The organism is Bacillus sp. RE35 (genome assembly GCF_052146655.1).
GTDB classification, from domain to species: Bacteria; Bacillota; Bacilli; order Bacillales; family Bacillaceae_G; genus Bacillus_A; species Bacillus_A cereus.
The window spans coordinates 1,954,318-2,011,988 of record NZ_CP197377.1 but is presented as its reverse complement, the minus strand read 5'-3'; the positions used below and the strand labels follow the sequence as shown (position 1 = coordinate 2,011,988).

The following is a 57,671-nucleotide window of genomic DNA, read 5'->3' as shown; positions in this document are numbered from 1 at the left end:
AAATTAGCTTTTCTAGAACTAACGACACCTACTATTTCGGATGCAGTTACAGAAACGATAATAGAGGGCGCAACTGAAATAATGATTGTACCTGTTTTATTATTTGCAGCAGCTCACTATAAACGTGATATTCCTTTGGAGATAGCGAAAATGAAAAATCAATATCCACATATCTCATTTTCAGTTGTACAACCTTTTAGTACGCATCCGCATATGGTTGAACTTGTAGTGAAAAGAATACGTGAAACTATGCCAATGCAAGGTAGTAGTGTTTTACTCGTAGGGAGAGGTAGTAGTGATTTCCAGCCGATACATGAGTTACAACAAATCGGAGCAGCTGTCGAACAAAAACTCAGTCTACCAGTATCATGCTCCTTTTTAACGAAAGGAACGCCCTCTTTTACTGCTGAGCTAAAGACTATAACATCAACTGCATCCCATGTATATGTCATGCCCTACCTTCTCTTTACCGGATTATTGCTTCAAAAAATTAAGTTGTATACAAAAAAATACGATCACGTGACGACTTGTAATTGCCTACAGTTTGATACATATATGAAATTAACATTGTTAGAACGAATGGAGGAATACATATATGTATAACATGTACCCTCTTATGTTTAATCTGCAAAATAAAGTGGTCGTTATCATTGGTGGAGGTAAAATTGCATATCGAAAAGCGTCTGGATTAAAAGATACAGGCGCTTTCGTCACCGTTATTAGCCCCGAGATTTGCGAGGAAATGAAAGAACTTCCTTATATTACTTGGAAGCAAAAAACTTTTAGTAATGATGATATTAAAGATGCTCATCTAATTTATGCAGCTACAAATCAACATGCTGTAAATATGATGGTCAAACAGGCCGCTCATGATTTCCAGTGGGTTAACGTTGTAAGTGATGGTACAGCATCATCGTTTCACACACCTGGTGTCATTCGAAATGATGAATATGTTGTCACTATTTCGACTTCAGGTAAGGACCCATCGTTTACGAAGCGTATGAAACAGGAATTAACTTCTGTCCTTCCTAAACTTATAAAAAGACTTTCTCGTACTCATAAAATGTAATCTATCACTTAGCTAAAATAGGAATTAACTGTGAACAAACGTTTTTTAGAGGCGTTTGTTCTTTTTGCTTTAGTTTCGTTTTTTAGGATCAGACAAACAATTGGACAAGAATCTGTGAAGAAAAATAACGGCAACAATTACGGACAAAAAAGCAGTTGCTTGAGAGCAACTGCTTCAATACAGGTTTTATATTGGATATTCATTCAACCAAATTAGCGCTTGTTCATAATCATCAAAAAATCTCACAGGTTCTTTCGTATTAGATTGTTGTAAATAATCCATTATCTCCCCCTCTTCAAGGAGAAATGCAATTGCCTTACTGTTATTCAAAATGATTTCATTGAAGAACTTCTCTTTCCATACTTTTTGAACAGAAAAATGATTTGGCGTGTATCCTTTTCTATCCACCAACAATTTGTATTTCCGCCCTTCAGAAATGAATTGCTGACAAACCCGCTCAAAACCATTAAACCATTCATACACATCATCTGTTTTTATATTGCCAACTAGATGGGTAACAATTATATCTCCTGAAACTGTTGTGCTGATATTCTGTTTACTCAACTTGGAATCCCCCTTAGTTACAATTTTGCGGAAAAACCGCATAAAATCAATAAAGAAAATTTTCTTACTTGACACTCCACCCCACCGCTATCAAACTAAGCTCATGTAACGTCAATTATAAGCGAAATTGTGTCTTTTTTCGCAAGTCTATATGTAGATGCTTTAAAGATTTTCATACGAAATCACCCGCAACGAGTTTCCTTTTTTTGAATTAAGCTACTTGATTATCAGACATGGTACAATTGTAAACGATACCCAATATATCATAGACTGTTTTCTTCTCATATCTATGGGATTTCCGCCATCATTTACCGCCTCAAATCTATTCGTTTTAACACGTATATTCAAAACAAAATATATGACAAATAAATAACGACAGTTACTGTAATAATGCTGAAAAGTGTTGAAAATAAAACGATTTGTGCATGTAATTCAGGCTCTATTTGATATTCCATAGCAATGGTTGATGTATTCCTTGAAGTAGGAAAAGAACTTGCAATAAATAATGATTGTGCAACAATACCATCGATGTTTAGTATGTATATTACGGCAAGTGCTAATAATGGTCCCATCAGTAACCTTCCAATTAAAGCCCATGTTATGACTCGATGGAAAAAATTAAGTTTAATGTTAGATAATTGTGCCCCTAGCAATATGAGTGCTATTGCAACAAAACCATTCGCAAGCTGATTAAGAGGTAGCAAGATAGAATTAGGTATTTGAATTTTAAAAGATTGAAAGAGAACCCCTAATACGAGCGCATGAAATACAGGCAGTCTTAGAAATGATTGAATAATACCTCCGATTGTTTTTGTTGCTGATAGTAAGTTATATATCCCATATGAATAAGTTAAAAGATTCTGGAAAATAACAATAAAAATTTGAATGGAAACCCCCACTGGATTGTGACTGAAAATCAATTGACTTACTGGTAACCCATAATTACCGGAATTCATTAACGAAATGCTATTTTTTAGAGCTGCACTTTCTCCTTTTTCTAACTTTAATATTTTTGAAATGAAATGACTTACTATGATCAGACTCAGACTATAAAGCATTAAATAGTATATTATCTGGAGCAAAAAACCTGTTTCTATACGAATATCATATATATTCACAAATACAGCCGCTGGCATTAAGCAATAAGTAATAAGTGTAGATAGCTGCTTTAAGTTAAATTGGAACTTTCTTTGTAAGATTGCACCAATTAGCATCAATATTAATATCGGTAATATTACGTCTAATATAATAAATACAAACATTTAAAACCTCATTCTAAATATATTTTAGTTGGATTAAACGCTTTACTAAATGTGGACACATTTCATTCATCGGAAAACACCCTTAGTTCTCAATAATCAGAAAACTGAAATCGATAATATGAAAATACTCATCAAAAATTCTTATTTCATTTCCCTCCCCTCTCTTTTCTTTAACATATCAAATATAACTCATAAAGAAAATTATGGATTATTTATACAAATTCATAATTTTATCTTATCGAACTAAACTGTATTCTTTAGTGTAGTACTTTTTTCACAATATCCGTTAGCCTTACCAAAAATTTGGCCCTAAAAAAATCTGATACTGCAGTTACTATGCGAAGAATACTTACATCAATCCCATACTTGTCGCTTAAACCACCTAACACACCTGATGCTTGTTTATCTTGAGTGGACTTATATTTTTTTCATCTAAACATCCCGATTCAATTAAATATTTGCATTCTAAAAATAAGTTCGATCTTTAGAATAGATTTAAGATTTCCTTCACTAATCTACCCTTTAATTGAATAACTTTTGACTTCTATATTTTAAAATAAAATTCCATAAGCCTTCTGTTCTTCATTTTAAAAACACATTCTTATAGAAAACAAGCGTTTATTGAGATATCAATAAAAACATGTTGAAGCCTATTACTAAAAGAACCATCCCAATATACTTTGGGATGGTTCTTTTTCCTTATTAATGATTCTTTAACATCACTAACAATTTCTCTTGGCTATACATCCATACTGTAATGATTAAACAAGCAAGTGCGACTTCTGATAGCGCCATAAATCCAATTGCATAATGACCTGTTAATTGGAATAGTAATGTTAAAATTAGCGGTGGGAAGAATCCTCCTAGTCCACCTAAAGCTGATACGAGACCATTTACAATACCAGCTTGTTCTGAGAAATACATTGGAACGAGTTTGAAGATTGTACCATTACCAATCCCTGCACAAAATGCTACTAGTAAGCAACCAAATGTATACACGTTCATACTTGGCATAAACGATAAAATAATACCTGAAAGTGTTAAACCGATAAATACGAAGATTAATATTTTAAATGGATTAAACTTATCACCGAGCCAACCACCAATCGGGCGCATAATTGTTGCGAGTACGATGAATCCGGCTGTCCGCATACCTGCATCTACTTTCTCTAATCCGAAGTGAGATACTAGAAAGTTTGGTAAGTATACTGTAAATGCGACAAATGATCCGAATGTTAAAAAGTAAAAGATACATAAAAACCAAAGTTTCTCATTTTTATATACACCTTTTATTTGTTCCATTAGTGGTGTATTCACTTTTTTCTCTTTACGATCACCTAATAAAAAGTTCATAAGTGCAAACGCTGCAAGTAAAACTAAATAACATTGTACTGTCGTTCTCCAGCCAACTGAAGTTGCAATGACAGGTGCTAAAAACGAAGTAATTGCTGTTCCGGCGTTACCGACACCGTAAATACCATTTACAAAACCGTGACTCTCTTTCGGAAAGTATTTTGGTAAAGAAGTTACTCCTACAGAGAATACAGCACCACCGATTCCTACAAATAATCCACCAATAATTAAATCCATCATAGAATTGGCAACACTAATATAAAAAACAGGAAATAATAATAGAATAAAACTAATAAAGAATAATTTTCTTGCTCCGAAACGATTCGTCCAATAACCAATTGGAATACGAAGAATAGAGCCTAAAATAACAGGTACTGCTGTGACCATAGAAATTTGTCCCGCAGTTAATGGAATATCCGCTTTAATATAAGGCATTAATGATGATAAAATGACCCATACCATAAAACCGATAATTAGATTAGAAGTTTGTAAACTTAATTGAAAATTAGGACTTTTCATCCTGTTCCCTCCTATGTATGCATAGTTAAATTCATTCTCTCCAGCCCAATCACGTCCTAACATCATTAGGCTGAAAAGAATCAACCACCACTTACTGGCGGAATCATTGCTACGACATCACCAATTTGGATGATGTCATCCTCATTTGCGTATTCTTCATTTATCGCGACCATAATCTCGTTTGAAATTGCTATGTTGTATTTCTTAGTGAGGACTTCCTTTAATTCCGCAACCGTAATATTTTCATAGTCTATATGCAAAGCCGGCTTACTTGCTCCTTCTTGCAAATGTGCAAATAATAGTACTTCAATCATATTCTCATCTCCTTTCCAGGCTGGCCATTACCATATGCTGTTTTCTCTAACTGACCACCAATCCATGATTCACCATCTTCCCAAAACTCTTTTTCCAAATAGGAACAATTTGTTTTATACGCTCCATAATATATTCGTTCGCCTCATATGCAGCTTTCCGATGTGGTGTAGACACAGCGACAACGACAGCAAGATCAGAAATTTGTAATGTACCAATGCGATGTGTAATAGCGACATATGTCCCCGGCCACTTCTCTCCTACTTCAATGCTAATTCTCTCAAGCTGTTTCTCCGCCATTGTCTTATAAGCTACATACTCTAAACAAAGTGTACGTCGACCTTTCGTAAATTCTCTAACAGTACCAATAAAAGTAGTAACCGCACCACACTCACGACGAATTACTTTGTTTGTAACTTCTTCAATTGAAATAGGTGTATCAATTACTTCATAATACGTATGTGTCATTTTGCACCTCTTATCTTTATATAAGTTAGCAATCCCTTTTTCTATTACTTGTATGATCGAAGCGGCTCTTCCCACGGCCACTCACTTCCGTTGTTTGATTCTAATAACAGTACCGAAACAGTAATTCCAGCTTTAAATCCTCTCGTTCCCCCTGGCAAAACGATAAATGCATTCGCTTCTGCAAGTGAAGAAATTGCGCTAGATTTATCTAAACCAACTGGTGTAACTTGTAATTGCCCATCTACAATTTCCACTCTCCCTCTTACAAAACGAGTAAATGGGTTTGCTTTCGGAAAGTCTTTTTGTAAAATTGCCTCTGCACGATATATGTGCGAATCTTCCCTATGCAAGTATTTTCCAATCACTGGTCTAACATATAATTCACAACCGACATAACAAGCAGAAGGATTACCAGATAGACCAAATAGTAATTTTCCTTCTACCTCAGCTACAGTTGTCACACTTCCTGGTCGCATCGCTATTTTGTCAAAAAGTACATTAGCTCGTAATCTCTCATAGATGGCAGGTAAATAGTCATAGTCTCCTACTGAAACACCACCAGTTGTAATTAATATATCAACTTCTTTTATCGCCTTTTTTACAGTGTTATAACACGTCTCAAAATCGTCAGCGAATTGCCCATAATACTGTACAATCCCCCCTGCTCGTTCAATTTGAGCAGCTATCATATAGGAGTTACTATTTCGAATCTTCCCTGGCTTTAATTTTTCATGTACTTCAAGCAGTTCGCTACCCGTCGTTACAATTCCAATCACTGGTTGTTTTATAACATATACCGTACTATAACCAAACGTAGCAAGAAGCGCTGCAACTCCCGGGTTAATAACAGTCCCTTCTTTCACAAGGATAGTATTTTGTTTTACATCTTCACCTTTAAAAGAAATGTTATCACCGGCTGCGAAACAGCGTTTTAATGTCATATAAGTCTTTTCGTTTTTTTCAAATCCTTCCGTTAGTTCTAACATAACAACCGCATTACACCCTCTCGGAATTGCGGCTCCTGTCATAATACGGACAGCTTGAAATGCTTTCACTTCTTCTGTAAAAACAACCCCTGCTCCAATTTCACCAATTACTTCAAACTGAATAGGGTTACTACTACTTGCTTCTTTCGTATCTTCTGCTCGAATCGCAAACCCGTCGTACGGAGAGCGATCAAAATGCGGGACATCATGATCTGCAATAACATCTTCTCCAAGCGTTCTTCCGTAACTTTCTATAAGAGAAACCTCTTCTGTTTCACCTTGATGAGCATATTTCATTACTCGTGCAACTGCTTCTGCCACTGGAATCGGTATACGTTTTGCTAACATTCTTTTTCACCTCGTTTTAATAAGGGGGGAAACTCTCTCTGTTCATCCTATATATTTTGCGTACAATCGTTTTGCTATTTTCACATCATTTGTCCCATGAATAAATGCCCTACCGTCTGTAAATAAAACGAAACGATATTCATCAATTAGAAATGATAGTAAGTACGGCGTTTTTTGGACATGTACAATTTTTTGTAATCTTTTTTGGATTTCGTTTAAATTTAGAACTCTCTTTATTCCTGAACGGATTTGAACTGTATTCCGTCCGCATAGCACCTCCGTTTTCACCTGTGATTCAAATGTTAAACTTGGGTACGTACGTGTATTTCCGCAAGATGGACATGTACTTTTTTTCTGTTTATTTACTTTTAATGAGAGAAATTGATTGTTCCAAATATCAAATGATAACATTGTTCCTCGTAGCGTCTCGAAATCATCCACCAATATTTTCATTGCTTCTGTCACTTGGTGAGCAACAACCATCTGTACAGCTGGCTGAATAATTCCCGCTGTATCACATGTTGCACCGCCCATCGGATGATCCATTAAGCAGCGAAAACATGGTGTTTTTCCTGGAAGACTTGTATACGTTACACCGTAACTTCCAACGCATCCACCGTATATCCAAGGTATATTTTCTTTTTGTGAAATATCATTTATAAGTAGGCGCGTATCGAAGTTGTCAGTGGCATCTATAATGAGATCCACTTCTTTTGTTAACTCTTCTATTTCTTGCATTGTGACATCCATTACAACTGGTACAATTTCCACTTCAGAATTAATCTTTCTTACATGTTCTGCCGCTGCAATTGCTTTTGGTTTGCATTGTTTTGCATCTTCTTCTGTATATAACTGTTGCCGTTGTAAATTACTCCATTCGACATAGTCACGATCGGCAATTGTCAATTTCCCAATTCCCATCCTAGCGAGTGCTTCTGCATTCGCAGCCCCTAGTGCACCCGCACCGATTAGGAGCACATGCTTTTCTCTTATTTTTCTTTGTCCCATTTCACCAATTCCAGAAAACAACACTTGTCTTGAATAACGCTCTTGCATAAGAAATCCTCCTTTCACTATCCACCAATGTAAGACATTTCAACTTTTGGACGTTTACTTGCACTCTCAACCGTTCTTTCATCTGAATATCGATCTGTTCTATATCGCCATGTATGTTGTAAAATTTTTAATAGTGAGGCATCAGAAATATTTTCTCGAAGAAGCGTTCGCAAATCCGTTCCTTTTTCTCCAAATAGGCACGTAAAAAACTTACCATCTGCCGAAATACGTGCTCTCGTACAAGAAGAACAAAATGACTCAGAAACAGAAGTAATAAATCCCACTTCTGCATTACTCCCTACATATCGATACAATTTCGCAACCTCTCCAAAGTAACGAGGCTGAGCGGGCTCAATTGGATATACACGATTAATTTTCTCTATTAATTGTTCCTTCGTAATAACTTGTTCAAAGTTCCAGCCGTTTGTACTGCCCACATCCATAAACTCTATAAAACGGAGCTGAATTTCTTGTTCTTTAAAATAACGAGCCATATGAAGAATTTGACTATCATTCATTCCTTTTTTTACGACCATATTTACCTTTACTTCTAACCCTACCTTCTTTGCTTCTTCAATTCCTTTTAATACAGGTTTTGTACTTACATTTCGTCCATTAATTTTTTTGAAGACATAATCCTCTATCGCATCTAAACTAATATTTACACGCTTTAATCCCACTTCTTTTAACGCCTTTGCTTGTTTTGCTAAATGAATACCGTTTGTTGTGAGTCCAATATCTTGTAAGCCCTCTAGATTTGCAAGTCTTGCAATTAACGTCGGTAAGTGTTTACGCAATAAAGGTTCACCGCCAGTAAGCCTAATTTTATTTACTCCCATACTTATAAATAATCTCGCTAATCTTTCTATTTCATCGAACGTTAATAAAAGCTCTTCCTGTAAAAAAGCATAATCAGGTCCGAACACTTCAGCAGGCATACAGTATGTACACCTAAAATTACAACGATCAATAACTGAAATACGTAAATCTTGAAGTGGCCGCTTTAAAGAATCTTTCATGTTCTCGTGCATCTCTATCCCTTCTTTTCTGCTACAATCCTTAGTAAGCTTTCATTTTTTTATTTGCCTTCATTATAAAAAAGAAGCTACATATTCAATGTGACTTTTCTCACATTACTTTCCCCATTCAAAAATTTTTCACAAATCCGTTCGAATTTTGTTCACATCTTTAATCTCATCTACTTTGTCTATTGAATTTTTCAAACTAAAAACTGAAAATCTCTTCCCCCTTACGGTCATTGAAATTTCAATTTATTTTTAAAATAGCTCTTGCATTTTCATCATATTTACACTCAAAATAGGAAATGTATTGCTTATAAGAAGAAAGGTGATCACTGTGGCAAACAGTATGACATTATCTCAAGATTTAAAAGAATTACTTGCATCTGTTGAATATAAAATGCAAATTAAAAAAGGTAGTTTTATTTTTCAGGAAGGTATGGAGGCAACCGAACTCTATATCATCCACTCAGGAAAAGTACAAATTAGTAAACTTAGTGCTGACGGACAAGAACTAACACTTCGAATTTGTTCGGCATACGACATTATTGGAGAATTAACATTGTTCACGGATAATGCGAAGTATTTATTAAATTCAAAATGCCTTGAAGATGTTGAAGTAGGCGTTATAAAGCGTGAAGCGTTAGAAAAAGAATTACTCCAAAAACCAGCTCTTGTATTTGAATTTATGAAATGGATTAGTGAACATTTAAGAAGAATGCAAACGAAGTTCCGAGATTTAGTATTACATGGCAAAAAAGGTGCCCTATACTCTACTCTCATACGAATGACAAATAGTTATGGTGTTTTAAAGGAAAATGGTATTCTCATCGATTTACCATTAACGAATCAAGAACTTGCTAATTTCTGTGCAACTTCACGTGAAAGTGTAAATCGAATGTTAAATGAATTAAAAAAGCAAGGTACAATTTCTATTCATAAAGGAAAGATTACAATACACGATTTACAATTTTTAAAATGTGAAATTGCTTGTGAAGATTGTTCTGCTTCTGTTTGTAGTATTGATTAGCGTCTTATTTAGATGCTAATCTTTTTTCAATTTAAGCCATTTATTAACGGTTATTCCCTCTGTAAACAAAAACGAGGCCTTCCATATTAGACCTCGTTTCGTTTTAACCATTAGCTCCTATCCGTTTACAGCAGTATTATTTTTTCAATTCATTAGGAATACGTCTTCTGTAAATTACATAACTACGGCTTACATATTTAATTGGGGCACTAAATACATGTACTAGTCTTGTAAATGGCCATACTGCGAATAAACCCATCCCTGCAAGAATATGAATTTTAAACCATACTGGTACTTCCATCATATATTCAACTTTCGGTTGGAAAATAAAGAGGCTTCGGAACCAAGGGCCAATTGTTGTACGATAATCAAATCCTTTTGAATCGATATTTAAAAATGTTGAAGAAAGTCCTGCTAGCATTACGATAAGTAATAAAATAAGCGCAATATAATCTCCCTTTGTACTCGTTGCAATGATACGTTTTACAGTTACGCGGCGGTACGTTAATATAATTAAACCGATGATAGAAGCAACACCTGCCGGAAGCCCAAAACTAATTGCTACTACATGATACATATGCTCAGAAATACCTATTGAACGGTATACAGCTTCTGGAATTAAAATCCCCATAACATGACCGCCAATTACGAACATAATCCCAAAGTGGAATAATAGACTTCCGATTCGGAGCATTTTCTTTTCTAATAGTTCACTAGATTTTGATGTCCATCCAAATTGATCATAGTTGTATCTAAAAATATGTCCACCGATAAAGATTGCAAAAATGATATAGGGAAACAATACCCATAGAAATTGATCCATCATTTTAACAACTCTCCTTTCTAATTTGTCTGTACACCCCATGTATCGATAGCGAGTAGAACAGCCGCAAGAATTGGTTCATACATACTACCTGCTTCTTTTAACTGAACGTGTAATGCTTGTATGTTCTCCTTGTATTTACTCATAATTGGTTCACTGTCTTGCTCATTTGCATTTGCAAAAAACTCAAGCAATAGCGGTAAATAATCAGGTAATTCTTTATCTGTTACTTCAAAACCTGATTTTTTATAATGCTGTTTTAACTCCAGTAATTCAATACCTCTTTCTCTTTGTTCACCAGTGTTCATATAAGTAAGATACATATTTGTTTTCTTACCAAAATCGAATGTATATACGTAACTATCAATCAATTGATCATTCGTTTTATTTAGCGCTTGTTTTATAAATGTTGCAAGTGAAGCTTTAACATCGTCCTGTTCAATCGCTTCAATCTCTTCTAGTAATTCAGTTAAAGCTTCCCTCCACCCTAGTTCAGGATAGGAGAGAAGGAATGAAGAACAAGAAAAAGCAGTTTGTAAACTTTGTTTCATATTTTTCTGCCCCCTTTATTTAAGAAATTGTCATACAAGAGCCTGGACCACCTGCGAATGCTAAACCACAGCTTCCTTGTTCGCTATATAAATCTGCCACTTGTTCACGATGAGTGCCCGGAATGACGAAGCGATCTTTATATTTCGCAATAGCAAGAAGACGATACATATCTTCTACATCCTGTTTTGTTAAACCAAGTTCTTTTAATACAGCTTCATTTGGCTCTTTATTAATTTGCAGCGCTCTCATATGCGTTCGCATAACAGCCATTTTCTTCAATGTAAGACGAATGTGTGATTCATCTCCTGCAGTGAGTAAATTCGCTAAATATTGAATTGGAATACGCATATTATCGATAGCAGGGAAAATCTCTTCTGCTTTCCAGTTACTTCCTTTCCCTTCCACCATATTCATAATTGGGCTAAGCGGCGGGATATACCAAACCATTGGCATTGTACGATACTCTGGGTGAAGAGGTAGAGCAATTTTCCAATCGATAATCATTTTATAGATTGGTGACTCTTGTGCCGCTTTAATCCATTCTTCAGGAATGCCTTGTTTTTTCGCTTCAGCCGCCACTTCTGGATCATTTGGATCTAGGAAAACAGTAAACTGAGATTCATATAAATCTTTTTCGTCTTCAACAGACGCTGCTTCTTTTACTTTATCAGCATCATATAGCATTACCCCAATATATCTGATACGTCCTACACATGTTTCTGAACAAATTGTTGGCATACCAGCCTCAATACGTGGGAAACACATTGTACATTTTTCAGCTTTATTCGTTTGCCAGTTAAAATACACTTTTTTATATGGACAAGATGATACGCAGAATCTCCAAGCACGACATGCATTTTGATCCACAAGTACAATCCCGTCTTCTTCACGTTTATACATTGCACCAGATGGACAAGATGATACGCACGATGGATTCATACAATGTTCGCATATGCGTGGTAAATACATCATAAAGACGTTTTCAAAATCAGTTTTAATTTCTTCTTCCATTTTCTTTACGTTCGGATCTTGTAATCCTGTTATATGTCCGCCTGCTAAATCGTCCTCCCAGTTTGGACCCCATTCAATTTTGTCGATAAATTCGCCTGTAATTGCTGATTTCGGACGAGCAACTGGTTGATGCTTACGCTGTGGGCTATTTGTTAATGTTTCATAATCATAATTCCAAGGTTCAAAGTAATCATCAATTGTTGGTTGATCTGGATTGTGGAAAATGTTCATAAGACGTTTCATTTTCGAACCAGATTTCAGCTGAATTTCACCATTTTTCAATTCCCAGCCGCCTTTATATTTCTCCTGATCTTCCCATTGCTTCGGATAACCAATGCCAGGTTTCGTTTCTACGTTATTGAAATACATATATTCAGCACCTGGACGATTTGTCCAGGTGTTTTTGCACGTTACGCTACAAGTATGGCAACCGATGCATTTATCTAGGTTCATAACCATTCCGACTTGTGCTTTAATCTTCAAGCCAATCTACCTCCTTCAGTTTGCGAATTACAACGTTTAAATCGCGCTGGTTCCCAGTCGGACCATAATAGTTAAATCCATAACTTAATTGACCGTATCCACCAATCATATGTGTTGGTTTAACGTGAATTCGAGTTGGACTATTATGCGTTCCCCCCCGGTTACTTGTTAATTTCGTACCAGGTACGTTAATATGACGATCTTGCGCATGGTGCATAAACGCCATTCCTCTCGGTATACGATGCGTTACAACAGCACGCGCTACAACAACACCGTTACGATTAAAGCACTCAATCCAATCATTATCTGCAACACCCGCTTCAGCAGCGTCCTCTTTATTCATCCAAACAGTTGGACCACCTCTAAATAGCGTTAACATCGGTAATGAATCGAAGTACATACTATGAATCGACCACTTATTATGCGGTGTTAAATAGTTTAGTGTAATCTCTTTCCCTTCTACTTCGGGCCGTGATTTACGGAACGGTTTATGTTGCAGAATTGGTTTAAATGTTGCCATCGTTTCACCAAATTCTTTCATCATGTCATGGTCTAAGTAGAAAGATTGTCGACCAGTTATCGTTCTCCAAGGGATAAGACGTTCCACATTTGTTGTAAACGGTGAGTAACGGCGTCCACCTTTTTCTGAACCTGTAAATGCTGGAGAAGTAATTACTGTTTTCGGCTGTGCTGTAATTTGTTCGAATGTGAAGCATTCCTCTTCACGTTCTTCTGCTAAATCACGTAATTTTAGATCTGTTTGTTTTTCAAGTGCTTCCCATGCTTTTACTGCCATATGACCGTTTGTTGTAGAAGATAGTGTTAATACCGCTTCAGCAGCATTGATTGCTTCTTTGATGTCTGGGCAACCTTTCGCGATAGAATCCGTTCGAACAACTCCTAATTTGCTCTTTAATTGCTCATATTCTTTTTCCGCAGACCAAGAGATCCCTTTCGTACCAATCGGTTGTTTTCCGACATTCGGTCCAAGCGCAGTCATTTTGTCATAAATCGTTTTATAATCTCTTTCGACAACATGAATTTGTGGCATCGTTTTACCCGGGATTGGTTCACATTCACCTTTACTCCAATCTTTAATCTTGCCAAGTGGTTGCGCTAATTCTTGCGGTGTATCATGAAGAAGTGGTGTTGCAACAACTTCTTTCATTGGTTCAAGATCAATTTTCTTCGCTAAATCTGACACAGCTTTAGAAAGTGAAGTGAAAATGTCCCAATCAGAGCGTGCTTCCCACGGTGAACCGATTGCTGGATTAAAAGGATGCACAAATGGATGCATATCTGTACTACTTAAATCATGTTTTTCGTACCAAGTTGAAGCTGGTAATACGATATCAGAATACAGTGCTGTTCCAGCCATACGGAAATCTAAATTAATAAGTAAATCAAGCTTCCCTTCTGGTGCTTCTTCATGCCACTTAATTTCTTCTGGTCGTAATGAATCACTATCGTCATTCATTAATCCGTTTGTTGTACCTAGTAAATGTTTTAAAAAATATTCGTGCCCTTTACCGGAACTTGAAATTAAGTTCGCACGCCATACGAATAAGTTGCGCGGGAAGTTATTTTTGTTATCTGGATCTTCAATCGCAAATTTCAGTTCTTTTTCTTTTAGTTTTTGTGCAACGTATTTTCCGATTTCTTCTTGTGTTGTTGCACCAGCAGCAACAGCTTCTTTATATAGTTCAATTCCATTTTTCTCAAATGTAGGATAAGAAGGTAACCAACCAAGTCGCGCCGCTAAAACGTTATAATCACCGTGATGTTGATAACGAGAGTTTCCTTCCACTGGTGATGCTAAATGTCCAACTGGTGTATCTTCATAGCGCCATTGATCTGTTACGAAATAGAAGAAAGATGTACCATTTTGTAATTTTGGTGGCCCTTGCCAATCTTTTGCCATCGCGATTGTTTGCCATCCTTCTGCTGGTCGTAATTTTTCTTGCCCAACGTAATGCGCCCAGCCACCGCCGTTTACACCTTGTGCCCCAACGAGAAGTACAAGATTTAAAACGGCGCGATAAATCGTATCAGAGTTAAACCAATGGTTAATACCAGCTCCGACAATAATCATTGAGCGACCGTTCGTATCAACAGCATTTTGTGCGAACTCACGAGCGATTTGAATAATAAGCTCACGTTTTACTCCTGTCATTTTCTCTTGCCATGCAGGTGTAAACGGAACGTCATCATTGAAGTCTTTCGGCTCTTGTCCGCCAAGCCCTCGGTTCACACCGTAATTTGCTAACGTTAAGTCGTATACAGTTGTAACGAACACTTCGCCTTCTTCTGTCATAACCTTTTTCACTGGAATTGTACGTTCTAATACTTTGTTTCCATCATCAGAGAAGTACGGAATTTGTACCGTTCCAATCGATTCTTCCATTCCAAGTAAAGAAAGACGTGGATCAATCTTTTCACCTGTTTCTTCATCTTCTAAACGCAAGTTCCATTTCTTTTCGTTATCCCAACGTGAGCCCATTGTGCCATGAGGTGTTGCAAAATCATTCGTGTTCTCGTTCCAAAGAACAGGTTTCCATTCTTCTAACTTCGTTTCGCGTCCAATATCAGCAGCGTTTAAGAAACGATCAGCAACGAATTGATCTCCTTTTTGTTTCAATGTGACAAAGAAAGGAAAATCAGTATATTGCTTCGCATACTTTGTGAAATATTCCACTTGATTATCTACGTAAAATTCTTGTAAGATCACATGCCCCATTGCCATCGCAAGTGCACCATCTGTACCTTGTTTCACACTAATCCAATCATCTGCAAACTTTGTAGATTCAGCGAAGTCAGGACTGACAGAAACGACTTTCGTTCCTTTATATCGAACCTCTGCTAAAAAGTGAGCATCTGGTGTTCTCGTCATCGGTACATTTGAACCCCATGTCATAATGTAACCAGAGTTATACCAGTCACTACTTTCTGGTACATCTGTTTGATCGCCCCAAATTTGCGGAGAAGCTGGTGGTAAATCTGCGTACCAATCATAGAAACTAAGCATTGGTCCACCCATAAGTTGCATAAAGCGGCTGCCTGCAGCATGACTTAACATCGACATAGCTGGAATTGGTGAAAAACCAACATTTCGGTCTGGACCGTATTTCATTACTGTATATAATAATGAAGCTGAAACGAGTTGTAACACTTCATCCCAATTCGCACGAATGAATCCCCCTTTACCACGTGCCTGCTTATACTTTCGTGCTTTTTCAGGGTTTTCCACAATGCTTTTCCAAGCATCTAATGGTGACTCATTATTTTGTAATTCCTCTTGCCACACACTCCAAAGAACACCACGTACATACGGATATTTCACACGAAGTGGACTATAAATGTACCAAGAAAAACTTGCTCCACGTGGGCAGCCTCGCGGTTCAAAATCTGGCATATCAGGACCTGTCGTTGGATAGTTAAGCTCTTGCCCTTCCCACGTCACAATTCCATCTTTCACATATATATTCCAGCTACATGAACCAGTACAGTTCACGCCGTGTGTAGAACGAATTACTTTATCATGCTGCCAACGCTTTCTGTACACATTTTCCCATTCGCGATCTTCATATGTTTCTTGTGTATGATTATCGTTATAACGATCTATTGGTGAAAAATATTTTAAACGTCTCATTAGTGCTGAAGGTTTTTTCTTCATACTGTTCACTCCTTTAATACGTCTCTCTTACATACCCTTACTATAAGAGAGGTTGTAAAATACAGATGTGACATTTCGCACAGTTCAAGAGATTGTCAAAAATTCAGTAGAAAATAAGTTTGTGAGAAAATCTTGTGTTCCGTTGTGAAGATTATGGTTAATCTTAATTATTAGGAGAATGGTATTTTGAGGTATCGACTATTTTGCAAAAGAAAAAGAGTTTTGATATTATTTCAAAACTGCCATAAGGAAAAGAGTATAAATTGTATGTAAAAATATTTTTCCCAATGTTATTATTTTATATCGAGTCTTATTTTACATAAAACTACAAATCATTATTTACTGTATTGCCCTTAGTTACGGAAACAATTATACTAGATGTAATTGAAATAAATAATCTGAATATTCTCAGAATTTAAGTTAGACCTTTACTATCTACATATAGAATTAGAAATATGTCCACTAAATTGATTAGAAAACGATAATAACATTAGGAGGATTACGATGCCCCAGCTTGATTCATTACATCCCACTGTAGAAAAAATAATCAATAATACTGAAAAAATAATGGTCGGAAAACGAAAAGAAACAATCTTAGCTTTGACAGCTCTCTTAGCTGAAGGTCATGTGCTATTAGAAGATGTTCCTGGTGTCGGGAAAACAATGCTAGTACGTGCTCTTTCTAAATCCATTGATGCTGATTATAAGCGAATTCAATTTACACCTGATTTATTGCCGTCAGATGTAACAGGAGTTTCTATTTATAATCCGAAAGAGCTCCAATTTGAGTTCAAGCCTGGACCAATTATGGGGAATTTTGTACTTGCTGATGAAATTAATCGTACATCTCCAAAGACACAATCTGCTTTACTTGAATGTATGGAAGAAGGCAATATTACAATAGATGGTATTACAAGACCTTTACCAAAGCCGTTCTTTGTCATGGCTACACAAAATCCGGTCGAATATGAAGGAACATATTCTCTACCAGAAGCTCAGCTCGATCGTTTCTTATTGAAACTAAAAATGGGATATCCTACACCAGAAGAAGAATTTGAAATTTTAAATCGGATGGAAAAAACAAATCCACTCTCTCAATTACAAACCATTACTACAATACAAGAATTACTTTATTTACAACAAAGCGTACGGGTAGTAAGTATGGACAAAGCAATTAAGCATTACATTGTAAAGCTTGTTAATCAGACTCGTACGTACAGTTCTATACAGTTAGGTGCAAGTCCACGTGGCTCGATTGCTTTAATGAAAGCTTCACAAGCTTATGCATTTATCCATGGCAGGAATTATGTTATTCCAGACGATGTTAAATTTTTAGCTCCTTACGTTTTAGCACATAGACTCATTCTAAAAATGGAAGCAAAATTTGAAGGAATAACAGGAGAACAAGTTATCGGAAAAATCGTTGCACGAACTACCGTGCCTACTCAAAGGACGATGAACCCTTGATAAAACGAATGCTGCGAGCGCTATATCACGTTATGAAGTTATTGCTACTCCCTTTATGCCTAGTCTTAACATTTATATACGCTATGTTTCAAGGCGGGTTTGTCAGTTGGTTTTTGTTTTACAGCATAATTCCCATTGCTCTTTATTCGCTACTACTCCCCTTCTACGCTTTACGGGACGCTGAAGTAAAGCGAATAACAAACCAGAATGGATATGTAGTAGGAGAACAATTTGTAAGCACGATTACAATAAAAAGAAAATTTCCTTTTCCCTTACTTTATTTAGTTATAGAAGATGAACTGCCACCACAATTTATAAGTTGTAAACAAACAAAGATGAATAAGGTAGTACTCTTCCCAGGATTGAAACGAAATATTTCGTTTCAATATGTTATTGACACAATCCCTAGAGGCGAGCACACTTTTTCAAGCGTTCGTGTCAAAACCGGCGATTTATTCGGCATGATAGAGAAAGAAGTAACTTTTTCAGTTCCAGATACATTTTTAGTCTATCCCCAGTATGTAGATATAGCATATCGACAATTGGAAAATCATTTCGAACAAGGAGCGCTTTTAGCAAATATAAATTCAGCAAAAGACTCTACAATCTCTGTCGGTGTCAGAGACTATAAACCTGGTGATCGCTTTTCATGGATTGATTGGAAAGCAACTGCACGAACAAACAATATTATGACAAAAGAGTTTGAACAGCAGCGCAGCCATAATGTCATGATATTCATAGACAGAACCGAGTCTCCTCTATTCGAATCAGTCGTCACATTTACTGCCTCTATCGTAAGGGCTGTCTTGAAACAAAATTCACCAGCATCATTCGTGTCTATCGGAAAAGAACAAACTATCTTCCCTTTAGACAATGGAGATACGCAGTTACAACAAATCCTTTGTCATTTAGCAAAAGTGCAAGCAGACAGTGTATTCCCGCTCTCCCAGAGTGTAGACATGGAACTAAGAAAAATTTATGAGCCCGTCACGGTTATACTCGTGACCAGTAATCTTTCTCCCGATATTCAAAAGGCGGCTGATTGTGCTGCTATAAAAAATAGAAAATGTATGGTTTTTGTCGTGAAAGAAAAAGCGAATCAACTTTCACACCGAGAAATCAGTATAATAGAAACTCTAAAAAAACGACAAATATTTGTAAACACGGTTTATGAAAACCGGTATACAAACGTGTTTTTTGAGGTGAGCAAATGATAACATTACAAACAAAATACAAGTGGGATACGAACAGATTCTTTATGCATGCATGTGTATTTCTTCTTTTACTAGAATGGCTAAGACCTCTTATAGGCATTACAAATGTAGGTAGATTAGATATTTTCGTAACATTTATAGGAATTTGCTTCGCTCTCTCTTTTTTTCAGACGAGGTGGCAGATTCCAATAAAAATTGTCACAGTCCTATTTATCATTCATTCCCTATATTATAAAAATGCTTTTATAAATCTATCTTGGCTAACAACATTCTTTTCTGATATGTCTCGAAATTCCTCCCTATTTTTCCAAGGGAATTTACTAGATATTTCTCCAGTTTTTCCGACCGTTTTATTTTTTCTCTCATTTTGGTTTTTGAGTTCTTTCACTTCATTTTGGATTATTCATAAAAAACGTGGGTTTCTATTTCTTGTATTGACTATTATTTATATCGCAACTTTTCATAACTTACATTTATACAATGCAAACTACGCTATTATTCGAACTGTTGTCATCGGATTTTTTATGCTTAGTCTTCTTCAAGTAGAACGAATAAAAGAGCGTGAACACTTACAAAATTATGCTAGGGAAATCTCAAAATTACTTAGACCACTTACAATATTTATTGTATTATTAGCAACCATCGCATACTTTGCTCCAAAATTTGGCCCTCAATGGCCAAACCCAATGGATTTTTTAAAATTCAACACATCTGAAGCAAGTAAAGAACAAAAAGTTTCTACAATTGGGTATGGTTTAGATGACTCGCGATTAGGTGGTCCTTTTAAGGCGGATCCTACAATTGTTTTCACAGCACGAACGCAAAACAAACACTATTGGAGAGTAGAAACAAAAGATTTCTATACAGGAAAAGGCTGGGAAATTTCTGAAAATCCGAAAAAGATTTCTTTTAAAAATAAAAACGACGTCGTAAGCTGGTACGAACAAAATACAAAAACGGAAACGACTGAGGCAACAATTACCATGCAAAAAAGTTACCCTCACCTTACCTATCCAGCAGGATTAGTATCAGTTGAGGCTTCTTCTGATGTATCATACAGTGTTGACCCGTTTTCAGAAAAAATTTATACAATGAATGAAGACTCTTCTACTACTTTACATTCGTATAAAGTAACATATGAGATCCCTGAGTTTTCCATAGAAAACTTGAAAGCTGTAAAAACAAATGAAGGTCAAGAAACAAACCCTTATTTTATGACAAAGTACACACAACTTCCCGAGTCATTACCACAGCGCGTAAAAGACTTGGCTGTCAATCTTACAAATGATAAAGACAACCGATATGATAAAGTATTAGCTATTGAAAATTACTTCACAGACAACTCTTTTACATACGAATCAACGAATGTCTTATTCCCTGCCAAAAGCCAAGATTATGTAGATCAATTCCTTTTCGATACAAAAAGCGGCTACTGTAATAATTTTTCGACGTCTATGATTGTACTACTTCGTTCTGCCGGGATTCCTGCTCGCTGGGTAAAAGGCTATACAGAAGGAACTCTTGACAATACACTTGCCTCTGCAGAAGGTGCGGATGTTTATACAATCACGAACGATAACGCACACTCTTGGGTCGAAGTATATTTCCCAGGATACGGATGGATTCCATTCGAACCAACAAAAGGATTTACCAATCCCTATAATTTTATAAATAATACGCCTGCTCCTATTTCACAAAATAGCGAAGCAAATAATTCTAATAACGAGCAAATACAACAACGAAATAATGAAGCAAAACTTAAAAGTTTAATAGAAAATACAGAAGAAGCTTCTACTAAAAAGGTCACAAATTCTAAAACTAGTTTTTCTTGGTGGTACGTATTCCTCTCTACGATACTAATTAGTATTATAGGATACATTCTCTTCACCACTAGAATGAAATGGATGACATTTCTTATTATTCATTTCTATAAATACCGAAAAAATGATGCTGTTTATCAAAAAGCTTACGGTGCACTTTTAAAACAATTTGCGAGAATTGGCATACCACGGAGTGAAAGTCAAACATTCCGAGAATACGCTCTCCATATCGATACACTTTACAACTCGGCCGATATGCAACAACTTACTGCCAGTTATGAGAACGCTATGTATAAACAGGAGCAGGCTGCAGAAGAATGGAAGAAATCTGTACACTTATGGGAAGTGCTTATGAAAAAAGCAGCTTCTCTGCCTAAATCAGATGGCTTTGATACAGTTATTTAATCTTGAAAATGTGAGTTTAAAGAAAACGTCTCAAAGAACTACATTGTTCTTTGAGACGTTTTTTAATAAAGTGAAACTCCTAATTATTCTCCAAGCACCTTCTCAATCTCAACCTCTAAATCTACCGGCTTCGTCTGCGGAGCAAAACGTCCTACTACTTTCCCGTCTTTTCCGATTAAAAACTTCGTAAAATTCCATTTCACTGCTTTCATACCGAGTAAACCTGGTGCTTGTTTTGTCATGTATGTATATAAAGGATGAGCCTTATCACCTTTCACATCCACCTTTGCAAACATCGGGAAGTTTACACCGTAGTTTAATTCACAAAAACTAGTAATGTCCGCTTCTGTACCTGGTTCTTGTCCCCCGAATTGGTTACAAGGAAATCCGAGTATTTCGAGTCCTTGGTCTTTATATTTATCATATACCTCTTGTAATCCTTTATATTGTGGTGTGAAACCACATTTGCTAGCTACATTGACAATAAGAAGTGCTTTTCCTTTGTAATCTTTTAACGATTTTTCTTCACCTGTAATTGTTTTAGCTGAAAAATCATAAACTGTCATTGTCTTTGCCCCTCTCTTCACTATCATTCTATGTTTATACTATACTACATTCGTGAATATACAGCTCTTATTACGTACTTATAAGTTGTAATGATAGCGCTTTATTTCTGTTCGAAAATTCGACACAAACTACTAGACTTTTATGATGGAAAGTTTTACAATTGAAATGTGAACAAAATGTGACAGTTTATATTCCATTATAAAAGAAAAGGATGGTGTTCATTATGAAAACTGCACAACATGAAACGATTTCAAATCGCGAGTTTTATTTCGTACTATATATGATGTTATTGTATGTTACTGGCTGGGTAATCGATGTTAATGGTTTATTCTTAAGCTCCTACTTTAATTTAGCAGGAGAGATTATGCTTCCATTAGTAGGCGGGATTGTTGGACTGTTCATTATGTCTATTAATAAACAACAAACGAAATAATAATATTACAAAAAGGCAGAAGACGAGCTTCGTTTTCTGCCTTTTTTCTATTTTAGCGTATAATAAAAACATGCAGTATATAAGGAGTGGTAACTATGAAAAAAGTAGAGCAATTATCTTCTCACCTATATCTTATTGATGATTTCGATTTACAGCATAATGAACGAACAGGTACGTACGTTTTATTAGATGACGATATTACTTTAATTGAAACTTGTGCAGCCCCTTCTCTTCCGTATATTTTAGACGGCTTACAACAATTACATATTGATTTAAACGATGTTAAAAACATTATCGTTACACATGTGCATTTAGATCACGCTGGCGCAGCTGGTTTAATGATGGAACAGTGTCCAAATGCTACGTTATATGTGCATTCTCGTGGTGCTCGTCATATGATTGATCCAACAAAACTTATTTTAGGTGCAAAAGCTGTCTACAAAGAAGATTTCGATAAACTCTTTGACCCAATTCTTCCAATTGAAGAAGAACGTGTTCATATTGTACAACATGGTGATACGTTAAAAATTGCAAAAGACCGCACCCTTACATTTTATGATACACCAGGACATGCGAAGCACCATATTAGCATTCACGATTCATTAACAAACGGGATTTTTACTGGCGATACAATTGGAATTTATTATAGAGAACTCGCAGACGTTGATGTAGAGTTATATCTACCATCAACGTCCCCTTCACAATTCCAACCAGATGCGATGATTGCTTCTAAAAATCACATTCAAAGCATGAATGTAGATACTATTTATTTCGGTCATTACGGCGCATCCTCTCATGTTACAGAAGTATACAATCAATTGGAACATTGGCTACCTATTTTCGTTCAGACTGGTAAGGAAGTCTTTGACAAGTATAATGATTTCGATGAAGCGACTAAAGCTTTACAAACTTTGTTAATGGATAAAATCTCTTCTCATCTTACAAAGTTAAACGTTCCATCAGATCATTCCGTTTATAATATTTTACATTTAGATATAGAAATTAGCGCAATGGGCATTATTGATTATTTCACGAAGCAAGAAAAAGCAAACTCCACTATTAACTAACAGTAAAAGAAGAGATATACAACAGTAGTTATTGTATATCTCTTCTTTTTTTGAATATATTTTGAGTAAAGGATGGTGGAATATAATGCAAAAATTGATGCTATACCTCTGCTTCACATTATTTATCGTCTTATTATTATTTGTAGGAGTAAAAATTCAATTTTATTTAGATACAGATGCACAAGTGAACTTTAACGTTTATCCAAGATTATTCTACTTTACACTCTTCCCTCTTATAGTTGGCATTTTATTACGATTCCTTCAATCTATTAATCGCGAAACGAGTAAACAAAACTGGAGCTTTCAACCGGATAAATTTATTGCTATTACAGTGCCTACACTATTCATTTCCTTTTCCCCAGCACTACTCTTTTCACCACTTGCCGAATACCTACCTTATTTAGTTAATATTATTCTAATAAATACAACTTTTGTTACGATTATTAGTTTAATAGCTGGTTATTCCCTTTTAGATTGTTTTATACAAAAGGACAATGCAACGATGAAAAAATATAATTGAATGCTCTATTTTCTTTTAATAAAGAAAGCTCAAAGCTAAAGCTTTGAGTTTTTTTACTTATCTCACCTTTTCATCTACATACTCCATAAACTGCTCCGCTTTAATAAATCTTTCTTTGTACGCCTCAGGTACTTCTTCTATTTTTATTGCACCAGTTGATTTTATCTTCACTCGTACTATTTCATGTGTCATTAAAGCTTCCATATAGCGATCAAACTCTTCTTGCGTTAATACTTCTTTACTAGATTTATGACCATTTAATTTATCAAAGTATGGTTGAAGGCCCATACTTACCTTTTTCATTTCTTCTCTTTTTGCTGGTGATAATCCATCATAATCTATATTACCATTCGAATCTCCGTACGCAAGCTTTGCATTAGTTAATTTTTTCAGTTCTTTTGTAAACTCTTCATATTCCTTCGCACCCATTTCATCTTTCGCTTCTGATAATTTTGCATTAAAACGCATATACGTTTCTAATGTCATTGCTCCGGCATGTTTTTTTAAATTCTCAAAAGATCCATATATACCATCCGCCATAATAGATTGGTACGCAAAACCTGTCGTCGGGATTAAAAGAGCTGCTGCAAGTACTCCTGCGATAAGGCGTTTCTTCCTCTTACTCCCGCCGTGCTTCATTTTTATTTGCACGATTACTTTTTCTTTTAAATCCGGCGGGGCAACAATACCCTTTGCTTCTTCTTGTATAGATTCCCTAACTCTACAATCTAAACTCATTTCACATTCCCTACCTCTCCTAAAAAAATTTCTTCTACTTGCTCTTTTTGACGTAGTTTCTTTAATGCCGCATGAATTCTAGATTTCACTGTACCGATTGGAATATGTAATATTTGTGCTACTTCTTCTTGTGAATAATCGTGTAAGTATCTTAAGATAATAACTTGTTTCAATTTATACGGTAATTTATGAATGAGTTCGATTAGTTTTTGGTTTGATATTTTACTTACAACATCGTTAGAAAAATCAATTTGCACTGGCTTTCTTTGCTCTTCTGCTTTTTTTATAATTCGTAGTCGCATCCACCTCTTTCTTCTATAAGAATGAATTTGTTTAATCGCAAGCCCAATTAGCCAAGGGCGAAATGGCTTCTCGCTATCATATTTACGAAGCGATTCATATAGCTGTATGTATACTTCTTGAACGACATCATCTACATCCGTTTTATCTTCAATTAAAAAATGTGCTGTTTTATATACTTCTTGAATCGTTACATCATACAATTCGCTATACGCTTCTTTATTGCCTGATAAAGTTAATTGGATTAAATTTGTATACACTGTTCCATCCTTCACATACCATCCCTCCTTTGTCCTACACTATATATTGGCAAGTAATTCATATTTCGTTCGATTTTTTTAAAGTTTTTTTATATAAATTAATATTATGATTCATTGAGTTCATAAGCTTCACTTATAACCACACATAACTATTATATAATTTTCCAATTTCTGATAAAGATTTAAAATAATTTATATAGTCAAATTTAGGAGGACATATAATGAAAGCTATCGTTGTAACGTCTTTCGGTGGTCCTGAAGTGATGAAATATACAGATTTTGATATACCGGCTATTTCAGAAGATCAAGTTTTAATTCGCGTAGTTGCTACTAGTGTAAATTTCGCTGATATTAAATCACGTTATGGCAAAAAAGGAAATAAAGCACTACCTTTTATTCCAGGTATAGATGCCACTGGTATTGTAGAACGTGTCGGTTCTCATGTGAAAAATATTCACCCTGGACAACGTGTCATTGCTTTTCCTCAAAATGGATCTTACGCAGAATACGTTGTTGCAAATGAAAATCTTACTTTCGTATTACCCCATGAAGTTGACTTTCAAGCTGCAGCCGCTTGTCCAATCGTATCCTTTACAAGCTATAATTTACTCGCAAATGTTGCAAGAATTCAAAAAGGTGAATCTGTACTCATTCATGCAGCTGCTGGCGGGATTGGTACTACCGCAATTCAACTTGCAAAACTATTAGGGGCTAGAACAGTTATCGGTACTATCGGAAGTGAAACGAAAAGAAAAATCGCTTTAGATGCTGGAGCTGATTATGTAATTTGTCATCAAACTGAAGATTTTGTAGAGAAAGTCAATGAGCTGACAAACGGAGAAGGAGTGAATATTATTTTGGACTCTATTTCTGGAACTGTTTCTGAAAGAAGTTTAAACTGCCTTGCTTTTTACGGTCGCCTCGTTCATTTCGGTAATGCTAGCGGTGAAATTGGTAACTTTCAAACGAAAGATTTACATGCAAGTTGCCGCTCTATACTCGGTTTTAGCTTTGGAACCACACGAAAAAAGCGTCCTGAACTGCTCCAAGAAACTGCAAATGAAGTTTTCCGTTATTTGCGTGACGGACGTTTACAAATTAAGGCTACGAAATCTTTTCCACTTCAAGATGCAGGGAAAGCACATGAATGGGTCGAAAGTAGAAAAAGTACAGGGAAAGTAATACTAACTGTTCAGTCCTCTTCCTGAAATGAATACTGGAAACAGAGGTGGCATTCATGGGATCACGAATTATGCATGTTATTATCGCTAACGGTATTGCTGAGAAACTATCTATTCACGATAAGACTTCTTTCTTACTTGGAGCTGTAGCCCCTGATGCTGTTCATTCAAAAAAAGAAAAAGGAACCTCACATTTTTATGCCGGTACAACGAAGAACTATACGAGAAGAATAGATTATGATTCATTTTTTCATAAATATGAATCACATATAGATTCCCCATTTATTTTAGGCTATTATACCCATCTCATTGCCGATGATAATTGGCTAAGTGGATTTTTTCTACCTTGGCTAAAAAATAGAATAGAGAATGACGAAACTATCGCACCCCTGTACTATAACGATTTTAAATTGTTAAATGCAAAGTTGCTTCATCATTACGATCAAGAACAACAGCTTTTCTCTCTTCTCAATCAAGAGGCTCACATTGTGGATATTGAAGAGGTTTCTAAAGAAAACGTTTTAGCTTTTCGAAAGTATCTTTTTGAAGATATGTTGTATCCAAAGCAACATTTGCATGAAGACTTACAGGTATTTACGTTTGACCAAATCGTTGGCTATATTGAGACAGCGATTGAAAAAGGAGTATTTTTTATTAAACAACTCTCTAATGAAAAATCCACTTCAAAAATTTAATCCCCCTCAAATATATTTGAGGGGGATTTTCACATAGCAATATTATTATTGGTTCTTCTCCATAACGGCAAAATAATTCCCTTCGCTATCAGCAAAGTTAAACACTTTACCAGAAGGCATAGTTACCATTTCTCCAACAGTAACATTTTTGTTTGTTAAATCTGTATATAATTGATCAAGATTTTCTGAGAAGAACATTAAGGACGGTGTACCAAGATTCAATTCTGGGCTCATTTTAGAAATAACTTCTTTATTATGTAATATAATGCTCGTTTCTGCACCGTTAGTCGGAGCAATTTCAATCCATCTCATTCCTTGCTTGTTATCTTCCTCTGCTACTACATGAAACCCTACCTTTTCCGTCCAAAAATTTACTGCCTCATCTTGATTATTTACATATAACATAATTTGTCCTACTTTATGGATCATTACATTTCCCCCTAATGGTTTTTATATTCTATGTAGCTTTCTACAAATACTATCGTTATTCCTTTTGAGTTGGTATGTACTTCTTTGCAAAATTTATCGACTGACTCATCCCATCCAGTTCATCAAAATAATCATTTCTTTCAATCATGTTATATCCGTCGAATCCAATTTTATCTAATACTTTGAAGAATATATCGAAATCTACTTCACCATTCCCTGCTGCGACTTCTATATACTTAGTTGAACGATCACTTTTCACTTCTTTACAATCTTTAATATGAGTTTGTACTATATAATCTTTTAATAGTAATAAACCTTCTCCCGGATTTTCATTTACATCACTTATTAAATTTGCTGGGTCAAAGTTAACAGCTAGTCCTTTCGAGTTTGCAGTTTCTAAAAATCGTTTTAATACTATTGCTTTTTCAGATCCCGTCTCAATGGCGAAGAATCCTCCAAATCTGAACGCTAAGTCCCCTATTTCATTACAAACACGTAGCATTTTATCATAGTACTCACTATTTTCATCATCAGGGATTTTCCCAATATGGGCTGTTACTACGTTAGCTCCTAACCCTAACCCTTTATCAGTAATATATTTAAAACTCTCTATTACACATTCAGCTTCAGTTCCTATTATTCCATTTTCTCCGAAGCTAATTGCTAATGACGGGACTTGAATCTCATTAAAAGATAAGTTTTCTTTTAAAGTGTTCCATTGTACCTTTGAAATGTTAGCTAAGTTGAAAGTCGGATTCATAGCATATAATTGAATATATTCTAAATCCCATTCCCTTGCTTTTTGTATTCCTTCGTTTACTTCAATATATTTTGTATTCAAAAACATTCCTAATTTCCTATCCATATGTGTACCTTCTTTTTATTATTTCGTGTCAGTTTAATATTCGACTTTTTTATATTATTTCCTCGTATAAACCAAATAAATAAACTACCCTTTTTTCGATACTCCCAGTAGAAGCATATATATGATAGGCACATTAAAAACACTAATACAATTCCCATTATCACTTGTTTACAAACAAAAAAGACGTAACTACAAATAGTTACGCCTTCTCCATCATTTATCTAGGCTTTTTCTTCCCAGTAAATGCTGGTTTCTTTTTCTTTGGTGCTTTCGGTTTCGTTTCTACAAATGATCCTTTGAACATTTCTTGCTTCGTAAATACGATGCCTAGTTTTTTCGCAAATTGCAGTAATTTGCGCTCTTCTTGTGGTGTTACAAGAGATACGACAGTTCCTTCTTTGCCCATACGTCCAGTACGGCCTGAGCGGTGAATATATTGGTCTACTGTGTCTGGTAACTCTAGATGAATTACATGTGTTAAATCGTCAATATCGATACCGCGCGCTGCAATATCAGTAGCAAGTAGAATTTCTAATTTCCCTCCGCGGAAAGCACGCATTGTTGCTTCACGCTCTTGTTTACTTGCTTCTGCATGAAGAGCCGCCGCTTTCATTTTACGGAATTTCAATTTCTCAGTAATTTCATCTAAACGGAATGGATCGTTTAAGAAAGCAACTGCTTTTACATCGCCCATATGCATAATTCTTCTTACGTAATCATTTTTTTCGCGTCGCTCACAAATGATATACGTATGCTCAACTAAGCTTTTTGATTCTGCACGTGTTACACGTACTAATTGTGGTTCCACTGCTAAATCACGTGCCGCATCTTCTGCCGCTTTTGTCATTGTCGCCGAGAAGAATACTAATTGACGATCGCGCATCGTTGATTTAATTACATCTTGCACTGCGCCCATCATTTTTTGCTTTACAATTTGATCAAACTCATCAAATACAATTGTTTTTACTTCATGCATTTTTAGCTTTTTCATACGAATTAATTCTAAAATACGGCCTGGTGAACCGACAATTACTCTTGGGTGTTTCTTTAATTTTTCAACTTGGCGCTTAATATCTGCACCACCAATTAAAGATGCACCTGAAATTTCAGTTCCTGCTGTAAACTTTTGAACCTCTTCATGAATTTGCATTACAAGTTCACGTGTTGGCGCTAAAACAACAACTTGTGGCTGTTTTACTTCAGGATTAATTTTATGTAAAAGTGGTAATAAGTACGCTAATGTTTTTCCTGTTCCAGTTGGAGATTCAGCTATAACGTCTTGTCCTTCTAAAATAGTTGGAATCGCTTGTTTTTGAATTTCAGTTAACTCTTTAAAACCAGCCTTCTCCCAAGCTTGTTGTAAAAATGGTTGCATATCTTTTATCATTTGTTTTTCTCCTTTATCTCTATTTTTGAAGAAAATGCTGTATTGTTCGCACCGTTTCTATCATGTGTGAAATAACAGCTATTAAATCATCAACATGGTCTTCTGTAATCGCTTTTTGAAATAGAACCTCTACCTTATTATGATATGAAATCGCTTGCTTATTATATTCGTATGAAACTTTCTGCATAATCATTCTTTCTTTTCCCCATATAGAACGCATTAATGTTTCAATTTCTTCACATTTTACTTCTGGTTGTTCTAACGGGAATGAAAATGCTAGCTTCATCTCACAACCTGGTGTAAACTGAGGCACTTCTAGTATTTCACCAGACAAGTTCTTTGCATCCACAGATAATGAAAATGTTGCTTCTACTAATGGTTCAAACGGTTCTGTTAATTGAAATGAGATATGATATATACGACTTAATGAAGCAAGATCCATCATATCTTTTCGATCTGTTACAAGAATATCTCCATGTAGATCAAAATCATACACAGCACCTTCTACGATTACTTTTAAATTGTCAAAAGCAGTTGGATCAAACATAATTTCCTCCAAAAAACAGGCGCCTTTCGATGGAAAGGCGCCACTTGATGTATATATAGTTTACAGATAAACGAGATGAATTACAACCTTTTAGAATAAACCTACTGCTTTTCCATCTTCATTTACATCCATTTGAAGTGCTGCTGGTTGTTTTGGAAGACCTGGCATTGTTAACATTGTACCTGTTAACGCAACGATAAAGCCTGCACCGATAGATGGTTTTAGCTCACGAATTGTAACGATAAAGTCAGATGGACGACCTAATTTTGTTGCATCGTCAGAAAGAGAGTATTGTGTTTTCGCCATACAAACTGGTAGGTTACTCCAACCTTCTCCTTCATATTGAGCTAATTGCTTACGTGCTTTCGGAGCAAATTCAATATCTTTTGCGCCATATACTTTTTGAGCAATTGTACGAATTTTTTCTTCTAATGGTAATTCTAATTCATAAAGTGGTGCGTAGTTGTTTTCACCTTTTTCGATTTCTTTTAGTACTTTTTCAGCAAGGTCAACTCCACCTTGGCCACCCTTCTCCCAAACTTCTGTTAAGGATACTGCATAGCCACGCTCATTACACCACTCTTGTAAGTATGTAACTTCTGCATCTGTATCTGTAATGAATTTATTAATTGCAATTACGAAAGGCACACCGAAGCTTTGAATTGTTTCAACATGCTTCTGTAAGTTTTCCATACCTTTTGCTAATGCATCTACATTTTCTTCTTTTAATTGATCTTTTGCAACGCCACCATGCATTTTAAGCGCACGAATCGTCGCAACAATAACAACTGCTTCTGGTTTAATGCCAGCTGCACGAGCTTTAATATCTAAAAACTTCTCAGCGCCTAAATCAGCACCGAATCCAGCTTCTGTAATAACATAATCACCTAATTTTGCTGCCATTGTTGTAGCGATAACACTGTTACAACCGTGAGCGATATTCGCAAATGGTCCGCCATGAATGATAGCTGGTGTATTTTCTAACGTTTGTACTAAGTTCGGCTTTAATGCGTCTTTTAATAATAGTGTTAACGCACCTTCTACACCTAAATCTTTAACCGTTACAGGTTGATTTACAAAGTTATAGGCAACTACGATGCGAGATAAACGTGCTTTTAAGTCTTGAATATCTGTTGCAAGACAGAACACGGCCATAATTTCAGATGCTACTGTAATGTCAAAACCGTCTTCACGTGGTACACCTTGTACAGGTCCACCAAGACCAATTACTACGTTACGAAGGGCACGATCATTTAAGTCAACGCAGCGTTTCCAAACGATTTTACGCGTATCAATTCCAAGTGTGTTTCCTTGTTGGATATGATTATCAATAAACGCTGCTAATGCGTTATTGGCAGTTGTGATCGCATGGATATCTCCAGTAAAGTGAAGGTTAATGTCTTCCATTGGTACGACTTGTGAAAAACCGCCACCTGCTGCTCCACCTTTTAATCCCATCGTCGGTCCAAGAGATGGTTCACGAAGTGCAATTACTGTTTTCTTACCAATTTTGTTAAAAGCTTGACCTAAACCAACTGTTACTGTTGATTTACCTTCTCCAGCTGGAGTTGGGTTAATCGCTGTTACTAAAACAACTTTACCGTCTTCCTCATCTTGTAAGCGCTTAAAAATATCAAGAGATAACTTACCTTTATAATGCCCGTATGGCTCTAATTCATCTTCTAAAATATTTAAATCAGCTGCAATTTCTTGAATCTTCTTCATACTCGCTTCTTGTGCGATTTCAATATCGGATTTCACTGTTGTAGTAGTTGTCATATACCCTAGTCCCCCTTTAATTGGTTCTGATGATATTGTATCAGTTTTTTGTATTTTCTGCACTTATTTACCTCCTAAAAATTCTTTCATTTCTTTATACGTTTTTTAACATAAATACCCATAAGAATGTTAACGATTGTTGCAACTCTGTAGGTAGTTGACCTAACATCTTCTCATTTACTCCGCGCTTATATACGCCGATGCCATCTACAACTTCAAAACCTTGTTCTTTCGCTAACTGTTCAAATTCCCAAGGCATCATTGTATTACAAACAACGTCTTTTCCGTACAAGCGAGGATAACTGTTCTCTCGTGGCTTTGCTGTCGGTCCTAAAATTGCAATACATGCATATCCATCTTTCTTTAACACACGCTTTATTTCATTTAACGCTCGTAATGGCTCTTCCGTCCATTCTAAAGAATTAATTGCCATAATTGATTCAAATTGCTCATTTTCAAATGGTAATGCAGAAAGATCTCCTTTTATAAAAGATAAATTTGGTCCTTCTCCGCGCTCCTTACCTTTTTGAATCATCACTTCCGATAAATCTACTCCCACTGCTTTATAGCCTGCGCGACTTAATTTATATGTACCGTACCCATCACCGCATCCAACATCGAGCACTTGTGCGTCTTTCTTCACATACTGTTCAAAAAACGGAATAATTGTACTCCTACTCCCGCTGTCCCACATCTCTTGACTATTTTGATTCCAAAACTCCGCACTACTATCCCATTTCTTTTCTGCTGATTCATGCCAATTAAATTTCGTCATACATTCCCCTACCTTCACGCTTTATCACTCATTTCATTCTACATCATTTTCCAAAATTCCTGTTTTATCCCGCTTGCAGTAAGACACCTACCTCAAAATTCAATGGATGCGGATCAGTTAATGGGAGAGAACTGCTCATAAAAATCCAATTGTTGCTGGCTGATAATCAGTCCTAGTGGAAAAAATCCCACACTTTATCTTCAATAGGAGATGGATATGTTAACGATGGAATGCGTATTCTCCAATTTTTGCTTTACTTGGGTTTAACTCATACTCATGCTCTTCTCATTTTGAAAGATACTATAGATACACCCAATTGAAAGAGAGGGATGTACATGCGAAGAAAGAGAAATCATCATTTTAAAAGTGGTGAAAAAAACGAAGAGTATGCAGCTGAAATATCACCAGCTGGCATTCCAATTAGACATAAGCGTAAAGAAATTGCAAATGAGATAGAAGGTACAAATACCGGTGCAATGGTAGGCTATGTCGCTTTATTTCTTTCGTTATTCTCCATTGCTTTTTATCCAGTTACGCTCGGCTCCCTAGCAATTTTAGTTGGCCTATTAGCTGTCAATTTCGGAGCAAGAACACTTGGATATACAGCCATTGGTTTTGGTAGTTTTTCTGTTTTATTTACTTTACTTTATCCGCTTGCTTTGTCAGCGTTTTAAAAAAACACACCAAGTCATACTTGGTGTGTTCATTCATGATACAACATAATATGACCGCATCCACAACAATGTTTCGCTGTAATTTCTTGAAACACTGGATAATTTTCTTCATCTCGATGCTCAATAAATACTTTTTCAAATCGATACATGTTTGGTGCATATGCCCAATCTTGTTTCGTACGTGCATATAACGTTGAGGAAAAAAACTCCTCACCGCCACAAACAATACATGTGTTCTTCATCAATACCCCTCCTATGCTTGTCTTACTTCATCTATATGAACATAAGCATAAAAAAAAGACCTTCTATTACTAGAAAGTCTTCTCTGAAACAAAAAGAAATGTACCAAACATTCCTACTCCGCTATATTCTTTTGAAACACCAGCTTCTGTTTTAAATGTTTGCTTTACAGTCATAAAGAATACACCATTTCGTGCATCTGTACTTTCAAATTGTAGTTTTTCTTTTTTACCATCTACATTTTGCGTGCATTCAAAACTACTCTCATTACAATTCAACGCATACTTATCCTGTACATACACTTTAAAATCTGATTCTTTCGGACAAGTTATAAGTAATATTGCCACGAGAATAATACTTATAATACCCACAATTGTATAATATTTCTTCATTTGTACTCCTTTCAAATGACAAGAAAACTTGACTTCATACGCCAAGTTTTCTTAGTCAACAACCCATTGCCACTCTTGTTCTTTCTTATCAAAAATGAGCCAACCTGTTTCTGTTGCTTCCTCTTTCAATTCATCGATATTATCTAACACCTCATCCGTACTTTCATACGAACCAACTACATATACCGGAATTTCAAGACCTCTTCTTGACTCAATCTTCCCTGCTAAATCTATGTAAAGACCATCTTCCATTAGTGGAATCAGTCCCATAATCAATTCTTTTGAAATCGCTGGGAAAATTTTTGATTTTTGGAAGAAAGAAAAACGTTTCTTACCGAAAGCACCGAGTTTATACGGAATGACTTTACTTAACATTCCTACAAAATCAGCAATTCTACGATAATACACTTTGTTGTACCATCCGTCATCATGTGAAAAATAAACAAATCGATTTTTCAGTAACGGAAAGAATGTTCTTGCAAGTGGTTCTTTTTTGTGAGCCAAATATAATAATTCTGCAATTTCTTTCGGCTCTAATTCATCTAAATCGCTTGCATCATCAAAATCTACCCAACAAAATTCATCAAATTCATCAATCTCTGCTTGAATTAACTTATGTATATTTTCTTCCTCAACATATTCAAATAAAGTATGATAATGAAAATCCGTCCATTCAAAGTTGTGCTTTAAAAGCAACACTTGATGAAGCGGTGAAGGGATGTTACTCGCAAACTCTTTAAACGTAATTCCTGATGTAATAAAACAATGACCTCGACGATTACCATTAATATATATCATATTCTTTACTTGGTCAGATCCTCCAGACAAAGCACCTAGCCACCTTCGTTTTATATGTTTCAATTCTATAGCATATTTTAACATGAAAAATTTTAGAAACATAGAAAAAACTTCAAAAACTATTTACAATTTCATGTGTTTTATTACATAGTGATTACAAGAAAAAACGCCTGCTCATAAGCAGGCGTTTTTAAAGGATTTCATCAGGGTTTTGAGGATGATGATTTCCCTCTTTCTTTTCTTCTTTTTGGAACATCGATTGAATTTTATCAATTGTTTGTGGAGCTAATTCAATCATTTTTTCTGCTAAATGTGTCGCATTTTGTAGATGCAGAATATTTACTCCATCTTTATTCACCACAAGAAATGCTACTGGTGTAATCGAAACACCACCCGCGCTACCGCCACCAAATGCAGGGTTACCGTTCGCTCTTTGTCCATCATTCGTTTGGAAATCAGAACCTCCTGCTCCAAAACCGAACGCTACTTTAGAAACCGTTAACACCACACCACCGTCAGCCGTTTGAACAGGCTCTCCAACAATCGTATTTACATCAACCATTTCTTTTAAATTTTCCATTGCTGCTTTCATTAACCCTTGAATTGGATGATCCACCGTTCATAACCTCCTTTGTCATATCTTTCCTAGTTTTTCCGAAAGTTTGTGAACTAAACATAAAATTTTATATTGATTTCAAAAAACTCAAGTTGTAATATTTAGAAAAATAAAAAAAGAGGTCGATTCGTTATGATGCGAAAATTAACAAAGAAAGATCATGAACAAGTATTCGCTTATCTAAAAGAAGAAGCAGCCCTTAACTTGTTTATTATTGGAGATATTGAAGCTTTCGGTTATGACACAGATTTTCAAGAATTATGGGGAGTATTTAAAGAGAATGGAACATTAAAATCAATTCTACTCCGATTCCACGATTCATTTATACCCTATAGTAAAGAAGAATTTATTACCACTGATTATGAGGCACTTCTTTCCGCATATAAGCCACTTAAACTCTCTGGTAAGTCAACTATCGTAGAACAATTTGAAACTGCTTCAAATATACAACTAGGTACTAAAAATGAAATGTATTTTTGCGAATGTCTAAATGACAACAACTTACCTAGCACACCAATTCATGAAACAATTAAACTTGCCTCACTAGATGATATAGAACGAATTATGAAATTACGAAGTGACATCGCTGAATTTCCGACTACCAATGAATCAGAGAAAATATTAAGGCAGGCTATCGAAACAAATACAGGACGCACATACTATATTGAAAAAGATGGCGTGATCATCGCATCCGCCTCTACTTCCGCTGAAAATTCATTATCCGCTATGGTAGTTGGTGTATGTACACACCCGAATTATCGCGGAAATGGTTACGCTTCACTCATATTACAAAAAATGATCCAAGACTTTACGAAAGAAGACCGAACACTTTGTTTATTTTATAACAATCCAGCTGCTGGACGAATTTATAAACGACTAGGATTTAAAGACATTGGAATGTGGACGATGTATCGATAATAAGAGATACTCTATAAACGAAAATAGTTGTAACTTAGCAATAAAAGCTGATTACACAAAAACCCCACACCGTTATTATGAAGAAACTCCTTGTAAAGCCATGCCCCTAACTAAAACATTTCATGTATTCAAGCTAATTTTAGATAGATAAACGCCCCAATTGTTGCATCTACTCCAGCAATTGGGGCGTTTATCCTCAAATTCTTTCCACTATATTTATGAAACATTTATCACACCTATGTCGCTATTATCTTTACGTGCAAATGCCCTTCTTAATATTACTGCTTCTTATTATACTGTGCTTTAAAATCAATATATTCCTGTTTCGCATCTTGGTTATTGCCTTGGTGACTATCAAAAGATGTATGTATTTGTGATATGTATTTTACTAACTTGCCTTCATCATTTCTTTTCTTATAATTTATTACAATACTTACTTCCAATATCTGCTTTGAACCATTTTTAGAATCAATATGCAATGCGATTGATCCACCACCATATTCATCATATTGTATTTTCAACTTATCATTAATAATATTTTGAAACTCTGATTCAGTTAGTGTATATCCAACAGTACTAGGCTGACCAAACTTTTTTATATCACCTCCTGGCTTCATCTTTAGTTTCCCTATCCCTTTTAAACGATCTACAATTAAGTTCACGTATGAAACATCCAGACTTGAATCTGTACTTTGTACCTGTCCATTCTCATAACTAATATTTGTACTATAATTAACTTCTTCTTTATAATTTTTATTATCTACTTCCGAGGTAATTTCTTGTATTGTATTTCCATATAAACTTTTATCTTTCGTATTATATATGCCTTTCGAAGTTTGATAGATTGTTTTACTGTGCTCTCCATCTTCCTTTTGCTCATATGTACTATATATACCTCTTTGTTTCACATACGCATATCCATCATCACTAGCGGACATTACCTTTTTCATGTCACCTTCATCCAAAGCTTTGACAAATGGCTCATACTCTATCTTCGTCTCCCCAAAACCACATCCACTTAATAAACTTGATACTATTGACAGAACTATCATCATCTTAGATTTCTTCTTTAACTTCATACTGACACCCCGTTGATTTCCCTAGGCATTTTTAAGTTCATTATGTTCCTTTTTGGAAATTAATACATTTCACCTTTACTTACTGCTATTTATTTACTCATGCAGATTATATTGAAGATGCTTTAATTTTTAATAGCATTAATTTATATACAATCCTTAATTGTTTATATATTCTATTCGAATTTTCAGAAACCAAAACTTATTTTATTTCTTTAGTTTTCTTTTTTCCTTCTCTTCATAAAGCTTTAGTCTTTTCTGACGTTCCCTTTCATGTTCCTCCCACGAAATATAAAATGATGGAAATTTAAATCTACAATAGGCTAATAATTGGAACTCTGCTGCACCTATGGCTACCGCGTACATTACAAGGGTTCCTGCCATATACCCCACTAAAACCCCTGTTTCATAATTATTATGAACATAAATTAAGATAAGAAGGGTTAGTACATATATCGTAACACCAATCATTGCATTGCCTTTTGTTTTACTAAAAAATGAAGTTGCTCTTTCATCCATACTAAATGCCCCACTCTCTGCTTGTTTAAAGGTATCAATCGTTGTCACCAGATGAACAAAAACTGCTCCTAGAAACAATAAACCCACATACAATAATGTAATTTGATCAATTGAATAATTCGAAATTGCTGGAAGTATAAACAATGTGAATCCTATAGTTCCTAGCTGAAATGCAAATAATAATATCACAAGTGCTTGCAACTTTTGATATTTGAAACGAGCTTTTGGAATTAGATATAGAATGAAAAAGATTACTTGCAAACCATATAACACTAATTCAATACTAACAATTATTTTGTCAAAGAGAGTCGGATAGTATCCCCAGCCAATCTTAATTAATGCTACCAAAATAAAAAGCATGAATAATGAACTATAAACTATTCCTCCAAACATAAATCCCACAGAGTCTTCTGGGCTTAAGCGATTTCTACATGTTATTTTAAATTCATCTAAATCTTTTTCTTTTATATTCCACATATAATTACACCATCTTTTCTAAAATCATGTAATAACTCTATTTTTGTAGACAAACTGAGAGTAAATAAATGTTTTTGGTATTTCATATTAAACTAGCCTTTTTTACTTTTTCTAATAAACATAACATATAACAATAGCATCGATATTAACCCTATCCCACCGCCCAACACCCCTCCATATTCTTCTAGATATATGCAAAGAAATATACTACCAATAAAAAATATTATTCCGAAGATAACAATCCACTTCCCCAGAAACTCTGCTACTTTATATAGAATTAAAGAGATAAACATAATCCCAACAATAATAGGTGCTATTACACTTTCAAATAAACCTTTTTCTTTTTTTGCAGCTTTAGAATCTTTATTCAAGATATTACATTCCTCCCTTTACTAGTTAATTTATGAATAATGTATTCATTCTATCTTCAATGTAAGTTTACGAGTATCATTTATAACTTTCATTTCAGTTTTTGTTTCGCTTTTGTTCTTTCTCTCTTATTCTTTTTCTATTTGCTATAAATTCTTGGTGTTCCTTTTCATGTTGTTTCCACGTAATATTAAATGATGGAAATTTAAAGCGACAATACACCAATAGGACGAATTCTGCTGATACTACAGCGAATATATATAATATTATTGTTTGTACAACATAAATTGCCATTTGACTAAATGTATAATTAAGATTTAGAAAAATTAATATAAGTAGAACCATTACACCAATTGTCATTCCAATCGATAAATATAATTTTGCGTTAGTAAAAAATGAGACAGCTGGTCCTTCCGATTTATATCCTCCATGTTTTGCCTTTTTAAAAACATCAATTGTAGTTACAATGTGAGTACAAAGCGCCCCTAACATTATTAAACAAATATAAACTAACGTTTTATTATTACTTGGAAAATCAAACATTCCTTCAACCATCATAACGATAAATGGTAATGTTGCTAATTGAAAAGAATAAAATAAAGTCACGATGGCTTGGAGTTTCTGTAATTTAAAAGCAACCTTTGAAGACATGAAAATTATTAAAAAAATCAACTCCAAAATGTATAACTTTACCTCAGATCGTACCAAAAATATTTCAAATGGTGTTAAAGAAATCTTATCACCGTTCAGCAAAACACCTAAAAACATGATGAACATTGGTATAGAAGTATATGCAAAAACTCCTACATAAAAGATTCTTATATAATCCGGACTTAATCGGTTTTTATTTGCAATTTTGAATAAACCTAAATCTTCTTCCTTTATTTTAAGCATCCATCATTCCTCATTTCGACGCAAAACTTATTTCTTTATTTTGTTTGCTTCTTTTCCTTCTCTTCATACATCTTTAGTCTTTTCTGACGTTCTCTTTCATGTTCCTCCCACGAAATATAAAATGACGGAAACTTAAATCTACAATAGACTAATAATTGGAACTCTGCTGCGCCTATGGCTATCGCGTACATGATGAATGTAAATATAAAGTAACCAAACATTATGCTCAATGAGTAATTATTTTGTATATAAATTAAAACGAGAAGAATTAGTACATAAATTACCACACCAAACATTACATTTTTCTTTTCCTTATTAAAAAATGAAGTAGATCTTTCTCCCATACTAAACGCACCTTTACTTGCTTGTTTAAAAGTATCAAATGTTGTTACACCATGAACAAGTATTGCTCCTAATACTAGTAAACCTACATAAATAAGCGTAATAAAATTAATAGAATAATTACTCATCCCTGGAAGAACAAACGCCGTAAGACCTATAGTACCTAACTGAAACGCATATAATAATATCACCAATGTCTGGAGCTTTTGAAATTTAAAACGTACCTTAGGGATCAGATATATAATAAAAAAGATTACTTGTAGGCTATATAACAACAATTCCATTCTGACCATTACTGCGTCAAAAAGAGTCGGATAGTAATCCCAGCCAAATCTAATTAATGCTCCAAAAATAAAAAGCATCAATAACGAACTATAAAGCATTCCACCAAACATAAACAACATAGCTCCTTCAGGGCTTAAACGATGTCTACATGTAATTCTAAATTCATCTAGATCTTCTTCTTTTATGTTCCACATTTGTTAGCTTCACCTTTCCCCGAACTATAGTATATTACCAAAATAAAGATTCAATTTTCTTAGTCACTGATTTTATACCTTTTTATTTTCATCGCCTCTCTTAACTATCTCTTTTGTTGTACTGCGCCTTGTATTTTAAATATTCCTGTCTCGCATCTTGGTTATTATCCTGTTTTCTATTAAAATACGTTATTATTTGGAACATATTTTCTATTAATTTTCCATCCTCATTCTTTTCTTTAAAATCTATATCTATCCTCATTTGCAAAATTTGTTTTGGATTTTTTGAGGCATCCAGGTGCAATACGATTGTTGCTCCATCAAATTCATCGTATTGTATCTTTAATTTATTATTAATAATATCTTTAAATTCAGATTCAGTTAGTCGATATCCAACTGAATTAGGCTGATCAAACTTTTTTATATCATTCTCGGGCTTCATCTTTAGTTTCCCTATCCCATTTAAACGATCTACAATTAAGTTTACGTATGAAACATCTAGATTTGAATCCGAACTTTTCACCTGTCCATTTTCATACTTAACATGAGTACTATAAATAGTTTCTTTTTTATAATTTTCATTTGTCCTTTTCCCCTTGTCTTTTTCTATATCAGTCGCAACTGTTTGTATCGCCTCTCCATATAAACTTTTATCTTTTGTATTATATACACCTTCCGTAGTTTGACGAATTGTCTTACTGTGCTCTCCATCTTCTTTTTGCTCAAACGTACTATAAATACCTCTTTAAGTCACATAAGCATATCCATCATCACTCGCAGACATTACCGTACTCATGTCCTCTTCATCCAATGCCTTTACTAATCTCTCATACTCTATTTTTGTTTCCCCGAAACTGCACGCGCTTAGTAAAAACGTTACAGTCATTACAATAACTATTTTTTAACTAACCTTTTACTCATACCATAACTACACCTTTCCCCTTATTTTATACATTACTTGCTATTTGAATATTGTTTTTCATACTTCTCATATCGGGTTTTAGAAGCTTTATCGTTATCTTCTTTACTATTTAAATAGATTGCTATTTTTTGATCATGCCTTATTAATCGGCCTTCTTTATTCTTTTTTTCATATCCCATTGTGATGCTTATTGTAGTGAATTCCATTGGATTTTCTTTTGAATCTTTCGCCGAACTAAACTCCATTAATAATATTGCTTCATCAAATTTATCGTAGTCCACCTTTAACTTATCATTAATTATTTCTTGAAATTCCGATTCGGTTAAGTAATATGTTACCTTGGATGACTCACTAAATCTTTTTTTATCTTTTTTGGGTCTTAAACTATCTATTCCCTTTAATCTATTAAATATAAATCGAACATTCGAAACATCCAAATTTTGATCTGGACTTTTTGATTGATTATCTTCATATTTAATACTAGTTCTATATACAATCTCTTCTTTTTTTGCTCACTATTTAATGAACTAGCAATTTCTTGCAAAGTTGTTCCATAGAACTTTTTTTCTTTAATATTGTATACTCCTCCTGTTGTTTGATATACAACGCTAATGCGATTATCATTTTCCGCCCCAAACGTGCTATCCCTAACCTCTTCTTTCACATAAGCATACCCATCATCACTCGCAGACATAGCCGTCTTCATATCACCTTCATCCAATGCCTTTACTAATCTCTCATACTCTATCTTCGTCTCCCCAAAACCACATCCACTTAATAAATTTGCTATTATTGACAGAACTATCATCATCTTGGCTTTCTTCTTTAACTTCATACTGACACCCCGTTGATTTCTCTAGGCATTTTTAAGTTCATTATGTTTCTTTTTGGAAAGTAATACATTTCACCTTTACTTACTGATATTTACTTACTCATACAGATTATATTGAAGATACTTTAATTTTTAATAGCATCGATTTCTATACAATCCTTAATTGTTTATATATTCTGTTCGAATTTTCAGAAACCAAAACTTATTTTGCTTTCTTTTCCTCTCTCTTTATAACGCTTTAAGAATTCCTGACGTTCCCTTTCATGTTCCTCCCACGAAATGTAAAATATTGGAAATTTAAATCTACAATAGGCTAATAATTGGAACTCTGCTGCACCTATGGCTACTGAATATAGTATAAGGGTCAATACGGCATACCAACCTATTTGCCCCATCGTATAATCATTATTAATATAAATTAAGATTAAGAGAGTTAATACATATAGTATAGAGGCAATCATTAATAAATCTTTTGTCTTACTAAAAAATGAAACTGAATTTTCCCACTTACTAAATGCGCCTTCGCTAGCTTGCTTAAAGGTATTAATTGTTGTAAAAATATGAATAATAAAAGCTCCTAACAATAATAAGGCTACATAAGTCAATGTAACATGATCATTTGAATAACCGAAAATACTCGAAACAACTACTGTTACAAATCCTATAGTCGCAAGTTGAAGTGCATATAGCAATATAACTATAGCTTGTAACTTTTGAAATTTAAAACGGGCTTTGGGAAATAAATATACAATAAGAAAAATGATTTGTAAGCTATACAAACATAACTCTATTTTAATAATTGTTTCCTCTAGTAAACTAGGATATACTGACCAACCAAATTTCACCAAACCATAAATTACACCTAACATGATTAATGAGGTGTATATGATTGAGCCTAGCATAAAACCTACAGCAGCTTCAGGACTTAAACGGTTTCTACATGTTATTTTAAATGCATCTAAATCTTTTTCTTTTATGTTCCACATATAATGACACCACCTTTTCTAAAAACATGTATTAACTCTATTTTTGTAGACAAACTGAGAGTTAATACATGTTTTTGGTATTTCATATTAAACTAGCTTTTTTACTTTTTCTAATAAACATAAAATACAACAGTAACATTGATATTAACCCTATCCTATCGCCCAATCCCCCTCCATATTCTTCTAGATATATGCAAAGAAATATACTACCAATAAAAAATATTATTCCAAAGATAACAATCCACTTCCCCAGAAACTGTGCTACTTTATATAGAATTAAAAGATAAACATGATCCCGACAATAATAGGTACTATTACACTTTCAAATAAACCTTTTTCTGTTTTTACAGTTTTGGGATCTTTATTCAAGATATTACATCCCTCCCTTTACTAGTTAACTTATGAATAATGCATTTATTCTATATAAGTTTACAATTATCATTTACAACTTTCATTTCAGTTTTTGTTTCGCTTTTGTTCTTTCTCTCTTATTCTTTTTCTATTTGCTATAAATTCGTGGCGTTCCTTTTCATGTTGTTCCCACGTAATACTAGATATTTAGATTCTTATTCAATCAAAAATAGACTTTCCTCTTTCCATGTTGGAAGAGGAAAGTCTATTTATTTCTAAATATATTATAGCCCTTGTTTTATTAATAATTGTTACTTATTATTTTCAGCCTTGTTCTTTATCGTTTTTACAAATTCATTTCGCCATATTTTAAAATTATGAGCAAATTTTCCTTCAATAGAATTTTTATACCCTTCAAATTTCACTTCTAAAATATCAAAGTCATTGAATAATTTATATGTCTCTGCCGTCAAACCTACTGGGTGTAATACCCCACCATAATCATAGAAAGTGTCTTCATCGAGAAGTATTCCTCTTGTAGTAATTACATACTCTACATCTTTTTCTTCCTCAGTACTCAACCTCACTACACTTCCTAAAGGCAAAACTTTCTCCATATAATCTTTCATATTAATTCACCGATCCTTTTAATACGATAATTTTCTCTTCTATTTTTTGTCGCCTTTTTTCTAATTGGCGAATACGATCAATAAAAGCATCACGTGTTTTACCTTGCAAACTATTATCAATACTACTTTCTAATCTTCTAATATCTCCTGTCAAAGATACAGCTGCTTTTTCAAGTTGCATAACAACGTTAATAATTTGATCTCGCCCACCACTGTCCGGAAATGTACTATGAACCCTCGACATTATCATATGTAAATCCATCCTCATACCCCCTTCCTTAACATTTATCAATAATAGGAAACCGAAGCTAACTCTTCATCTTTTGCTATCATAGAAATTACCGCATCTGTTACATCTTGACTTAACTCTTTTAAATCATTTGAAAGTTCGTTCACATCTCTGGAAATCTCTACTAATAATGAACGATTTAATCCTCTACTACCATCATTCATAAAATAGTTTAATAATGATTGGCGATGGCTTCTTACATAATCTCCAGCAATTGAAGCAATATTTGTATCAATTTCAAAGTCACCTTTAAATACATCTAAAATATCTTGAACAAGAGAAGATGCTACTTCTTTTGCAATTGCTATAATTTCATCACGGGATAAATAAAGAATAATGCATCCTACTAAAAAATCTACAGCTGCGTTAAATACTGATTCTAACACTTCAAGTACCTTTTCCTTACATTTTGCTAATTTATTCTCTATCCAATCCACAGCCGCATTCACCTGATTTCTAACTTCTTGTATAACTTCCTTACTAAATTTCAAAGCTTTTTTTCCTGTTTCTACACCTATACTTGCTATTTTTGTTGCTAGAGCACTAGTATCTCCCACTACTGTTATTGCAACTAGAATTGCACTGACTGGGGTTCCATTTACCACTAAATCCACTACAACTTCTTCTGTTGTACTTAATGTTTTTTTTCCAGTGATTCCTTTATATAGGTCCCCAGCAGATTCTGATATTTCTAAAAAACCAAATTTCCAATCAAATCCTGTTTCGCTAACCTTTTTCAATTTATCTATTGCTACATTCCCATTCCTAGAATAAAACTTTGGATCATATAAAAAAGAATGCCCTTCCCCATTTTCCATTTTATAAACCTGTCCAGGTATTACAAAATCTGCGGCCTTAATGGCGCCATACAAAGGATCATATTCATTTATAAGACTGCGGCAATTTTTCATATTGGTCCCGTATCCGTACTTAACCACATCTTTATTTAAAACAGGCGCAGGATTTAAAGCTAATACGTTTATATTATCTTCTTGATGTCTTAATGCAACTGTATTCGCTGCTCCGCCACCTAAGGAGTGCCCTAGTAAAGTTATCTTCTTTCCTTTATTCCCCGCCTTGACTTTTTCATAAAATTTTTCTGCTTGACTATACTGAAATTCTGCTAATGACCCCAATATAGGTGAATTAGTTAAATTATGCAGTCCAATTGCTCCATCGGTTGCTAAATCACCTATTTGGCTCGGTTGGGTTCCAACGTATACAATGAAAATTTCATGCGTGTTTCTATCCTCTAAAGCATACGCCCCAAATCCAGTTACTGAATGAATATCATCAGAAGCTATAATATTAGCATTAAAGTTGTCTTGTAACTTCTGTTTATTTATTATTGGATCAGAATTATTATATTTTTTTTCTTGTGCATTATAATCATAAATATCTTTTGCCGATAATCTTAATTTTCCTACATCACTACTTAATTTATAATCTTCCTCATTCACCATATTCTCCCCCTTATATATTAATGGCTTTCTTTAAATTTCTTTTCATATTGTAAGTAATCTTTTTTTGATTTCCGATTATTTTCTTCTTTATTATGTAAATATGTTGTTATTTCTTGATCATGCCTAATCATATTATTTTCTTCATTTCTTTGTTTATAGCCTATCGAAATTGTTATCTCTGTTATTTCCATCGGATTTTCCTTTGTATCCTTAGCAGAATTAAATTCAATTAGTAGTGTTGCATAACTAAACTTCTCATACTCTAATCCTAAATTCCCATTAAATAGCTCTTTAAATTGAGTTTCTGATAAATTATAGCTTATCGTAGCTGGTTGGCTGAAGCTTTTTTTATTCACATTTGGTTTCAATTCTTTTATTCCTTGCACTCTATTGAGCATTAATTTTATATTAGACATATCTCCCCCTCGATTTGAAGCTTCTAGCTGTCCATTTTCGTATCTTATATCTGACTTGAATACAACTTCTTCTTTATATTGTGGGTTGTCACTATGTTTTTCATCCTCAACTGGAGTATTGACTTTCTTTTGTGCCTCACCAAAAAGAATATTATCTTTAATACTATAAATACCTTGCGTTGTTTGATAAACTACTCCTATTTGCTTATTATTATCCTCAATAAAAGTGCTATCCCTAACCTCTTCTTTCACATACGCATACCCATCATCACTCGCAGACATAACTGTCTTCATGTCCCCTTCATCCAATGCCTCTACTAATCTCTCATACTCTATCTTTGTCTCCCCAAAACCACATCCACTTAATAAACTTGCCATTATTGACACGACTATCATCACCTTAGCTTTCTTCTTTAATTTCATACTGTCACCTCGTTAGTTACTCTAGGCATTTTTAGTTTCATTATGTTCCCTTTTTGATAGTAATACACTTCATCTTTACCTAATGGTGCTTCGTTGCTTATATATTTTATATTGAAGATACTTTGATCATTTAATGGCATTGCGATAATTGCTGCTGTTAGTTTACTTCTCATTTTCATAGGTAGAGCTTCACGATTTCGGTCCATGTAGTCGTGGTGACCTGCTAATACAAAGTAAATACCTACTGTACGAGATAAATCAATTAAAGTCGCTGCATCCTCCATTTCTAAATAAACAAATTTACTAAACTCTTCAACATTTGTCATGATAATGAGTTGTTTTGTGAATGCAGGAATTTCTCTACCTTCTTGTCTTGCTTGTGCTAATTCAAAAGCTCGTTCACGAATTACTTCCATCCAATACTTCGCATGCATATTGATTTCATTTTCGTCTACAATGTAGTGCGTCACATCGTCTTTATATTGAACGAAACTATACTCTGCTGTATCCACCAACGTCACACTTTCAAAATAATCTTTATTCAATTGAGATAGGATGCTAGATACAATTTGTTTTCTCATACTATCATCTACACTATAAATCATTAAATGATCATTCACTGCAATATCATGAGCTACAACTTCTACGTTTGCAAAATCAAGCCCCATTGGAATTCTTGCTGCTTGTAGAGCTTTTGTAACGTCTTTATTTTTACGATAAGTAGCAATATCAATCACTTCTGGCATCATTGGAATTGCCTTCGGACGTTCTCCATCCCATTCTCGATCCATATCATTTGCTTCTTGTTGTAATAATTGAATTTGCTGTAATTCATCTTCTGCTTTCGTAGGTAATGCAACCTGGAATAATGTAGGAGATTCTAGTTTTATTAACGCTCTTCCTGCTGTTTCTTCCACTTTTATATCAGATCTCCCTACAATACTAGCTACTTCACTTTGATCAATCATATATAGGCAAGTTTGGATTTTAATATTATTGTACAATTGAATTCTAAGTGCATTTTGTCGCCCTGCACTAATTAAGGTATGAATTCCTAAACTTGCACCATCTCGGACAATTTGCATAATTAGCATTTCAAAGCTTTCATAGAACTTCGCTTCTTTTACTGCATCATAATTGTCGATTGCAATAATAATATGTGGTATTTCTTTCCCGCTTGCCTTTTCATACATTTCAATATTTGCAACGTCATATTCACTTAATAATCGTTTACGATTTTTCATTTCTTGAGTTAATCTTTCAACAAACTTTAAACATTTTTCAGATTCATCAATCGTAATCGTATCCGCTACATGAGGTAATCCTTTCAAAGGTAGAAGACCATTTGTTCCAAGGTCCACTAAATACACATGCAAATGCTCCGGACTATGCTGACGAGCTACATCCATAATGACTGATTGTAAGAATGTTGATTTTCCGTAGCCTGGGCTTGAGAAGACCGCTACGTGTCCGTCTTTACTAATATCTAATGTTAATGGTGTTTGTGATTGTAATTCAGGCTGATCTAGTAGACCAACTGTTGCTTGTAATGGTTTCTTTTCTTTCGTCCATGCTTCTTTGAACTGAATTGCATGTAAGTCTTGTAAATATACGCTTTCTGGAAGTGGTGGTAACCACGGTCTAGCTAACGCTTCAATTTCATTTATTTCTGCGTAATCGTGAATGTAGTCAATAACAGCATCCAGTTCAGATGGTACGCTTATTACTTCTTTACTGCTACCAAGGCCACTTAAATCTTCACTTAATATTTCATATTGTCCTAGATCATTTATTGCATAGATTGTTGCGTCTAAATGTTCTTTATCCTCTTTGTTTTCTACATAGTCTGCTCCGCTCCAAGCTGATTGGAATAGTTCATAAATTTCATTATTCCCAACTTGTAAGTAAGCACGTCCTGGTAATGTAATTTCAGCAGCATCTGGCGTTTTTAAGATTTCATTACTATCTGACGTATTTTGAACTTTTAATGCTAGTTTGAATTTCGAGTTACTCCAAATTTGATCATCTACAACACCACTCGGTTTTTGCGTAGCTAATATTAAATGGATCCCGAGTGAACGACCGATACGCGCTGTTGAAACTAACTCTTTCATAAATTCTGGTTGTTCTGACTTCAATTCCGCGAATTCATCACTAATTAAAAATAGATGCGGCATCGGCTCACTTACTAAGCCTTCTTTATACAGTTTTTGATACTGATTAATATGGTTTACATCATTTTCACCAAATAATCGTTGTCTTTTCTGTAATTCAGCTTTAATTGATGCGAGCGCTCTCATACTTTGCGCTCCATCTAAGTTCGTAATTGTTCCTAATAAATGCGGTAAGTTTTTGAATAAATTCGCCATTCCGCCGCCTTTATAGTCAATTAGTAAAAAGGCTACTTCGTACGGGTGGAAATTGACTGCTAGAGATAATATATACGATTGTATAATTTCCGATTTACCTGAACCTGTTGTACCTGCTATTAATCCGTGTGGTCCGTGTGCTTTCTCGTGTAAGTTTAAGTTTACGATATCTTCTTTCCCACGTAATCCAAGTGGTACAGCTAAAGATTTATGCGCTGCATTTTTCTCCCAACGACTTGTGATATTCAGTTCTTTTACTTTTTCAACGCCGTACATTTCTAAAAATGTTACGCTTTCTGGAATACTATTTTTTAAGTTTTGCAAATGATTTAATGGTGCTAATGCCCGCGAAATATCTTCTAAATTGAATCCTTTTGGCACATGATTTAGTTTAAATTGACGGTTAACAAGTTCTCCTTGCTCTAAGATGATGTTCCCTTGTTTTGCATCTCTTATGTCTATTACCGTTTTCACATGCTCCGGTAAACTTTGCATAACATCTTGTACAAATACAAGTGATACACCTAATTGACTCGGATCATCATTAAAGAATTCCATAACAACATGGTCTAATATTAGTTTTTCATCTGTAATGAGAACGACATAGTGCGGTGCAAAGTACATTTTTTCATTAGTAGAACTTTTTTCATCTAGTTTTAATTTTCGTTCTTTCAATATTTGATACAAACTATTTAACACTTGATCACGGCTACGATCATGGTATACAAATCCACGTACATTTATATCGCGAACACTTCCATGAGGTAACCAGCGCATCCAATCCCATTTTTCTTTTTCTTCTTCCGGAAAAATAGTAATAAACTGCAAGTCATAATAACTATGGAATAAAGCCGTTTGTGCAACTAATAATTGTAATTGCTCTAACACTAAAGAGCGTTGACCAATATAACCGACTGGTCCATTCATTAAATCTGTTACAACTGGTACATCTTCCAACGATAGATAACGCTGTCTTAGTTCACGTGCTATATCAATTAATTCATCTTTCGTTTGACTAAATTCTTCTTCATTAAATTGAATTTCAAAACTCGTATTAGCTTGTCCTGTTCCAACGCTAAATGTTAAGAAATCATGATGTAACATTGTTTTTTCATAAATTCGAGGATTTACTTGAACTGCCATATTACGTATTACTTCTACATTTGGATTGTGATAATGTAATGCGTGACGCTGTTTTTCACTTTCTGCATGTAAATCTTTCGTTTTTTGTTTTATATACTCTCTATAGCTTTTATCTCGTTCAACAATATCGACTTTATATTGCTTCAAATTTTTAATATACGATGTGACAGAAACAATGATTGTTACTAATGTCATCGCAATCGATGCGATAATAAACATTCCATATTTCATGAAAATAGCAAGTAATACAGTTACGACAATCATGACAAGTGAAGGTGCAATGATTCTTGCTAAATGCTCCGTTGGTTTTGATGGCATACTTGAAGGCTTTGCAATTGTCATTTTCTCTTCTGGTTCACGGTAAATAATACGTGGTGAACGATGATAGTCTGGATAACCACTTTGATAATTTGTTTCTGATTCTACTAAAATAGGTAACTCAGATTTCACTTTATCTTCTGAAGAAAGTACTTGAATGTCTTCACTACCAATCTCCAATAAAATACCATCAAAATATAATACGTCTCCTGATTCCAACATAACGCTATCTTTTAACTTCGTATAATTATGAAATACATCCCCGCCATACACGTTCACTTTAAAAGAATCGTACAACGTTTCGCGAGATAGCATTAAATCTACACTAGTCCCGGTAATAGAAATATCATCGTAATCGTTTTGACTCACTGTAAGAGAATGTTTCGTTCCGATATCAAACACTTTAGTTGTGCCAACAATAGATATAAAGATTTTCAAGCTCACATCTCTTGTTTTCCCAATCTCAATTTCCTTATTAAATTCTATTAATTGATCCTGTACCATCCAAGCATTTACTTCATTATTCCACTTTAACTCTACTTCTTGTTCTAAACTTGGATTCGTAATATCGTTTGTCCACTCTTTTCCAATCGACACTATTGATTGCTCATTTGGATGTAATGTGCACTTATATATTTTGTCTCCATAAGTCAATACTAATAGTTGCTCCATCCGTGTTCACTGCTCCTTTTCAACTGTCTCATCAAGTGCTTACTCTTTTTTCTCCGTGTCCGACAAATTTTTATCGCTTGATGAATTGCCATATTTCTTTTTATATTCATCTAATTGTTGCTCATATGTTTTTAACTTTTGATCACGTTCTTCCCCTGATAAATCTGGATTATTTTTCAGTGATTCAATTTGTTTAACAAGGCCGTACATAATAAGCTGAGGATCATCAAGTGTCTTAGCTAAATCTAATGATTTATCAAAATTACCTTTTCCGTTATACATCCAATACAGCAAATACTTTTCATCACTTTTCAAACTAATGTTTTTCATAATCGATTTCTTTTGAGCTTCACCTAGTTTTTCAGCTGTAATGTATGCAAATGCTAACTCATATTTAGATGCAATCGGTAATGATTCAAACTCCTCCTCATTCAATTGCGTAATGACTTTGTCATAATCAGTTGCTATGAAACTTGCATTTGCTTCTAACAATTTATTTTGATAAGGAAATTTTATAAAAGTGAAATATATTAAAGGAGCAGCTAAAATAACTGTCGCCGCTATGAAGGAAAAAGCTAAGTATTTAAATGATTTATAGCTTTTTTTAGGTACTAACTGCATATTTTTTTCTGTTTTTGTTTGTTCCTTCTCAAAGCTGTCATCAAGAAACTGCAGTAATGCATCTAAGCTTTCCATTTGAGCAACGGTCTGTTCAAATGTTGTTTCTTTTGCATCTTTTAGTAACCCAGCATACAAATCATCAAAGTTATGTTTTTGGGAGAATAAAGCAATAATTAGACACTTATATTGTGTTAAAAATTGCTCTTCTAATAACGGGGTTGGCGGAACAATATCTCGAATTCCTCTATGTATAATACTTGGTATTAAATTAGCATTAAAAACTATATTGTCTGGATGTAAAAAGAACGTGATTCGTTTATTTAAATATTTACGAAACTGCGCAACATTCCGAAGTAGTCTTAATTTCTCATTTCTTCCAAAACGGCTAAGATCGTCCCACTTATATAATTTTTTATCTACTTGATATAGAAACGTAAACATATCATCCGTTTCTTCTATTGTTAATGGTACAAATTCAGATGATTCGCCCGTAATTATATCGAATTGACGGAAGTCTTTTATACGTGTTTGAGATTTGGTCATCTCCAATTTCCAATTTTCTTTTTCTATTTGAAATTGATAGTTCATTGCATCAATTTGAATTATTTTTTCCGTCATGTTTATCCTCTTCTCCTTTTCTTTATAACCCGTAATAACTTATTTTCAAATAACTAAAAGTAAAAAATATTCTTTATAAAACTTGCAAAATATCTCCATCTGTTATTTGGTGATCAATTAAACGATCATTATCTGTTAAAACAATTGACTTATTTTTCACTTTAATTACAAAATGTGAACCTTCATGATTATCAATCTTTAGCGTATCTAATAAGTTTTTTAATAAATATTTAATAGATTGATGATTCGGAATACGCAAATCATATGTATTTCCATTCCATTTACTAAAATCTACTGTCACATTGATATGTGTTTGTATTGCCATCGCTTTACCTCCAACTTTTACGAAGAACCGTATAAATACCGATGCAAATAAGTAGAATGCCGCCGCCAAATAATAATATTATTGTTATACTAATTGGCTCTTCATTCATTGTTTCATTACTCGCTACTTCATCTGCACTTTTTCTGACAATGTATTCACTACTAAATAAACTATTTTTCGTATCTTTAACACTATTATTCTCTTTTGGTTTTGTAAAAAGAGAATCTCGCAAAGCTTCCATATCTTTTTGTTCTTTCTTTTTCTTTTTCTCAATTTCTTCCTCTATATCTTTGTTAAATAACTCAATCGATGCTTTATCTAATTCTGTTTCTTTATGTTCCTTTTTATTTTTTTCTTGGTCGCTTTCTTCAAGTCGATCCACTTTAAACTTAATCTTCCCATCATCACCAAGATAACTGTCAGCCGCGCTCCTTATCGGTAGCGCGACAAACAGTAAAAGGATAGAGAGAAATGATAACTTAACCACTATGCTCCATTGTTTGATCATTTACTTCTTTTTCCTCCCATTTCTTATGCCATACAAATAGATTACTAACCAATCCAATAATGGCAATTACAAACAATACGACAAAAATAACTTTCCCAGTATCTTTACCACTAATAAAATCATTTAGAAAACTTTCTATATACTGAAGCGGTGAGAATTGACGTATCTTTCCGACAGAGGACATTTGATCTACTTTACTTCCAACTGCCTCAGTTAAAAATAGGTACATGCTTAAAAATACTAATAGTATAAACATACCTACCATTTTTATTTGTCGTAATAAGTAAGTTGAGACCAATACAAACGCCATCATAATAAATGTGATGAACGCAATCCATAGTAAACTTTGATCCTGACCAAACTTTAAAAGACGCCCAGAAATGATACCTATACTAATCCCTTCCACAATTGATATACCGAAAGCTACTACTGTAGTTGGTACATTCATATCAATTAATGAGAATTTCTCTTCAAAATGATCTGATTGCATTCGTTTCTTTTCTTGATTCGCAATTGCGTATGCTGTAAATAATGCAACAATGAAACAAGTTAATACAATTAAGTACGGTGTAAAAGCATTACCTGCTACAATTACTCCATCATTTTGCTTTTGAACTGGACTAGCTAAAAAGTCATATAGCATTTCATTTTGACGATCTCCAATACGACTATTCGCTAAAATTTTCGTAAAGTTTTTGGAGAATGATTTATCATCTTCCATTTTCTTCGTAAAGTCGTTTAATAATAAATCAGCTTTTGAAACAATTGTCGTTCCGCTGTCTTGAATTTCTTTTGCTTGTCCATTGATTTGATCAAATGTTTTATATACATCGTCTGAAGTTGCTAAACTATGCTTCGAACTTTCGACCAATGACTGACTTTGCATCATTAATGATTTAATACCAGAATCTAACGATAAAACAGCTGTTTGCTCACCAGCATGATTTGTTGTTAATACTTGCTGCTCTTCAACTAGCTTTAAGCTATTCTCACGCCATTTCGCTAAACCTTTTACATACTCTCCTAAATTTTCATTCATACTAGTTGCTTGTTGCGTCGTTCCATTTAATTTCTCCGCTAGTAGCATAGAATTTTGATCCGCACTAGTAATAGATTGTTGATAAGAGTTTATTTTTTGTTTTAAACCTGACATATCTTGCTTTATTTCTGTAGTAATACTTGATGAAACAAGATTTGAAATTAAATCAATTAAGCTTTGTTTATTTAATACGTAGTACAAAGATTGATCCGTCGCAATTGCATCTAAACTTCCCTCTTCTAACTTAGGACCTACATCTTTCGTTCTTAAATCAATCCCATAATACATTTCGTAAAGGCTCATTAAACCTTGATAACTTTCGACTGTATCTACTGCTTCTTTAATTAATAAACTAGATATATTTTTTGTTAATACTTCTGCTTTTTGATGTATAACTTGATTCGTTGTACTTTCAATAGTTTTTGAATTGCTACCGTTATCTGTCCCAGTGTCTGGCTTCTCTCCTGTGTCAGGTTTTCCTCCCGTGTCTGGATTTCCTCCTGTATCAGGTTTTCCTCCTGTGTCTGGATTTCCTCCTGTATCAGGTTTCCCTCCTGTGTCTGGATTTCCTCCTGTATCAGGTTTTCCTCCTGTGTCTGGATTTCCTCCTGTATCAGGTTTTCCTCCTGTGTCTGGATTTCCTCCTGTATCAGGTTTTCCTCCTGTATCAGGTTTTCCTCCTGTATCAGGTTTTCCTCCTGTATCAGGTTTTCCTCCTGTATCAGGTTTTCCTCCTGTATCAGGTTTTCCTCCTGCATCAGGTTTTCCTCCTGCATCAGGTTTTCCTCCTGCATCAGGTTTTCCTCCTGCATCAGGTTTTCCTCCCGTATCAGGTTTTCCTCCTGTGTCTGGATTCCCTCCTGTATCAGGTTTTCCTCCTGCATCAGGCTTTACACTGTCACCATTATTACTCTGTTCTGTTTTTTGAATAATAGGCGTTTTAGCATTGTGTACTAACGGCATTATGCCATACTGTGATTTATGAACCACATTTTCCACCTTGCTATTTTCCGTTTGTGTTCCTTTATCTTCTTTGTTAGGTTTTTCTTTTTCAGGACTAGTTTCTTTTGTATGAGTCCCACTCAATTCCCACTGCCACATTACAGGAGAGAAAACATCTATATTGATGTTTGGATCTTTTAACTTCACATGCAGATCAATCTTTATATCCCCTTCATTACGAGGAGCTATTGTAATTTCTCCTGCTTCGCTTTGAAGAAAGTCACTTGTACGATCCACATCATCAATATGTAAGAATCCTGTACTTCCATCTAGTTTAAATTCTTCTGGAATCTTTATCTTCAAAATTTGCGGAGATTCCATTTTAATTACTTTAGCAGTATCACTAAATGTAATTCCCTCTGTATAAAGTCTATCCTTTACTTCTTTAATTGCGTTTCCTAAAGATATTTTATTTACAGGATCATAATAAAAATTATTTTCTTTATTATATTTTTTTGTAAATTGAATTACATTTTGCAGTTGTAATTTCGTTGTATCTGGCAAATCACTTTGACCGATTTCTTCCATGTTTAAACTAGGTAATTTCGCAATTAAATTCTCGATTTGTTTCTTTATTCGAGCATCTGGTTGTTTCATTAATGTATTTATGAAGATCTCTTGCTTTCCATCATTCGACATAGATTGCTTTAACTTCTTAATTACCGTCTCTTGAATATCACTTTCTAACTTCCCTGCAAGTTCTGTATCATATTCAGACACTTGTTTTTTTACATCTGCTAAATATTTTTGAATTGCTGAAGCATCAGTTAAAATATTTGGTTCTTTCTCTGAAAACGTAAATTGATTTGAAATACTTTTATTAGCTGATTCCAATGCACTTAATTGCTTTAAAGCATCGCCTGTATTCATATCATTCATATATTGATTGAATTGATTTGTGAAATTATTCGCTAACAAATTGTTATCAGTTTGCATTTTTTGAAAGTTATTAAAACCATCTAAGTACGTACTGTTAGATTTATTCCCTTCATCTAACGCTTGACCGAAACCTTTTAAAACATCCTGAAATCCTTTGAAACTATTAACAGAAACACCTGTATAATCTTGTACTGTTTTAAATTGATTTGTGTAATTTGCTAACGGACTATGTATATCTTTTTTATACATAGTTGTTTGAACGTTTCCTTTTTCAATTATTTTACCTATATTATCTTGTGCACCTTGTAGCTTACCGATAATACTCGCAAAATAAACGTCGATTATTTGCTTATTGAAATCTTCTAAAATAACAGAAGCTGTATTTTCTGCCTCAGCTTTCAAATCCTTATTCCCAGTTGCATTTACTTTGTAGTTTAACGTTAATTTCTCTGGAATCTCTGAATCAATCGCAACTGCCTTCCTAGAAAAATCATTTGGAATAACAATCATCATATTGTAATTATTATTTTTCAATCCATTTTCCGCTACCCCGCGGCTAACTACGTACCATTCTTGTTTCGTATTTTTATTTACATTTTTAACAAATTGATCTCCAAACGCTATTTTATTGCCCTCAAATACAGTGCCCTGATCTTCATTTACCAACGCAACTGTCATTTTTGGTGTAGTATTCTCATTAGCTTTCTTAACATTTTGATTTAATGCTAAATAGGAGACCCCTGTTGATAGTACAAGAGCTAAAATAATAAACAACAAGATGCTCCATTTGAACTTTTTCACTACTTATCACTCCTGCGACTGCGAGTCTATCTAATGAAAGACTTCGTATCTTACTCTAGTTTTAAAGTAATTTAGCCATACAACGTATGGTTGCATGGCTAAATTATATATTTCTTTTTATCTGTCTTATTGTAGACCGAAATTACGAGAAAGATCTTCGTCATGTCTAGCAACAGCTTCTGCAGTTTTATTAAGCTGCATATTGATTTCTTGTAATAGCTGTGCGAAGTTTTGTACTTTTGGCTTTAATTGATTGAACTGTTGGTCAAAACCTTCGAAAGCACGACCTTCCCA

Annotated in this window: 53 protein-coding genes and 6 pseudogenes (2 of these 59 only partly in view); 13 read left to right on the top strand and 46 right to left on the bottom strand. The window is 34.4% G+C overall.

The features are described from left to right. On the top strand, positions 1-603 hold the 3' portion of the coding sequence (locus tag ACTL4X_RS10520; RefSeq protein WP_000676480.1) for a sirohydrochlorin chelatase. It extends 108 nt beyond the left edge of the window; only the last 603 of its 711 coding nucleotides appear in the window; its start codon lies beyond the left edge, outside the window; the stop codon is at positions 601-603. Further along, positions 596-1,069, top strand: a complete 474-nt coding sequence (locus ACTL4X_RS10515; RefSeq protein WP_000282590.1) for a precorrin-2 dehydrogenase — start codon at positions 596-598, stop codon at positions 1,067-1,069. Before ACTL4X_RS10520 ends, ACTL4X_RS10515 begins: the two co-directional genes overlap by 8 nt. Positions 1,070-1,255: 186 nt before the next feature. Here ACTL4X_RS10515 and ACTL4X_RS10510 read toward each other — a convergent pair whose 3' ends face one another. The 9 genes and pseudogenes from ACTL4X_RS10510 to moaA all read right to left on the bottom strand — a co-directional run bounded on the left by ACTL4X_RS10510 (position 1,256) and on the right by moaA (position 8,968). Then, positions 1,256-1,675 (bottom strand): STAS/SEC14 domain-containing protein, encoded by a 420-nt coding sequence (locus ACTL4X_RS10510; RefSeq protein ID WP_080490150.1) that lies wholly within the window; start codon positions 1,673-1,675, stop codon positions 1,256-1,258. Positions 1,676-1,977: 302 nt separating this feature from the next. Continuing rightward, on the bottom strand, positions 1,978-2,895 hold the full coding sequence (locus tag ACTL4X_RS10505; protein ID WP_000497493.1) for an AEC family transporter: 918 nt from the start codon (positions 2,893-2,895) through the stop codon (positions 1,978-1,980). 257 nt (positions 2,896-3,152) lie between these two features. Further along, the gene (locus ACTL4X_RS10500; protein WP_071740442.1) at positions 3,153-3,284 is read right to left on the bottom strand and encodes a hypothetical protein; all 132 of its coding nucleotides are present in this window, start codon (positions 3,282-3,284) and stop codon (positions 3,153-3,155) included. 313 nt (positions 3,285-3,597) lie between these two features. After that, positions 3,598-4,767 carry a nitrate transporter NarK gene (gene narK, locus ACTL4X_RS10495; protein ID WP_000841841.1) on the bottom strand — a complete coding sequence of 390 codons (1,170 nt, stop codon included), beginning with the start codon at positions 4,765-4,767 and terminating at the stop codon, positions 3,598-3,600. Positions 4,768-4,847: 80 nt separating this feature from the next. Then, the gene (gene moaD / locus ACTL4X_RS10490) at positions 4,848-5,081 is read right to left on the bottom strand and encodes a molybdopterin converting factor subunit 1 (protein ID WP_000573692.1); all 234 of its coding nucleotides are present in this window, start codon (positions 5,079-5,081) and stop codon (positions 4,848-4,850) included. Beyond that, positions 5,078-5,547 (bottom strand): annotated as a pseudogene (locus tag ACTL4X_RS10485) (molybdenum cofactor biosynthesis protein MoaE). Before ACTL4X_RS10485 ends, moaD begins: the two are co-directional and overlap by 4 nt. A gap of 44 nt (positions 5,548-5,591) precedes the next feature. Then, complete coding sequence (locus ACTL4X_RS10480; protein WP_000880212.1) at positions 5,592-6,881, bottom strand: molybdopterin molybdotransferase MoeA; 1,290 nt, start codon at positions 6,879-6,881, stop codon at positions 5,592-5,594. A gap of 42 nt (positions 6,882-6,923) precedes the next feature. Further along, entirely contained in the window at positions 6,924-7,937 is a 1,014-nt protein-coding gene (locus tag ACTL4X_RS10475) for a molybdopterin-synthase adenylyltransferase MoeB (protein WP_001158125.1), read from the bottom strand. A 17-nt stretch (positions 7,938-7,954) separates the two neighbouring features. Then, the gene (moaA, locus tag ACTL4X_RS10470; protein ID WP_000545031.1) at positions 7,955-8,968 is read right to left on the bottom strand and encodes a GTP 3',8-cyclase MoaA; all 1,014 of its coding nucleotides are present in this window, start codon (positions 8,966-8,968) and stop codon (positions 7,955-7,957) included. A gap of 325 nt (positions 8,969-9,293) precedes the next feature. Between moaA and ACTL4X_RS10465 the strand changes: the two genes are divergently transcribed. After that, complete coding sequence (locus ACTL4X_RS10465) at positions 9,294-9,986, top strand: Crp/Fnr family transcriptional regulator (protein WP_000013859.1); 693 nt, start codon at positions 9,294-9,296, stop codon at positions 9,984-9,986. 136 nt (positions 9,987-10,122) lie between these two features. Here the strand turns inward: ACTL4X_RS10465 and narI are convergent, their stop codons facing one another. The 4 genes from narI to ACTL4X_RS10445 are packed head-to-tail and all read right to left on the bottom strand — an operon-like array spanning position 10,123 to position 16,528. Continuing rightward, positions 10,123-10,812, bottom strand: coding sequence for a respiratory nitrate reductase subunit gamma (gene narI / locus ACTL4X_RS10460; protein WP_000969213.1), 690 nt, complete (start codon positions 10,810-10,812; stop codon positions 10,123-10,125). A gap of 17 nt (positions 10,813-10,829) precedes the next feature. Next, complete coding sequence (narJ, locus tag ACTL4X_RS10455; RefSeq protein ID WP_000814216.1) at positions 10,830-11,360, bottom strand: nitrate reductase molybdenum cofactor assembly chaperone; 531 nt, start codon at positions 11,358-11,360, stop codon at positions 10,830-10,832. 19 nt (positions 11,361-11,379) lie between these two features. Further along, the gene (gene narH / locus ACTL4X_RS10450; RefSeq protein ID WP_441395022.1) at positions 11,380-12,855 is read right to left on the bottom strand and encodes a nitrate reductase subunit beta; all 1,476 of its coding nucleotides are present in this window, start codon (positions 12,853-12,855) and stop codon (positions 11,380-11,382) included. Beyond that, entirely contained in the window at positions 12,845-16,528 is a 3,684-nt protein-coding gene (locus ACTL4X_RS10445; protein ID WP_017657476.1) for a nitrate reductase subunit alpha, read from the bottom strand. The genes narH and ACTL4X_RS10445 overlap by 11 nt, the downstream gene beginning before the upstream one ends. 504 nt (positions 16,529-17,032) lie before the next feature. Between ACTL4X_RS10445 and ACTL4X_RS10440 the strand changes: the two genes are divergently transcribed. The 3 genes from ACTL4X_RS10440 to ACTL4X_RS10430 are packed head-to-tail and all read left to right on the top strand — an operon-like array spanning position 17,033 to position 21,434. Beyond that, positions 17,033-17,995 (top strand): AAA family ATPase, encoded by a 963-nt coding sequence (locus ACTL4X_RS10440; RefSeq protein ID WP_441395021.1) that lies wholly within the window; start codon positions 17,033-17,035, stop codon positions 17,993-17,995. Next, a complete protein-coding gene (locus ACTL4X_RS10435) occupies positions 17,995-19,209 on the top strand; it encodes a DUF58 domain-containing protein (RefSeq protein ID WP_071740463.1) in 1,215 nt (404 codons plus the stop codon). The genes ACTL4X_RS10440 and ACTL4X_RS10435 overlap by 1 nt, the downstream gene beginning before the upstream one ends. Further along, positions 19,206-21,434, top strand: a complete 2,229-nt coding sequence (locus ACTL4X_RS10430; protein WP_000631787.1) for a transglutaminase TgpA family protein — start codon at positions 19,206-19,208, stop codon at positions 21,432-21,434. Before ACTL4X_RS10435 ends, ACTL4X_RS10430 begins: the two co-directional genes overlap by 4 nt. An 83-nt stretch (positions 21,435-21,517) precedes the next feature. Here the strand turns inward: ACTL4X_RS10430 and bsaA are convergent, their stop codons facing one another. Beyond that, the gene (gene bsaA / locus ACTL4X_RS10425) at positions 21,518-22,000 is read right to left on the bottom strand and encodes a glutathione peroxidase (RefSeq protein ID WP_070179287.1); all 483 of its coding nucleotides are present in this window, start codon (positions 21,998-22,000) and stop codon (positions 21,518-21,520) included. A 224-nt stretch (positions 22,001-22,224) separates the two neighbouring features. Between bsaA and ACTL4X_RS10420 the strand changes: the two genes are divergently transcribed. The 3 genes from ACTL4X_RS10420 to ACTL4X_RS10410 all read left to right on the top strand — a co-directional run bounded on the left by ACTL4X_RS10420 (position 22,225) and on the right by ACTL4X_RS10410 (position 24,021). After that, positions 22,225-22,434, top strand: a complete 210-nt coding sequence (locus tag ACTL4X_RS10420; RefSeq protein ID WP_000844984.1) for a DUF3925 domain-containing protein — start codon at positions 22,225-22,227, stop codon at positions 22,432-22,434. 95 nt (positions 22,435-22,529) lie between these two features. Next, positions 22,530-23,501: an MBL fold metallo-hydrolase gene (locus tag ACTL4X_RS10415; RefSeq protein ID WP_086692905.1), complete on the top strand. Its 972-nt coding sequence runs from the start codon at positions 22,530-22,532 to the stop codon at positions 23,499-23,501. Positions 23,502-23,586: 85 nt separating this feature from the next. Then, entirely contained in the window at positions 23,587-24,021 is a 435-nt protein-coding gene (locus ACTL4X_RS10410; protein ID WP_001170914.1) for a hypothetical protein, read from the top strand. Positions 24,022-24,078: 57 nt separating this feature from the next. Here ACTL4X_RS10410 and ACTL4X_RS10405 read toward each other — a convergent pair whose 3' ends face one another. Next, positions 24,079-24,759 carry a DUF3600 domain-containing protein gene (locus ACTL4X_RS10405; protein WP_000050672.1) on the bottom strand — a complete coding sequence of 227 codons (681 nt, stop codon included), beginning with the start codon at positions 24,757-24,759 and terminating at the stop codon, positions 24,079-24,081. After that, the gene (locus ACTL4X_RS10400; protein WP_078386270.1) at positions 24,756-25,334 is read right to left on the bottom strand and encodes a sigma-70 family RNA polymerase sigma factor; all 579 of its coding nucleotides are present in this window, start codon (positions 25,332-25,334) and stop codon (positions 24,756-24,758) included. Before ACTL4X_RS10400 ends, ACTL4X_RS10405 begins: the two co-directional genes overlap by 4 nt. Positions 25,335-25,540: 206 nt before the next feature. On the opposite strand from ACTL4X_RS10400, the gene ACTL4X_RS10395 reads away from it, so the two are divergent. Together ACTL4X_RS10395 and ACTL4X_RS10390 are read left to right on the top strand one after the other, a co-directional pair. After that, entirely contained in the window at positions 25,541-26,527 is a 987-nt protein-coding gene (locus tag ACTL4X_RS10395; RefSeq protein ID WP_086404611.1) for a quinone oxidoreductase family protein, read from the top strand. Positions 26,528-26,556: 29 nt separating this feature from the next. Continuing rightward, positions 26,557-27,195, top strand: coding sequence for a zinc dependent phospholipase C family protein (locus ACTL4X_RS10390; RefSeq protein ID WP_033695483.1), 639 nt, complete (start codon positions 26,557-26,559; stop codon positions 27,193-27,195). A gap of 45 nt (positions 27,196-27,240) precedes the next feature. On the opposite strand, the gene ACTL4X_RS10385 is transcribed toward ACTL4X_RS10390, so the two are convergent. The 6 genes from ACTL4X_RS10385 to ACTL4X_RS10360 form a co-directional block, all read right to left on the bottom strand. Next, the gene (locus tag ACTL4X_RS10385) at positions 27,241-27,624 is read right to left on the bottom strand and encodes a VOC family protein (protein ID WP_000581478.1); all 384 of its coding nucleotides are present in this window, start codon (positions 27,622-27,624) and stop codon (positions 27,241-27,243) included. Between the two features lie 55 nt (positions 27,625-27,679). Continuing rightward, positions 27,680-28,489 (bottom strand): sugar phosphate isomerase/epimerase family protein, encoded by an 810-nt coding sequence (locus ACTL4X_RS10380; protein WP_071740306.1) that lies wholly within the window; start codon positions 28,487-28,489, stop codon positions 27,680-27,682. Positions 28,490-28,706: 217 nt separating this feature from the next. After that, a complete protein-coding gene (locus ACTL4X_RS10375) occupies positions 28,707-29,876 on the bottom strand; it encodes a DEAD/DEAH box helicase (protein ID WP_000588613.1) in 1,170 nt (389 codons plus the stop codon). Positions 29,877-29,895: 19 nt separating this feature from the next. Then, on the bottom strand, positions 29,896-30,423 hold the full coding sequence (locus ACTL4X_RS10370; RefSeq protein ID WP_000460219.1) for a hypothetical protein: 528 nt from the start codon (positions 30,421-30,423) through the stop codon (positions 29,896-29,898). Between the two features lie 90 nt (positions 30,424-30,513). Beyond that, positions 30,514-32,202: a formate--tetrahydrofolate ligase gene (locus ACTL4X_RS10365; RefSeq protein WP_078386284.1), complete on the bottom strand. Its 1,689-nt coding sequence runs from the start codon at positions 32,200-32,202 to the stop codon at positions 30,514-30,516. A 94-nt stretch (positions 32,203-32,296) separates the two neighbouring features. Further along, positions 32,297-32,977, bottom strand: a complete 681-nt coding sequence (locus tag ACTL4X_RS10360; protein ID WP_000160025.1) for a class I SAM-dependent methyltransferase — start codon at positions 32,975-32,977, stop codon at positions 32,297-32,299. A gap of 335 nt (positions 32,978-33,312) precedes the next feature. On the opposite strand from ACTL4X_RS10360, the gene ACTL4X_RS10355 reads away from it, so the two are divergent. Then, complete coding sequence (locus tag ACTL4X_RS10355; RefSeq protein WP_001253201.1) at positions 33,313-33,651, top strand: hypothetical protein; 339 nt, start codon at positions 33,313-33,315, stop codon at positions 33,649-33,651. 29 nt (positions 33,652-33,680) lie between these two features. Here the strand turns inward: ACTL4X_RS10355 and ACTL4X_RS10350 are convergent, their stop codons facing one another. The 4 genes from ACTL4X_RS10350 to ytfJ form a co-directional block, all read right to left on the bottom strand. After that, positions 33,681-33,893 (bottom strand): hypothetical protein, encoded by a 213-nt coding sequence (locus tag ACTL4X_RS10350; protein ID WP_000798747.1) that lies wholly within the window; start codon positions 33,891-33,893, stop codon positions 33,681-33,683. A 69-nt stretch (positions 33,894-33,962) separates the two neighbouring features. Then, complete coding sequence (locus ACTL4X_RS10345) at positions 33,963-34,283, bottom strand: hypothetical protein (RefSeq protein WP_000761174.1); 321 nt, start codon at positions 34,281-34,283, stop codon at positions 33,963-33,965. A 51-nt stretch (positions 34,284-34,334) separates the two neighbouring features. Continuing rightward, a complete protein-coding gene (locus tag ACTL4X_RS10340) occupies positions 34,335-35,111 on the bottom strand; it encodes an oxalate:formate antiporter (protein ID WP_000014087.1) in 777 nt (258 codons plus the stop codon). 160 nt (positions 35,112-35,271) lie between these two features. Then, complete coding sequence (gene ytfJ / locus ACTL4X_RS10335) at positions 35,272-35,697, bottom strand: GerW family sporulation protein (protein ID WP_000349991.1); 426 nt, start codon at positions 35,695-35,697, stop codon at positions 35,272-35,274. A 132-nt stretch (positions 35,698-35,829) separates the two neighbouring features. Between ytfJ and ACTL4X_RS10330 the strand changes: the two genes are divergently transcribed. Beyond that, on the top strand, positions 35,830-36,615 hold the full coding sequence (locus ACTL4X_RS10330) for a GNAT family N-acetyltransferase (RefSeq protein WP_000984754.1): 786 nt from the start codon (positions 35,830-35,832) through the stop codon (positions 36,613-36,615). Positions 36,616-36,893: 278 nt separating this feature from the next. Here ACTL4X_RS10330 and ACTL4X_RS10325 read toward each other — a convergent pair whose 3' ends face one another. From ACTL4X_RS10325 to ACTL4X_RS10230, 20 genes and pseudogenes are all read right to left on the bottom strand, one after another. After that, the gene (locus ACTL4X_RS10325; protein WP_078386268.1) at positions 36,894-37,694 is read right to left on the bottom strand and encodes a DUF3952 domain-containing protein; all 801 of its coding nucleotides are present in this window, start codon (positions 37,692-37,694) and stop codon (positions 36,894-36,896) included. Between the two features lie 204 nt (positions 37,695-37,898). Then, positions 37,899-38,687 (bottom strand): hypothetical protein, encoded by a 789-nt coding sequence (locus tag ACTL4X_RS10320; protein ID WP_000267178.1) that lies wholly within the window; start codon positions 38,685-38,687, stop codon positions 37,899-37,901. Positions 38,688-38,779: 92 nt separating this feature from the next. Beyond that, positions 38,780-39,058, bottom strand: coding sequence for a hypothetical protein (locus ACTL4X_RS10315; RefSeq protein WP_001030792.1), 279 nt, complete (start codon positions 39,056-39,058; stop codon positions 38,780-38,782). A 94-nt stretch (positions 39,059-39,152) separates the two neighbouring features. Continuing rightward, the gene (locus ACTL4X_RS10310) at positions 39,153-39,950 is read right to left on the bottom strand and encodes a hypothetical protein (RefSeq protein WP_071740432.1); all 798 of its coding nucleotides are present in this window, start codon (positions 39,948-39,950) and stop codon (positions 39,153-39,155) included. A gap of 35 nt (positions 39,951-39,985) precedes the next feature. Further along, positions 39,986-40,771: a hypothetical protein gene (locus ACTL4X_RS10305; protein ID WP_086404609.1), complete on the bottom strand. Its 786-nt coding sequence runs from the start codon at positions 40,769-40,771 to the stop codon at positions 39,986-39,988. Between the two features lie 100 nt (positions 40,772-40,871). Beyond that, a pseudogene (locus ACTL4X_RS10300) lies at positions 40,872-41,692 on the bottom strand (DUF3952 domain-containing protein). Positions 41,693-41,725: 33 nt separating this feature from the next. Next, positions 41,726-42,528: pseudogene (locus tag ACTL4X_RS10295) on the bottom strand (DUF3952 domain-containing protein). 185 nt (positions 42,529-42,713) lie between these two features. Further along, positions 42,714-43,511, bottom strand: a complete 798-nt coding sequence (locus tag ACTL4X_RS10290) for a hypothetical protein (protein ID WP_086404608.1) — start codon at positions 43,509-43,511, stop codon at positions 42,714-42,716. An 82-nt stretch (positions 43,512-43,593) separates the two neighbouring features. Continuing rightward, positions 43,594-43,880, bottom strand: a pseudogene (locus ACTL4X_RS10285) (hypothetical protein). A gap of 293 nt (positions 43,881-44,173) precedes the next feature. Then, positions 44,174-44,491, bottom strand: a complete 318-nt coding sequence (locus ACTL4X_RS10280; protein WP_000656387.1) for a DUF4176 domain-containing protein — start codon at positions 44,489-44,491, stop codon at positions 44,174-44,176. Between the two features lies 1 nt (position 44,492). Next, the gene (locus ACTL4X_RS10275; protein ID WP_000363091.1) at positions 44,493-44,753 is read right to left on the bottom strand and encodes a hypothetical protein; all 261 of its coding nucleotides are present in this window, start codon (positions 44,751-44,753) and stop codon (positions 44,493-44,495) included. A gap of 26 nt (positions 44,754-44,779) precedes the next feature. Beyond that, entirely contained in the window at positions 44,780-46,243 is a 1,464-nt protein-coding gene (locus ACTL4X_RS10270) for a lipase (RefSeq protein ID WP_029442152.1), read from the bottom strand. A 17-nt stretch (positions 46,244-46,260) separates the two neighbouring features. Next, positions 46,261-47,082 (bottom strand): DUF3952 domain-containing protein, encoded by an 822-nt coding sequence (locus tag ACTL4X_RS10265; RefSeq protein ID WP_000768469.1) that lies wholly within the window; start codon positions 47,080-47,082, stop codon positions 46,261-46,263. Beyond that, positions 47,079-51,308, bottom strand: a pseudogene (gene essC, locus ACTL4X_RS10260) (type VII secretion protein EssC); the annotation flags it as partial. The pseudogene essC and the gene ACTL4X_RS10265, both read right to left, overlap by 4 nt. Beyond that, positions 51,303-51,584, bottom strand: a pseudogene (locus tag ACTL4X_RS10255) (FtsK/SpoIIIE N-terminal domain-containing protein); the annotation flags it as partial. The pseudogenes ACTL4X_RS10255 and essC, both read right to left, overlap by 6 nt. A gap of 39 nt (positions 51,585-51,623) precedes the next feature. Further along, a complete protein-coding gene (gene essB / locus ACTL4X_RS10250) occupies positions 51,624-52,823 on the bottom strand; it encodes a type VII secretion protein EssB (protein WP_000136612.1) in 1,200 nt (399 codons plus the stop codon). Positions 52,824-52,896: 73 nt separating this feature from the next. Further along, positions 52,897-53,148 (bottom strand): EsaB/YukD family protein, encoded by a 252-nt coding sequence (locus ACTL4X_RS10245; protein WP_001007571.1) that lies wholly within the window; start codon positions 53,146-53,148, stop codon positions 52,897-52,899. A gap of 4 nt (positions 53,149-53,152) precedes the next feature. Then, the gene (gene essA, locus ACTL4X_RS10240) at positions 53,153-53,656 is read right to left on the bottom strand and encodes a type VII secretion protein EssA (protein WP_000595667.1); all 504 of its coding nucleotides are present in this window, start codon (positions 53,654-53,656) and stop codon (positions 53,153-53,155) included. Then, positions 53,628-57,377, bottom strand: a complete 3,750-nt coding sequence (esaA, locus tag ACTL4X_RS10235; RefSeq protein ID WP_289683405.1) for a type VII secretion protein EsaA — start codon at positions 57,375-57,377, stop codon at positions 53,628-53,630. The genes essA and esaA overlap by 29 nt, the downstream gene beginning before the upstream one ends. A 126-nt stretch (positions 57,378-57,503) precedes the next feature. After that, positions 57,504-57,671, bottom strand: the 3' portion of a protein-coding gene (locus tag ACTL4X_RS10230) for a WXG100 family type VII secretion target (protein WP_000918601.1). 129 nt of this gene lie beyond the right edge of the window; 168 of the gene's 297 nt are visible here — the last part of the coding sequence; the start codon falls outside the window, past its right edge; the stop codon is at positions 57,504-57,506.

Excerpts from the sequence above, each read along its gene's own strand:
- ACTL4X_RS10515 (WP_000282590.1), top strand. The coding sequence starts at position 596 with ATGTATAACATGTACCCTCTTATGTTTAATCTGCAAAATAAAGTGGTC.
- ACTL4X_RS10510 (WP_080490150.1), bottom strand. The coding sequence starts at position 1,675 with ATGCGGTTTTTCCGCAAAATTGTAACTAAGGGGGATTCCAAGTTGAGT.
- ACTL4X_RS10505 (WP_000497493.1), bottom strand. The coding sequence starts at position 2,895 with ATGTTTGTATTTATTATATTAGACGTAATATTACCGATATTAATATTG.
- narK (WP_000841841.1), bottom strand. The coding sequence starts at position 4,767 with ATGAAAAGTCCTAATTTTCAATTAAGTTTACAAACTTCTAATCTAATT.
- moaD (WP_000573692.1), bottom strand. The coding sequence starts at position 5,081 with ATGATTGAAGTACTATTATTTGCACATTTGCAAGAAGGAGCAAGTAAG.
- ACTL4X_RS10480 (WP_000880212.1), bottom strand. The coding sequence starts at position 6,881 with ATGTTAGCAAAACGTATACCGATTCCAGTGGCAGAAGCAGTTGCACGA.
- ACTL4X_RS10475 (WP_001158125.1), bottom strand. The coding sequence starts at position 7,937 with ATGCAAGAGCGTTATTCAAGACAAGTGTTGTTTTCTGGAATTGGTGAA.
- moaA (WP_000545031.1), bottom strand. The coding sequence starts at position 8,968 with ATGCACGAGAACATGAAAGATTCTTTAAAGCGGCCACTTCAAGATTTA.
- narI (WP_000969213.1), bottom strand. The coding sequence starts at position 10,812 with ATGATGGATCAATTTCTATGGGTATTGTTTCCCTATATCATTTTTGCA.
- narJ (WP_000814216.1), bottom strand. The coding sequence starts at position 11,360 with ATGAAACAAAGTTTACAAACTGCTTTTTCTTGTTCTTCATTCCTTCTC.
- ACTL4X_RS10445 (WP_017657476.1), bottom strand. The coding sequence starts at position 16,528 with ATGAAGAAAAAACCTTCAGCACTAATGAGACGTTTAAAATATTTTTCA.
- ACTL4X_RS10440 (WP_441395021.1), top strand. The coding sequence starts at position 17,033 with ATGCCCCAGCTTGATTCATTACATCCCACTGTAGAAAAAATAATCAAT.
- ACTL4X_RS10430 (WP_000631787.1), top strand. The coding sequence starts at position 19,206 with ATGATAACATTACAAACAAAATACAAGTGGGATACGAACAGATTCTTT.
- bsaA (WP_070179287.1), bottom strand. The coding sequence starts at position 22,000 with ATGACAGTTTATGATTTTTCAGCTAAAACAATTACAGGTGAAGAAAAA.
- ACTL4X_RS10420 (WP_000844984.1), top strand. The coding sequence starts at position 22,225 with ATGAAAACTGCACAACATGAAACGATTTCAAATCGCGAGTTTTATTTC.
- ACTL4X_RS10415 (WP_086692905.1), top strand. The coding sequence starts at position 22,530 with ATGAAAAAAGTAGAGCAATTATCTTCTCACCTATATCTTATTGATGAT.
- ACTL4X_RS10410 (WP_001170914.1), top strand. The coding sequence starts at position 23,587 with ATGCAAAAATTGATGCTATACCTCTGCTTCACATTATTTATCGTCTTA.
- ACTL4X_RS10405 (WP_000050672.1), bottom strand. The coding sequence starts at position 24,759 with ATGAGTTTAGATTGTAGAGTTAGGGAATCTATACAAGAAGAAGCAAAG.
- ACTL4X_RS10395 (WP_086404611.1), top strand. The coding sequence starts at position 25,541 with ATGAAAGCTATCGTTGTAACGTCTTTCGGTGGTCCTGAAGTGATGAAA.
- ACTL4X_RS10390 (WP_033695483.1), top strand. The coding sequence starts at position 26,557 with ATGGGATCACGAATTATGCATGTTATTATCGCTAACGGTATTGCTGAG.
- ACTL4X_RS10385 (WP_000581478.1), bottom strand. The coding sequence starts at position 27,624 with ATGATCCATAAAGTAGGACAAATTATGTTATATGTAAATAATCAAGAT.
- ACTL4X_RS10380 (WP_071740306.1), bottom strand. The coding sequence starts at position 28,489 with ATGGATAGGAAATTAGGAATGTTTTTGAATACAAAATATATTGAAGTA.
- ACTL4X_RS10375 (WP_000588613.1), bottom strand. The coding sequence starts at position 29,876 with ATGATAAAAGATATGCAACCATTTTTACAACAAGCTTGGGAGAAGGCT.
- ACTL4X_RS10370 (WP_000460219.1), bottom strand. The coding sequence starts at position 30,423 with ATGTTTGATCCAACTGCTTTTGACAATTTAAAAGTAATCGTAGAAGGT.
- ACTL4X_RS10365 (WP_078386284.1), bottom strand. The coding sequence starts at position 32,202 with ATGACAACTACTACAACAGTGAAATCCGATATTGAAATCGCACAAGAA.
- ACTL4X_RS10360 (WP_000160025.1), bottom strand. The coding sequence starts at position 32,977 with ATGACGAAATTTAATTGGCATGAATCAGCAGAAAAGAAATGGGATAGT.
- ACTL4X_RS10355 (WP_001253201.1), top strand. The coding sequence starts at position 33,313 with ATGCGAAGAAAGAGAAATCATCATTTTAAAAGTGGTGAAAAAAACGAA.
- ACTL4X_RS10350 (WP_000798747.1), bottom strand. The coding sequence starts at position 33,893 with ATGAAGAACACATGTATTGTTTGTGGCGGTGAGGAGTTTTTTTCCTCA.
- ACTL4X_RS10345 (WP_000761174.1), bottom strand. The coding sequence starts at position 34,283 with ATGAAGAAATATTATACAATTGTGGGTATTATAAGTATTATTCTCGTG.
- ACTL4X_RS10330 (WP_000984754.1), top strand. The coding sequence starts at position 35,830 with ATGATGCGAAAATTAACAAAGAAAGATCATGAACAAGTATTCGCTTAT.
- ACTL4X_RS10325 (WP_078386268.1), bottom strand. The coding sequence starts at position 37,694 with ATGAAGTTAAAGAAGAAATCTAAGATGATGATAGTTCTGTCAATAGTA.
- ACTL4X_RS10320 (WP_000267178.1), bottom strand. The coding sequence starts at position 38,687 with ATGTGGAATATAAAAGAAAAAGATTTAGATGAATTTAAAATAACATGT.
- ACTL4X_RS10310 (WP_071740432.1), bottom strand. The coding sequence starts at position 39,950 with ATGCTTAAAATAAAGGAAGAAGATTTAGGTTTATTCAAAATTGCAAAT.
- ACTL4X_RS10305 (WP_086404609.1), bottom strand. The coding sequence starts at position 40,771 with ATGTGGAACATAAAAGAAGAAGATCTAGATGAATTTAGAATTACATGT.
- ACTL4X_RS10290 (WP_086404608.1), bottom strand. The coding sequence starts at position 43,511 with ATGTGGAACATAAAAGAAAAAGATTTAGATGCATTTAAAATAACATGT.
- ACTL4X_RS10280 (WP_000656387.1), bottom strand. The coding sequence starts at position 44,491 with ATGAAAGATTATATGGAGAAAGTTTTGCCTTTAGGAAGTGTAGTGAGG.
- ACTL4X_RS10275 (WP_000363091.1), bottom strand. The coding sequence starts at position 44,753 with ATGGATTTACATATGATAATGTCGAGGGTTCATAGTACATTTCCGGAC.
- ACTL4X_RS10270 (WP_029442152.1), bottom strand. The coding sequence starts at position 46,243 with ATGGTGAATGAGGAAGATTATAAATTAAGTAGTGATGTAGGAAAATTA.
- ACTL4X_RS10265 (WP_000768469.1), bottom strand. The coding sequence starts at position 47,082 with ATGAAATTAAAGAAGAAAGCTAAGGTGATGATAGTCGTGTCAATAATG.
- essB (WP_000136612.1), bottom strand. The coding sequence starts at position 52,823 with ATGACGGAAAAAATAATTCAAATTGATGCAATGAACTATCAATTTCAA.
- ACTL4X_RS10245 (WP_001007571.1), bottom strand. The coding sequence starts at position 53,148 with ATGGCAATACAAACACATATCAATGTGACAGTAGATTTTAGTAAATGG.
- essA (WP_000595667.1), bottom strand. The coding sequence starts at position 53,656 with ATGATCAAACAATGGAGCATAGTGGTTAAGTTATCATTTCTCTCTATC.